The sequence below is a fragment of the Alienimonas chondri genome, assembly GCF_013036045.1.
Classification (GTDB): domain Bacteria; phylum Planctomycetota; class Planctomycetia; order Planctomycetales; family Planctomycetaceae; genus Alienimonas; species Alienimonas chondri.
Map to the genome: position 1 here is coordinate 1 of NZ_WTPX01000074.1, position 42,987 is coordinate 42,987.

The window sequence follows — 42,987 nt, forward strand, 5'->3', positions numbered from 1 at the left end:
TTAGCCCCGACGCCGCCCTGGCGATACATGTTTGGAAGCGAAAAAACGGGCCGAAAGCCCGTAATTCGTAGCTGTTCCGTACGACGACCCCCGGCGTGGCCCCAAAACGATGCCGGATGCGACAAGCTCGGAAAATTGCCCGGCGGGGCCTTCACGAGGACCCGCCGAGCGCCCCCGCGGCCGGGGCGAGAATCGACAGTTGGACCCGGCCGGACCCCGCCCAAAATTCGCCGCGTGCCGGACACGTCGGCCGATCTGCACGGTCGAGTCTTCGACGAGGTGCCGCATCACCCGGTTCCGGCATGGGCGACGGCACGCCGACCGGGCGCCGGCGATCCTTCCCGCGGCTGAGGCTGCGGCCGACGACGAGGCGCCTCTGGACGATTGCGGGCGTGGCGTGGCTGGAGTCCTTGGACCCCCGTTCCCACCGCCGTCTGCTGATCGACCGCCGCCTGTGCCGGCGGCGGCACGCCGCCGAGAAGTTCGAACGGGTCGACCGGATTCTCTTGGGGATCGCCCGCGAGGAGCCGGGGGGCCGACTGCTCATCACGCGGCCGGGGATCGGCCACGTCGCGGCCGTCGGTCTGCGGGCAGCGCTGGACCCGATCGGTCGCTTCAAGGACGGCGACCACGCCGCGGCGTACCTGGGGCTGGTCCCGACCACCCGGCCGTCCGGAACCAAGGCGTACCACGGGCGGATCGCCAAGGTCGGCGCCCCGCAGATTCGGGGGCTGCTCACGCAATCACGTCAGCGCGTCGCTCGGCGCCCCATCCTGCTCGGGGCGTTCTATCGCGAGCTGCCGAGGCGGAAACCGCCGCAGGCGGCGATCATGGCTCTGGCCCGGAAGCTGGTCACGATCGCGGACCTAATGCTCAAGCACGACGAGCCGTGCCGCGACGCGCAGCCGATGCTAACGGACCGGAAGTTCACGAAGCTCCAGCGGAAGCGCCGCCCGAAAGAACGCGGCAAGCCGCGGCCCGCCGAAGGACTGACGGCGGTGTACGACGGGGTCGACCTGCCGGAGACGACCGGGCCTGACGCTCTGCCGACCGGGGAGCGCAGGATGCTGCTGGACAAAGATGTGATGCGGTACGTCGAGGAGTTGCGCCCCGCGGACGAAGCGGTCCGACGAACCGGTCCCGTAGATCAGATCTGACGACGATCGGGCCGTCCTGCGGGGCGGCCCGGGCGCCGTTTCTTTATCGGGTATGAGGGTGATAGATCGCGGCGTTCACCTGAAAGCCGTTGATCGGACCGGTCTCCTCCGGTCTGCTGCCCTTCGCCGGGCCGCGGACCGAGGCGACCCGTGTTTCTCAACCTGTTCGAACGCGTGCGGGCGTTCGCCTCGGGGGCTGGCCGATGACGCCTATGGGCCGCGAGCCCGCTTTTTTAACTGGCCACCCCGCGGCCCGCCCGGCTGGGCTTCGAGCCCGAAGAGGTAGTTGCCGATTCGCCCGTTTCGTCCGCCCGCGTCGAACCCTTCCCCATCCCGGGAGTCCGTCGATGATCCGATACGTGGGGGTCGACCTGCACAAACACTTCATCGAAGTGTGCGTAACCGACCGCAAGGGAAAGGTGCTCCAGCGTCACCGCGTGGAGTGTCTCCGCGACGAGCTGACGGCGTTCGCCCGCAAGATCCTCAAGAAGACCGATCAGGTCGCGTTGGAGGCGACCACGAAAACCTGGAGCGTGGTCGACCTGCTCCGCCCGCACGTGAAGCGGGTCGTCGTCGGCAACCCGGTGAAGACGAAGGCGATCGCCGAGGCGAAGATCAAGACCGACAAGGTCGACGCCGAGACGCTGGCTCAGCTGCTGCGGTGCGATTACCTGCCGGAGGTCTGGCAGCCGGACGGCGACACGCAGATGCGGCGGGACCTGATGACCCATCGCACGGCGCTGACGTCCCGCCGGGGCCGGCACGCCAACCGTGTGCAGGCGATGCTCTCGCGGCTGATGCTCCGGCCGCCGGTGAAGTATCTCTGGTCCAATGCCGGGGTGGCGTGGTTGGAGTCGCTGGCGCTCAACCCGCACGACCGCGTCCTGCTCGGCAGCCACCTACGGCAGTGGCGGCACGCCGGCGAGGAACTCGAACTGGTCGACCGGGCCCTCGTGGAGATCGCCCGCGCGGACCCGCGGGTCCGCCTGCTGATGACGCTCCCGGGCGTCAGCCACGTCGTGGCCGTGGGGCTGCTGGCCGCCCTGGGGCCGATCGACCGATTCAAGGACGGCGACCGCGCCGCCGCGTATCTGGGGCTCGTCCCCTCGACCCGGCAGTCGGGGAACAAGTGCTACCACGGGCGGATCACCAAGGCGGGCAACCCGCAGGCGCGGGGGCTGCTGACCCAAGCCTGCCAGCACGTCGCCCGCCATCAGGGGCCGCTGGGGGCGTTCTACCGGCGGCTGGCGAAGCGGAAGCCGCGGCAGGTCGCGATCATGGCCTTGGCCCGGAAGCTGGTCACGGTTGCGTACTTGATGCTCAAGAACGGCGAGCCGTACCGGTACGCCCAGCCGATGCTGATGGCCGAGAAGTTCACGAAGCTCCAGCGGAAGTACCGGTCGGCGGAACGCGGCAAACCGCGTCCCGCCCATGCTCGGGCCGCTGACGGGCTGCCGTCCGTCTACGACGAGGTCGATTTGCCGGAGGCGACCGGGCCGAACGCCCTGTCAACCGGAGAGCGGCGGATGCTGCTGGATAAGGACGTGATGCGGTACGTCGAGGAACTGTACGCCCCGCGGACGAAGAAGGCGGTCGACCCGATCCCGTAGAACGAACGCGTGGGAGACTGCCGGGCCGTCCTGCGGGGCGGCCCGGTCAGTCTTTTCTTAGATTTCGGGAACTCACGTCGAGATTCGGTCGGTCGGGCTCGCTTGACGACCGCCAGCGTTTTCGAGACCGCCGGGTGCGGTTCGGGCCCCGGCCTGCGCCGACCTCGCCGAGACGGCAAAAACATTCGCCGCATTCGGGATGCTGAGACTGGAAACCCTCAGAGGTGCTGAGACTGGAAACCCTCAGAGGTAGGCATCAGGAACCCGCGTCGAACGCCGATCGGTCACGGTTCGACCGATCGCCCAACCTTCTGAACTCCGCTTTCGGGGCGGCGGCGTCCGCTCTCTGCGCCGCCGCCGACCGAGAGCGGGAAAGTCTTGCCGAAATCGAGACCGGAGACTGGAAACCCTCAGAGGTAGCCCCCGGACGGATCGGGAACGTCGAAGGCCTCCGACGACTGCCCGGGGGCGCGACTTCGACTGCGGGTAAAGAGCGTGATTGACGCGACGGACTGAACTCGCGGCGGGGTCTGCGTCAGAAGCGACGCCTTGCCGGCCCGTCACCTGGCCGGTGTTTATAAGTCATACTGCGGGATCTTCATCCACTCGCCGTGCTTGAGCGCGGATTGATGGGCGATCGTGCCGGCGAGTGTCATGTTCAGGGCGTCGCCGATATCCACGATGGGCTTTCGATCGAGCAGAATCGATTCGATAAAGTCATTGGTCAATCTCCCGTGAGAACCGCCGTGCCCGCCGCCGGCGACGCCGGGCGGGAGAGGCGGGCGGCTTCCGTCGACGTTCCCGTCATGGGGCTTCTCGCCGTACACGCGTCCCTGCTCCCCGTGGGCGTCCTTCATGTCCCAACTCACTCCCATGCGGGAGATGCCGCCCTCGCTCGTCTTCAGCATGGCGATCTCCGTGCCGAACGCGTTCTGATACTGGTTAGCCCCCTCCTTGTAGACCGGGTAGTAGCTCTCAGTCCCGAGACCGGACGCCTCCGTGAACCGGCCGCCTGTCACGGACACGTAGTAGGCCGTGGCGTGCGTCGGATACCACATCGGCGGCAACGCCCGGCGCCATCCATGCGGGTCGATGTTGCCGGTCTTCGGGTTGTAACTGCCGAGGGCGCCGACGCCGTCGTGCCAATACTCCCCTTCCGAATAGATGATCTTCCCGAGGGCTCCGGATCGGTATTGCATCCTTTTCGCGTAGAGATCCTCATGGAACGTCGACGTTTCGTTCATCATATATTTCAAGCCGCTCCTCTGGACGGACTTGAACAGTCTTTCCGCTTCATCCTCCGCCTCGAACCCGAAAACAGCGGGGACGGCGGAGCACACATGCTTGCCGTGATCGAGCGCCATGATCGCCAGACGCGCGTGGCTCGGGGCGTCGGTGGCGATGAAAACGGCTTCGACGCTCCTGTCCTTGATCATTTCTTCGCAGGACGGATAGGTCTTCTTGGCGCCGACCGCCCCGGCCAGTTCGGCGCACCGCCCGGGATCGAGATCGGTCGCGGCCGCCACTTCGACGTTGGGATGGTTCTGGTAGAAGAAGGCCGCTCCGAACTTGCAGAGGCCGTATCCGGCGATCCCCACCTTCACCTTGCGATCGGAGACCGGCCGCCAGCTCTTCGGAGCGGTCGACTCATCCTCGGTTTTCTCGAAACCGGGAATGATGTTCCCGTCTGCATCCGTCGGCGCCTCCTGAGCTCCCAACGCCGACGCGCGACTCATTCCGCAGACCGCACCGGCCAGGCCGAGCATCCCCCCGAATTCACGCCGAGTGATCGTCGCTCGGCGGGCAGTCTCTTCGACGGCGTGTTTCATCGTTCCAGTGTCGTGATCGGCTCGTGGTTCTCCGACGCTCCGCAAGAGAACGCTCGCACGTTCTCATGCGTCGAGTCGGGCTCATGCGTCGAGTCGGGATCGGGAAGCGTGAAGTCGGCCGGGCCGACCATGCCCCGGCCGCCGCGGTTCAAACCGTGGGGGGCGTCGGCGGCGGGGGACGGCTGGCATGTGCGACGGCTTTCGCAGACACGGTGGGACGTACGGGCTTCCGCGTCAACGCGTTGCGGCACGGCCCCGATCGTCCGCTCGCGGGGCGGGCGGCGGGGCTCCGGAACGAGTCGTGCCGATCGGAGCTTCTCGGAGCCGAGACGGCCGGACCGCCCGCCGTCGGGGGCGTCAGGGGGATCCGGCGACTCCTTGGAGCAGGAACACGACGTCGCCCTCCTCGAGAAGCGGGTCCGACGGCTCCTCGCCGCCGGCGCGGGAGGAATGAGTGCGGCGTCCCCCCTGACGCCCCCGACGCCTCGCCGACCTCGCATTGCGACGGCAAGCTCGGCCTGACCGCTGCCGAGGAACTGAGCCGCCGGCCGGCAAGCGAGGCGATCGACGGGCAAAAGGAGCGGGTCGGATCCTGAATGACGGTCCAGTTGGGAGATCCCGCCCGACCCGGGGTCCGGGCGGGATTCCTTTCGCTTTCCAGCCCCTTCTGCACGCGAGCGAATGCGGCGTAACGGCCCGGCCTTCGCCCGCCGGAGACTTCCGAGGTTGAGCGGAGAAATATTTGCGGAATTTGTTCCGTTCCGCCGGAGAAACCGTCGGCGGGCGGAATGACGGGGCGGCCCTCCTTTCACGAGGCCGGCCCTCGGCGCCCGCGCCGGGGGCGAAGTCGTGGACGAATTCTGACCGCCCTCTCGGCTGCCCCCGCTGTAAATCGTCTTCCTCGCGGAATGACCTGTCGCCTCCCCCCGACTTCGCAATGTCCTCGCCCCGCCCGTCCCGCGATCGCCAGTACGACCTGTTCGTAAGCTTGCTCACGCACAATGAGCCGGCGCTGCGGCGGTTCGTGCGGTCGCTGCTGCCCGGCGGCGAGGGGCTGGACGACGTGATGCAGAACGTCGCGTTGGAGTGCTGGCACAAATTCTCCGACTTCGTCGCCGACGGGCAGGACCCGCAGACAGACTTCCGCCGGTGGGCGTTCGTCGTGGCTCGGTTCAAAACGCTCAGCTACCTCCGCGACGCGAAGCGGCGTCGGCTGGTGTTCGACGCGGACGTCATCGCCCGGCTCGCCGCCGCGGCGGAGGCGGCCGAAGACGCCTCCCGGGACGAACGTGCGGCCGTCGAAACCTGCCTCGCGTCCATGGCCGAGGAATCGCGGCGCCTGCTGCTCAGCGTGCATTCGGCCGGGGACTCGGTGGCGAGGATCGCCGCTGAATCGGGCGAGAAGGCCCGCCGGTTGTATGCGAGGCTCGAGCGGCTGCGAACGGATCTTTTATCCTGCGTCGAAAATCGACTCGCCGGGAGAGCTTCCAATGGCTGATTCGACCCGACCTGCCGATTCGCCCGGGGCGGCCGGCGTGAGCGCCGAGGTACGCCGTCGCTGTCTCGCGGCCGCGGACGGCACGATTTCGGACGAGGGTTTCGCCGCCCTGCAGGATGCTCTGCGTCACGACCCGGCGGCGGTCGAGTACTACCTACGGGCGTCGCGAATGACTCACGTCCTTGAGGAAATCGCCGCCGAACGGGCGACCGACGCGGTCTCGCCCGCGCCGCTGACGAAGACTGTCGCAGGCTCCCCGCGGCGTCGGGTCGCCGGGTGGGCGGCCCTGGCGGGGGCGACCTTACTGGCGATCCCGCTCGCGTTCTTCCTCTGGCACGACGGCGAACCGGCGGGCGAGGGGGCGGGAATCGCCGCGGCGGCGTCGGCCGGCGACGGACCGGAGGAGACGGTCGTCGGACATGCGACGCTGCGGCGGGCGGTGGACGTGGTCTGGGCGAAGGGAGCCCCGTCCTACCGCGGAGGCGCCCTGCTGCCGGCCGGCCCCGTGGCGTTCGACGCCGGGTTGGTCGAGATCGACTTCTTCTGCGGGGCGACGGTCGTGGTGGAAGGGCCGGCAGCGTTGACGATCGACTCCGACTGGGCGGCCCGGGTGATGCGGGGGCGGCTGCGGGCGGACGTCCCGCCGGCCGCCCGGGGCTTCACCGTGCGCACCGCCGAGACGGAGGTGCTCGACCTGGGCACCGCCTTCGCCCTCGACGTTTCCCCCGACGGCACCTTCGCGGAGGTGCTGGACGGGGAGGTCGAGCTGCGTTCGTCGTCAGGCGAGGCGGCGGAGACGCGACTGACGACGGGGCAGAGTCGCTGGCTCGGCGAGGGGACGGCGCCGGCGGGCGGCGGAAGCTGGCCCGGGGCGGCGGACCTGGAGGCAAAGCGGGTGTCCGAAACCCGTCGCCGATTCGGCGAATGGAAAGCGGCGGCGGCGCAGCGGGCCGGCGACGCCGGGCTGCTCGCCTATTACCCCATCGCCGCGGGCGGGTTCGATCGCGTGCTGCCGAACGAAGCCGCGGCCGACGGACCGCCCGCGGCGGCCGGCGACGGCGCGCTGGTGGGAATGGTCGCGGCCGTCGACGGCCGATTCGGGGCCGAGTCCGCCGGCCTCTCGTTCGAACGGCCCGGCTCCCGCGTCCGGACCGTCCTGGACGGGGAGTTCCCGGCTCTCTCCTTGAGCTGCTGGGTCCGCATCGACGGCCTGGACCGCCGATACAATGCCCTGTTTATGGCGGATGGATACGAGAACGGCGAGCCGCACTGGCAGATCCGCGACGACGGCCGGCTGATGTTCAGCGTGATGGTCGACGATTCCGCCGTCGTGGAACACTTCAGCGAACTGGAGGGCCGCGTCGTCCGCGACGCCGGCCTTCACCGGATTTACCTCACGCCGCCGATCTGGGACCTGTCCAAGAGCGGCCGCTGGTTCCACCTCGCATCGGTCTACGACCCGGCCGCCGGCCGAGTGCGGCAGTACGTGGACGGCGAACTCGTCGCCGACGAAACTATTCAAGAGAAGTTCCTCGTCGAGTCGCTGCGGATCGGTCCGGCGGAAATCGGCAACTGGGGCCAACCGTTCCGTCAGTCGCCCGCCTTCGCCCTGAGAAACTTAAACGGGGTGATCGACGAGTTGGCCGTCTATCGGTCGCCGCTGTCCGGCGACGACGTGCGGCGGTTGTACGACGCCGGCAAGCCGTCAGATCACTAAACGCTCTCTCCGCAGACGCTCACCCCCAAACGCTCGTGACGACGTGTTCCAACCGCCGGTCGCTCGCCGCCCTGTCGCTCGTCCTGTTGTTCGCCCCCGCGGCGTCGGGCGACGACCGGCCGAACGTGGTCCTGATCTTCTGCGACGACCTCGGTTACGCCGACGTCGGCTTCAACGGCGGGAAGGACGTCAAGACGCCGAACCTCGACGCCCTCGCCGCCGGCGGGACGATCTGTTCCTCCGGCTACGTCGCCCATCCGTTTTGCGGGCCCAGCCGCATGGCGTTGATGGCCGGCCGCTACCCGCACCTGTTCGGCGGCCCATATAATCTGCCCAACGCCGGGGCCGGCATCGATCAGTATAACGCCTTGGGGCTGCCCGTCGGCGAAGCGACCCTCGCCGCGACGCTGCAAAAGGCCGGTTATCGCACTGGGGCGGTCGGCAAGTGGCACATGGGCGTCTCCGCCCCGTACCACCCCAACGCCCGCGGCTTCGACGAGTTTTACGGCTTCCTCGGCGGCGGCCACATGTATTTCCCGGAGCGATATCGCCCCATCTACGAGCGTCAGAAGGCGAACGGAACCGAGGTCTTCAACGAATATATCGTCCCGCTGGAGCGGAACGGCGAAGAGGTCGTCGAGACGGAATACCTGACGGACGCCCTCAGCCGCGAGGCGGTCCAGTTCGTAGAGGAGTCCGCGGACGGCGACGCCCCGTTCTTCCTGTACCTCTCCTATAACGCCCCGCACACCCCGCTCGAGGCGAAGGAGGAGGATCTGGCCCTGTTCGAACAAATCAGAAACGAGAAACGCCGCACCTACGCCGCGATGGTATATGCGGTGGACCGCGGGGTGGGCGAACTGGTCGACGCTTTGAAGGCCAGGGATGAGTTGGAAGACACGCTGATCGTGTTCCTCAGCGACAACGGCGGAAAGCTCGGCGCCGGAGCGGATAATACGCCGCTGAAGCAGGGCAAGGGCAGCGTCTACGAGGGCGGCGTGCGGGTGCCGATGTTCTGGTCTCAGCCCGGGACCGTGCCGGCCGGTCGAGTATATGAACACCCCGTGTCCGCGATCGACTTTTACCCCACCTTCGCCGGGCTGGCGCAGACGGAGGCGCCGGAGGATCAGGCCCTCGAAGGCGTCGACGTGTGGGACGCGCTGCTCGCCGGCCGGCCCGCCCGGGACGGCGATCCGATCTATGCGGTTCGGTACTACCGTGGGTTCGGCAACGTCGGCATTCGCCGGGGGCCGTGGAAGATCGTCAAGGTCGGCTCCCAGTCGGGGTGGCAACTCTTTGACGTCACCCGGGACGTCGGCGAGACCAAGGACGTCAGCGCCGACCACCCGGAGGTGGTCAAGTCGTTGGTCGCCGAGGCTGAGACGTGGAGCCGGTCCCATGTGAAGCCGCTCTGGTTCCACACTGAAAAAGCCGGTCAGGATTGGGAGGAGACGGATATGCCCAATTACAATCGTACGTTCTCCACCGGTCTCCCCCGGTAATCGTTCCGACAGCCGCCCCGTCCCCGCCTTAAAAACGCCCTCAATCGTGACGCTCGCCGCCCCCGCCGTATTGCTGTTCGTCGCCTTCGCCCCCCCGGCGAACGCCGCCGCCCCGGCGAACGACGGCCCCGCCGCCGAGGTCGTGGATTTCGTCCGCGACGTGGAACCCATTCTTGAGGCCCGCTGCTACGACTGTCACGGCGAGTGGGTGCAGGAGTCGAAGCTGCGTTTGGACAGTCGCGTCGGCATGTTGAAGGGCGGGAACACCGGGTCGGCGGTGTTGAAGCCGGGGAACGTGAAGGGCAGCTATCTGCTGGACGTCGTCCGACACCTCGATCCCGGCATGGAGATGCCGCCGGAGTCCGACAAGATTCCGGACGAGGAAATCGCCGTCCTCGTGAAGTGGGTCGAACAGGGGGCCGTCTGGCCGGGTCAGATGAACGACGTGGTCGAACGGGAAACGTCCGACCATTGGGCGTATCAACCCGTCGTCCGACCGGAGCCGCCGGCCGGCCCGGGGATCGCCGACGGGGCCGTCCCGATCGACGCGTTTCTCGCTCGGAAACTGCACGGGGCGGGACTGTCGTTCTCACAGCCGGCGGAGCCTGAGGCGCTGGTCCGGCGGGCGTCGATCGTGCTGACCGGCATGGCTCCCACGCCGGAGGAAGTCGAAGCGTTCGTTGCGGCCTCGGCGGAGGACCCGGACGCCGCGTACGTCGCCCTGGTGGACCGCTTGCTCGCCTCCCCGCGGTACGGCGAGCGGTTCGCCCAACACTGGCTGGACGTGATCCGCTGGGCGGAGACCAACGGGTCGGAGTCGAACATGTACCGCAAGAACGCCTGGATTTACCGGGACTACGTCGTCCGGTCGTTCAACGAGGAGACGCCGTACGATCGGTTCCTGAAGGAGCAGATCGCCGGCGACGTCCTCGGCGCGGGCGAGGCGACGGGCTATCTGGTGTCCGGGCCGCACGTGCCGGCGGCGACGGTGGGACAGGAACCGACCGCCCGCCGGCAGGCGAGGGCGGATCGGCTGGACGAGGTCGTGCAGACCGTCGGCGCCTCCGTGATGGGTTCCACGATCGGCTGCGCCCGGTGCCACAACCACAAATTCGATCCGATCTCGATTCAGGATTATTACTCCCTGACCGCGGTGTTCGCGGATGTGGAGTACGGCGCCCGCCGCCCGGAACTCGCCCCCGACCATCCCCGCCGACGCCGCGGCGAGGAGCTGTGGAACGAGGTCCGCTCCCACCGTCGGTTGCTCCGCGAGGCCGGCGGTCCGTGGACGGAGGACTGGCGGACCCACCGGGAGATGTATTTCAACCCGGTCGAAACCGACGCCGTCCGCCTGACGTTCGAGGGCAAGGGCGTCGGCTTGGACGAATGGGAGATCTACGGCCCGGCGGATTGGCAGGAGAACCTCGCCGCCGCGGACGCCGGCGCCGTCGCCTCCGCGAACCCGGCCACGGCCGTCCCGCGGGGGGGGGTGGAGAAAGTGAACGACGGCCAGACCGGCACCGAGGCGTGGCGGGCGAAGGTCCCGGACGGTTCCGACGAGAAGCCGTGGGTCACGATCGAGTTCCCGCAGTCCCGGCGAGTCAATCACCTGCGCTACAGCCGCAACCGGGATGATCTCGCGGAGACGGACTACCTGGAGGGTTTGGCGACCTCCTGGCTGCCGCACTTCACCGTCGAAGTCCGCAATCCCGCGGGCGAATGGGAGCCGGTCGCGGAGACGAAAGAGATCGACCGCCGCCTCGGTCGGGGCGGGGATCTCAAAGCGACTCACGCCGCCTTGCAGGCGTCGATCGACGCCCTGCTGGAAGAGGGTCCGCAGCACAGCTTCGTCGGGAAATTCGTCGAGCCGGCGGACACGTTCGTCTTCCGCCGCGGCAGCCCGGAAAGCCCCGGCGCCCAGGTCGCTCCGGACGGCCCGGGCGCGTTCGGCGAGAGTCTGAATCTGCCGGCGGACGCCCCGGGTCCGGTCCGCCGCGAGGCGTTCGCCGACTGGCTGGCCCGGCCGGACCATCCCCTCACCGCCCGGGTGATGGTCAACCGCCTCTGGCATCACCTGTACGGGGCCGGGCTGGTGACGACGACCGCCGACTTCGGCGCCGCCGGGACCGATCCGACGCACCCGGAACTGCTGGACTGGCTCGCCGCGGAGTTCGTCGATCCTCAAGTCCCCGGCCCTCATGCCGAGCCTTGGTCGGTGAAACACATGGTTCGCCTGATGGCCCTGTCGCGGGCGTTCCGTCAGTCGAGCCTGCCCCGCGAGGAGGGCCTCGCCGCGGACGCCGGGGCGTCGCTGCTGTGGCGCTATCCGCCGAAGCGCGTCGAGGCGGAGGTGATTCGCGACTCGATTCTGCAGGCGTCCGGCGCGCTGGACGAGACCGTCGGCGGGCGGAGCTTCCGCATTCACAACGTCAAGCAGCGGTACGCCCAGTGGGAAGTGGTCGATAACCACGGCCCGGAGACCTGGCGGCGGATGCTGTATCAGGAACGCATGCGGCGGGTCGACGACCGCATTTTCACCGCCTTCGACTTCCCGGACTGCGGGCAGGTGAAGGGCAAGCGTCCGGTCTCGACGACGCCGCTGCAGGCGTTGAATCTGATGAACAGCGAGTTCGTCATCGATCAGGCCCGCCGCATCGCCGAGCGGGCGGAGACCCGAGCGGAGGACGGCGACGACCCGGTCACGCAGTCCTTCCTGCTGATCTTCGGCCGTGAGCCGACCGCCGAGGAGCGAATCGCGGCGGAAGAGGTCGCCGCGGAGCACGGCCTGCCGGTCCTCTGCCGCACGCTGCTGAACGCCAACGAGTTCGCCTTCCTGCCGTGACGGCCGATCCCGGCCGCGACGTCCCGTCCCGCTTCCTCCCCCGCCCGTCATGTCGAACCCCGAACGCCTCACCCCGACCGGTCGCGGCCTGCTGGACCGCCGGTCGTTTCTCGCCCAGTCCGGGCTGTCGATGGGGGCGCTGTCCCTCGCACAGTTGCTGTCGACCGACGGGCTGCTGGCCGCCGAGGCCCCGGCGAGCGGCGACGAAGGGCCGCAGACGGCGGGCGGGGTCGAACCGATCCGGCCGGACGTCGATCCGGCGAACCCGTATCGGCCCCGGAAGCCGCACTTCGAGACGCAGGCGAAACGGGTGCTGGTGATCTACTGCCCCGGGGCGGTCAGCCACCTCGATACGTTCGATTACAAGCCGGATCTGTTCAAATTCCACGGGCAGAAGCCGCCGGGCCTGCCGGAGGTGACGTTCGAGGGGCCGACCGGGAACATCGCCAAGCCGTTCTGGAAGTTCAAACCCCGCGGCGAGACCGGGAAGATGGTCTCCGACCTCGTCCCGCACCTCGCGGAACTGACGGACGACCTGTGCTTCGTGCACTCGCTGCACACGGAAACCAGCGCCCACCCGCAGGGCGAGAACTTCTTCAACACCGGCTTCACGCAGGAGGGCTACCCCTCGTTCGGAGCGTGGGCGACCTACGCACTGGGCACGGAGAACCAGAATCTGCCGGCGTTCGTGGCGATCAACGACCCGCGGGGGCTGGCCCGCAGCGGGAAGAACAATTTTGGCAGCGGATTCCTGCCCGCGGCGTTCCAGGGAACGGACTTCACCGCCGCCTCGCCCCCGGCGAACCTCAAGCGCCCTCCCGCCGTCTCGCCCGCCGCCGACCGGGAGAGCGTCGATTTATTGCAACGCCTCAACGCCGCGCACCTCGAACGCTACCCGGACGACGCGGACCTCGCCGGGCGGATCGCCAGCTATGAACTCGCCGGGCGGATGCAGACCAGCGTCCCGGACGTGATGGACGTCTCCGGCGAGACCGCCGCCACCCACGCCGCGTACGGCACGCAAACCGGCTCGAAATTAAAGCAGGCCTACGCGCAGAACTGCCTGCTCGCCCGGCGGTTGCTGGAGCGGGGCGTGCGGGTCGTGCAGTTGTTCAACGGCAGCGACCCGGCCGGCGGCAACGGCATCACGAATTGGGATTCGCACTCCGATATCGCGGAGACCCACGCGATGCAGGCGGAGATCATGGACCAGCCGACCGCCGCCCTCATCGCGGACCTCAAACAACGCGGCATGCTGGAGGACACGCTCGTCGTCTGGTGCACGGAGTTCGGCCGGATGCCCTTCCTCCAGGCCAACGGCACCGGGCGGGACCACAACCCGGGCGCCTTCACCTGCTTCCTCGCCGGCGCCGGGGTGAAGGCCGGCTACAGCCACGGCAAGAGCGACCGTTTCGGGTTCGAAGCGGCGGAGGACAAAACCAGCGTGTACGACTTCAACGCCACGCTGCTGCACCTGATGGGCCTCGATCACGAGCGCCTCACCTTCTACCACAACGGCCTGGAACGCCGACTCACCCACGTGCACGGCCACGTCGTGAAAGAACTCGTTGCGTAGCGGCGGACCGCTCCGCAAGAGCGCCTTGATCTTTCCTCCAGACTCTAAGCTGATGATCGATTGGAACTGCCCGGCGACCTGTCTCGGCGGGCTGCTCATCGCCGCCCTCGCCGCCCCCGCATGCGGGGACGACAACCCCGCGGGGGCGCCGGACCCCGTCGGGATTGATGCGGGGGAAGGGCGAAGCTGGATTCCGAACAAGTCCTTCTCCGACGAGTTCGAGGATCCGAAGATCGACTTCGAGAAGTGGCGGACGGACCCGGAGCATTTCTCCGCCTGGAGTTGGTCGCAAAAGAACGCGTTCGTCAACGGCGGCGTGTTGAACCTGCGGATGACCCGCGAACCGCACGAACGAATGGATCCCGCCGCCCGGGAGCGGCGAACGTTCGACTATAAGTCCGGCATTCTCCGCTCCCGAGCCAAAACGACCTACGGCTACTTCGAGGCCCGCGTGCGGGGCTGCGCCCGGTTCCCGGGCGCGTCGCCGGCGTTCTGGCTCTATAGCCAGGGCGAAATGAACAACCCGTCGCCGACGAAATACTGCGAAATCGACGTCTTTGAATTGCAGCAGGGCGAAGTCGAACAAGGCGGCGCGCGGCACGGTCCGGGTCGGATCGATATGAACCTGCACTGTCGGACGATGATCGACGGCGAATTGCGGTGGCTGCGACCGCATTCGAATCCGGAGTTATGTCGGCACGTCTGGGACGCGCCGTTCGACCCGCGGGAGACGTTTCACGTCTACGGCTGCGACGTCACGCCGGCGGAGATCGTCTGGTACGTCGACGGCGTGGAGCGGGCGCGGGAGGAGAACCGGCATTGGCACCTGCCGATGTTCGTCACGCTGTCGCTGGGCCTGCGGACGCCGTTTGCGGGCTGGCGCGACCAAGCTCTGCACCCTGTCCCGGACGCGGCGACCGACGAAGGTTTTCCGACCGATCTGCGAATCGACTACGTCCGAGCGTGGACGCGGTCCCCGATGCCGGAATCCTCCGCGACGATCGCTCCGTAATTCCCCTCCGGGCGGTCCGTCGCCCGTCGTTCAATTCTTCATTGAGAGAATGCGCCCCCGTGTCCGCTTCACGACTCATCGGCCTACTCGTCACGGCGACGCTGTTCGCCGCCCCCGCCGCCGCCGGGGAGCGGCCGAACGTGCTGTTCATCGCGATCGACGACCTGCGACCGGAATTGGGCTGCTACGGGAACGACCTCGTTCACAGCCCGAACCTCGACGCCCTCGCCGCCGACGGGATGCGGTTCGACCGGGCGTACTGCCAACAGGCCATTTGCAGCCCCTCCCGGGCCAGCCTGATGACCGGGAAGCTGCCGGACGAGATCGGCGTCGTGGAGAACACCGCCTATTTCCGCGAGTTGAACCCGAACATCGTCACCCTCCCGCAACACTTCCGGAGCCGGGGATACGAGACGGTGTATTCCGGCAAGATCTATCACGGGACGATGACGGACGAGGAGCACAGCTGGTCGCGGCCGGCAAGCCGGAAAGGCATCCCCCGTCCGCAAACGCCCGGCGGGTACGCGGTCCCGGAGAATCAGCGGACCTTCTTCGCGAATCGCGACCGGATCCTCGCTCAATACGGCCGGGAACGCAGCGGCGGGCTGATTCACGGCCCGGCCTTCGAAGCCGGCGACGTGCCCGACGCCGCCTATATCGACGGCTACAACACCGAAGTCGCGATCCAAACGCTCGGCGAGCTGACCGACGGCGACAAGCCGTGGTTCCTGGGCATGGGCTACGTCCGCCCGCACCTCCCGTTCAACTGCCCGAAGAAATACTTCGAGTTATACGACCGGGCGGAGATCGGTTTGCCGACGAACGCGGCCCCGCCGACCGACGGCTCCGCCCTCGGCCTGCACGCGTCGTTCGAACTGCGGACCCGCCACGGCATCCCGAAGGACGGCCCGATCGGCGAGGAGCTCTCTCGTGACCTGATTCACGCCTACCTGGCCTGCACCAGCTACGTCGACGCCCAGATCGGCCGGTTGCTCGCGGCGCTCGACGAGGCCGGCGTGCGGGAGAACACGATCGTCGTCGTCTGGGGCGATCACGGCTGGCACCTCGGCGAGATGGGCGTGTGGGGCAAAGCCACGAACTACGAAATCGCGACCCGGGTTCCGCTCATCGTCTGGACGCCGCCCGGCCTGGTAGGGAACGGGGCGGCCCGCGGGGCGTCGACCGACGCGCTGGTCGAGTTGGTCGACCTCTACCCGACCCTCTGCGACCTCGCCGGGCTGTCGACGCCGGACGGCCTCGCCGGGACGAGCTTCCGCCCCCTGTTGATCGATCCCGATCAACGCGGGAAGTCGGTCGCCCGCTCCCAGTTCCCGTCGCCGGCGCTGCGGGAGTGGGCCGCCAACCCGCTCTCGCCCGGTATGCGGGAGACGTTCTTCGGCCCGCTCATCACTGAGGTCGAGGCCGGCGTCGCCGAGCAGCACGGGGACGACTGGGACCGCACGCTCTTCGAGAGCCACGTGATGGGGTATTCCGACCGCACGGACCGCTACCGGCTGGTCCGGTGGGTCGACCGGCGGACGCCGAACGCGGCCCCGCTGTTCGTCGAACTCTACGACCACGAGACCGACCCCGCGGAGACGACGAACGTCGCCCCCCGCTTTCCCGATGTCGTGGCGCGGCTCTCCGATCGACCAACGGCAGGCGGCGACGGCGACTGAGAAGCGGGCGGCGGTTCGGGCCGACCGCCGCGGAGGAACTGAGCGGCCGGCAGGCTGCGGGAGGCGGTGGAGGAAACGCCGCTCGTACCGCCGCTGAAGGGGCAGACCAAGCGCGCCGCGCAGCGATCGCTGGAGAAGATAATCGACAGTCCGCCGGAAAGGTCGGTTGAGCTGGACCTCTACCCGATCCTGCGTCTCCGTGAGGCTGTCGGAACGGCGAACGTCGGTCAGGCGAAAGTCCGGGCTGAAAGACTCTCGAAGGCGCAGGCCGTCTAGATCCTGCGTTCCGCGCCGATTGCCGAAGCGGGCGACGAGGACCGCGGGCGGTAACGACGAAGCCTCGTACGGATCGCTGGGGCGACCCGACTTTCTGCAGACCGGCGAGCGTCCCGGCGTCAACCGCTCTCCGCCCCGGCGTAGCCCCGCAACCGGGCGAGTTCGGGGCGGTCGTACTCGCGGCCGGTGACCAACGCGTTCGGGTCGAATCCGGCCGCCCCGTCGGCGGCTCTCGGGGCCGCCGAACCGCGTTCCGGCGCGGGCCAGGAATCGGCTACGCCCTCGTCGCGCGGTCGCAGGAGGCGGACGCGGTCGGAGTGCGGCCGGGGCCGACCCGAATGCGGCCCCGCCGCCCCGGGGGCGTCGCCTGATCGCCGTCTGGCGGAGGAGCAGGCCGTCCTCGGGGCCGGCCCGTGACGGACAGGGCGCTTGTCCGAAGAGCCGACGTCTGGATAGGCTCGCCCGCTCCCCGTCCTTCGTCGACTTGGAGAGTGGCGCCATGCCGGTCCGAACCAGGACGGAATCGCAGGACCTCGCCCCGCCGGCGGCCGACCGGCTCCGGCAACGCATCCCGGAGCCCCCCACGCACCTCCGGCGGTCGGAAGAGCACGGCGTCGCCCCGGGGCGATCCGGAGAGGCGCCATGACGGCGGCGTTCCGTGGGGCCGTCGCGGCACTGGTCGTCGTCGCAGCGCGTCCCGCGCCCGCGGGAGAGGAGATCGACTTCGCCCGCGACGTCGCGCCGATTCTGGAAACGCGCTGCGTCCGCTGCCACGACCCGGCGAATCGGAAGGGGGAACTCTCGCTGGCGACGGCGGACGACCTCGTCTCGCTCGGATACGTCGTTCCCGGCGACGCGCGGGGCAGCCACCTGCTCGACGTGGTGCGTCCGTCGGACGACGGACCGCCGACGATGCCGAAGGAGAGCGCCCCGCTGTCGGAGGAGGAGGTGGCGATCCTGACCGCCTGGGTCGAAGCGGGGGCCGTCTGGCCGGCGGGGGTCGTCATCAAGGAGCGGGCTGCGACCGATAAGTCGTTCTGGTCGCTGCGTCCGCTCGTCGACCCGGAGCCGCCCGCGCCGGAGGGGCTCCCGGAGGCCTGGGCCGCGAACCTGATCGACCGGTTCGTCTTCGCGAAGCTCCGCGAGGCCGGGCTGGAACCGAACCCGTCGGCGGACCGCCGCACGCTCGTCCGGCGGGCGACGTACGACCTGACGGGCCTGCCGCCGACGCCCGAGGAGGTCGAGGCGTTCGTCGCCGACCCCTCGCCCGACGCCTACGAGCGGTTGATCGATCGCCTGCTCGACTCGCCGCGGTACGGCGAACGGTGGGGGCGCCACTGGCTGGACGTCGCCCGGTTCGGCGAGAGCAACGGTTATGAGCGAAACGTGCTCATCGACGGGCTGTGGCCGTACCGCGACTACGTGATCCGGTCGTTCAACGAGGACAAGCCGTTTGATCGGTTCGTCCTCGAGCAGTTGGCCGGCGACGTCCTCGGCCCGGGCGATCCGTCGGTCGAGGTCGGCACGTCGTTCCTCGTCTGCGGTCCGTACGACGACGTCGGGAACCAGGATGCGGCGGCGGCGGCCGTGATTCGGGCGAACGCGATCGACGACATGATCCGGGCGACCTCCGAGGCGTTCCTCGGCCTGACGGTCGGGTGCGCCCGTTGCCACGACCACAAGTTCGACCCGATCACTCAAGCGGACTATTACCGCTTCTACGCGGCCTTCGCCGGCGTCCGGCACGGTGCCCGCGAGATCGCCACGCCGGAGCAGCGGGGGGAACGGGACGCGGCGCTCGCCCCGCTCGTCGCCCGCCGGGGGGCACTCGAGACGCGTCGGTCGGAATTCGTCGCGGCGATCGCCGCCCGCGCCGAGGCGCACGCCGCCGAGCGGGAGGCGGGATGGACCCGTCCGCCGGCGGACCGGGGCGGCGTCGAGGAGCGGTTCGAGGCGACCGGGGCGAAGTTCGTGCGGCTGGTCGTCACCGGGACCGACCGATCCCCGGCGACGCCCTCCAACTTCCGGGTCGATGAGTTCGAGGTCTACTCCGCCGGTCCGGACCCGCGGAACGTCGCCCTCGCCTCCGCGGGGGGGCGGGCGACCGGGGCGAGCCGCAGGGCCGACGACTTCCAAGAGGCCTACGCCGCGGCGCTGGCGATCGACGGGCGGCCGTCGACGCGGTGGCATGCCCACGGGCCGACCCTCACCGTCGAATTCGCCGCCCCGGCGACGATCGACCGCGTCGTCTTTTCGGCGGATCGGGAACGGCTGAGGCCGTCGGAGCCCTTCGCGGCGGAGTACCGGATCGAGGTGTCGGCCGACGGCGAACGGTGGACGCCGGTCGCCGACTCGTCCGACCGGAAACCCCTCGGCGACGCCCACCGGCGACACCGCCTGTTCGAGGCGGAGATCACGCCCGGCGAGCGGTCGCGGGTCGCCGAGTTCGACGCCGAACTCGCCGAGGTCGGCCGCCTGATCGCCGCGGTCCCGACGTTCCCCTCCTGGTGGGTCGGGACGTTCTCGCTGCCGGAGGACCGCGACGTCCACGTGTTCCTCGGCGGCGACCCCCAACGGCCGGGCGACCCGGTCGCGCCGTCCAGCCCGACCGTGCTCTCGGAGGTGACGACCGGCTACCAGCTCGACGCCGATGCGCCCGAGCCCGACCGCCGGCTCGCGCTCGCCCGGTGGATCGTCCGCGACGACAACCCGCTCACCCCGCGGGTCCTAGCGAATCGACTCTGGCGCTACCACTTCGGCGCGGGCCTGGTCGCCACGCCGAGCGACTTCGGCGACATGGGGGGGCGCCCGAGCCACCCGGCGCTGCTCGACTGGCTCGCCGCCCGGTTACGGACGGACGGTTGGCGTCTGAAGCCGCTGCATCGCCGGATCATGCTCTCGCAGACCTACCGCCAGTCGTCCGCGTGGCGCCCGGGAGCCGCGGCGGACGATTCGGACGATCGTCTGCTCTGGCGTTTTCCGCCCCGCCGGCTCGCCGCCGAGGAGGTCCGCGACACGATCCTCACCGTATCCGGAAAGCTCGACCTGCGGGCGGGCGGGCCGGGATTCCGGCTCTACCGTTACCTGCAGGACAACGTCTCGACGTACGTCCCGCTCGACGAGCACGGCCCCGAAACCTACCGCCGGGCGGTCTACCACCAGAACGCCCGGGCGGCGTCGGTCGACCTGCTGGCAGAGTTCGACTGTCCGGACAACGCCTTCGCCGTCCCGAATCGGTCGTCGACGACGACCCCGCTCCAGGCGCTGACGTTGCTGAACCACAGTTTCACGCTCGACATGTCCGGCCACCTCGCCGATCGGCTCGAGCGGGAGGCGGGCGCCGAACCGGCGGCGCAGGTGGACCGGGCGTTCGCCCTGTGCTTCGGCCGCCGGCCTGACGACGCCGAGCGGGGGGCGGCCGTCACGCTCGTCGTCGACCACGGCCTGCCCGCCTTCTGCCGGGCCATGCTCAACTCCACCGAACTCCTCCACATCGACTGAGGCCCCGGGCGATGTCGCGTCACGAATCCGCAGCGCCGCCCGAGCCGGGGCTCTCCCGCCGGAGCCTGCTCGGCCACGCCGGCGCCGGCCTCGCCGGCATCGGCCTCGCGGATTTGCTGGCGCGGACCGGGACGGCGGGCGAACCGGCGGGCGGCTCGAAATCCGGCCCGGGATCCGGCGCGGGAGCGACGCACCACGTCGCCCAGGCGAAGCGGGTGTTGCAGATCTTCTGTCCGGGCGGCGCGTCGCACATGGACCTCTGGGAGCACAAGCCGGCGCTCGACGCGCACGACGGGGAACCGTTGCCGGGCGAGCCGCTCGTCTCGTTCCAGGGCCGGAACGGTCCGCTCATGCGGAGCCCCTGGCCGTTCCGGCCGGCCGGCGAAAGCGGCAAGATGATCTCGTCGATGCTGCCGGCGATGGCCCGCCACGTCGACGACATCGCCTTCGTCCACTCGATGACGTCCGAATCGAACACGCACGGCCCCGGCTGCGTGTTCATGAACACCGGACACACTTTCGAGGGCTTCCCGAGCGCGGGGTCCTGGGTCGGCTACGCCCTGGGCAGCGCCAACGAGAACCTGCCGACCTACGTCGCGATCCCCGACCTGCGGGGCGAGCCACCGAACGGCAAAGCGAACTGGAGCAACGGCTTCCTGCCGGCCGAGCACCAGGCAGTCGTCCTCTCGGCCCAGCAGCCGATCCGCAACCTCGCCCGCCCCGGGGCGATCGCGCCGGCGACCGAGCGGGCGACCCGGGAGTATCTCGAGTTCCTCAACGGCCGGCACGCCGAGGAGCGGCCGGGCGATTCGGAACTGCGAGCCCGCATCGCCTCCTACCGGCTCGCGGCGCGGATGCAGCTCTCGGCCCCGGAGGTCGCCGATCTCTCCCGGGAGACCCGCGAGACGCACGCCCTGTACGGCACGGACGACGGGAACCGGCTCAAAGCGGCCTACGCGCGGAACTGTCTGCTCTCCCGCCGGCTGCTCGAGCGCGGCGTCCGGTACGTCAGTCTCTACTGCGCCTCGCGGGCCTCGGGGGTCGACGGATTGCTGAACTGGGACGCCCACAAGACGCTGAAGTCCGACTATGAACGGCACATGCCGGTCTTCGACGGGCCGACCGCCGCGCTGCTCTCCGACCTGAAGCGTCGCGGCCTGCTCGAAGACACGCTCGTGCTCTGGACGACGGAGTTCGGCCGGATGCCGACCCGCCAGGAGGGCGTGGCGGGCCGGGACCACAACCCGGACGGCTTCACCTGCTGGATGGCCGGGGCCGGGGTGAAAGGCGGCGTCAGCCACGGCGCGACCGACGAATTCGGCCGCCGGGCCGCCGTCGATCCGGTCACCGTCTGGGACTTCTACGCGACGGTCCTGCACCTGCTCGGCTTCGATCACACGCGGCTCACCTGGTACAACAACGGCTTGGACCGTCGGCTCACGAACGTGCACGGGACGCTGATCCGCGACGTGCTGGCGTAGCGTGTCGCTCGGGACCGCCCGGGGCCGCGGCTCCGCCCCGCGGGGGGGCGGCGATCGAACTCGACCGCGGTCCCGGATCCCGTCCCGTCCGGGGGAAGGGCGGGGCGGGATCCGCCGATCCCCGCCGGTCGTCGGTCGACGCGCTATGGCGCCGCCTTCTCTCTTTCAGGCGAGCGGATCGTCGCCTCTGTCTCCGACGATCGTTCCGCAGTATGTTCCCGACGGTCCCGCTTCGGCGCGCCGGGGCAGGACGCGGGCTCGTACCGGCGAAAAGGCGTCTCGGTCTCCGGGGCGCGGCAGCGGTTCCGAACGTCCGTCCCCTGTGCGCGAGGAGCGACACGCTGAATCGCACCCCTCTGCGGCGTCCCCCGAGCGGACGTTCCTGGTTCGGCCCGAGCACGCTGGTCACGGCGGCCTTGATCGGCCCCGGAACGCTGACCACCTGTACGCGGGCCGGGATTCAACACGGCTACGATCTGCTCTGGGCCCTCGGTTTCGCCGGGCTGACGACCGTCGTGCTGCAGGAAATGGCGGCCCGACTGGGCTGGGCGACCGGCGCCGGGCTCGGCGAAGCGATTCGCCGCGAATTTCGGACCCGGCGGTCGCGGACGCTGTCGTTCGGGCTGGTGATCGCCGCGATTTTGGTCGGCAACATGGCGTACGAGAGCGGGAACCTGTCCGGGGCCGTGATCGGACTGGAGCTGCTCGTGGGGCCGACGCCGATCGGCGCTGTCGCGGTCGCGGCGGCGTGCGGCGGCCTTCTTTGGTGGGGCCGCTACCGCGGGCTGGAACGCGTTTTGATCGGGCTGGTGCTGCTGATGAGCGGCTGCTTCCTGGCGACGGCGATCACGGTGCGGCCGGATCTGTCGGCCCTCGTCGCCGGATTCCGGCCGAAGGCGATGGAGCCGGAACACTTCCTGACCGTCATGGGGCTGATCGGGACCACGGTCGTGCCGTACAACCTGTTTCTGCACGCGTCCACGATTTCCACCCGTTGGGGTCCCGAGGCGCCGATCCGCGACGTCCGGCGGGAAACCGTCGTCGCCGTGCTGCTCGGCGTCTTGATCTCGGTCCTGATCGTCGTGACGTCCGCCGGCAGCCGCGCGCGACTGCCGAATCCGGGTGCGATCGACAACGTCTCGGATCTGGCGGTGCAGCTCGGACCGCTGGCCGGACGATTCGCGGAGGTTCTCATGGGGATCGGCTACCTCGCCGCCGGCGTCAGTTCGGCCCTGACGGCTCCCCTGGCGGCGGCGCTGGCGGCTCGGGGGTTGTTCGGCTGGGAGTCGAACGACCGGGATCGGCGGTTCGTGGGCGTTTGGGCGGTGATTTTGCTGGTCGGGGCCGCGGTGGGCCAAAGCGGCGTCAAGCTGGTGTCCGTCATCCTGTTCGCACAGGTCGCGAACGCCGTCATCCTGCCCCTGATCGGTGCGTATCTGCTGAGGCTCGCCAATTCCCGATCGACGATGGGCGGGGCGACCAACGGCTGGATCTCCAACGCGGCCGCCGCGGCCGCGCTGCTCGTCCTCGCGGCGATTTCGTCGGTCTCCCTCTGGAAGGTCCTGGGCGCGTAACGCCATGTCGGCCTGGCCCCATATCGGCCCGGCGCCTGCGGCCGCGGCCGCGGTCCGGCATCCGTCGCGATAGGGGCGCTGCGATTCCTTAAGCTCATCCGACGGGGGCGGGCGGATCGAGCGACGCGGCCCCCGGGGAAGACGCCTCAGTGAAGACCTCCGACAGCGAATCAACGGCCCCGGCGATGGACCTGAACGCGGACGTAGGCGAAACGACGGTCGAGCGGGACCGTCGACTGCTGCCCTATTTGACGTCGTGCAACGTGTGCTGCGGTGCGCACGCCGGCAGTGCGGAGTTGATCGTGGCGACGATTCGGGAAGCAGTCCGATTGCGGGTCGCGGTCGGGGCCCACCCGTCATACCCGGACCGGCCGAATTTCGGTCGGCGGTCCGTTGCGCTGTCGGACGAACGGCTGGAGGCGGAGCTGCTGTTCCAGATCGCGACCGTCAAGTCGCTGGTCGAAGCGTTCGGGGCTCGACTGCGTCACGTGAAGCCGCACGGGGCCCTGTATCACGACGTGCGTTCGCCCGGCCCGCGGGCGGCGGCGCTGATCCGGGCGGTCAAGCGAATCGCCCCGGACGCCGCGATCGTCGGACAGGCGGGATCGGCGCTCTCCGAATCGGCGAGCCGGGAGGGATTGGCGTTCCGGCACGAGGCGTTCGCCGATCGACGCTACGCGGCGGCCGACGCGCTGGTTCCGCGGTCCGACCCGCGGGCGCTCGTCGAGACCGACGCCGACTTCCGCGAACAACTCCGCGGACTGCTGGATCGGCAGGTCCGCGACCTGTCCGGGGAGCGGCACGCGATCCCGGTCGATACGATCTGCCTGCACGGGGACTCGCCGCACGCCGTTCGGTTCGCACAGATCGCCCGCAGCATGATCGACGGCCGGACGCCCGCGACCGCCGCCCGCGGCGGGGCGCCGTCATGACGATCCGGCGCCACGAGCTTCGCCTCTTCGGCCGACCGATCGTCGCGACCGAGTATCACGGCGAGTTCCTGTTGCTGCGCCCGGCGTCGGCCGACGAGCGGCTGCCGGCGAGTTTCGGCGGAAAGTTGCTGTCCCGTCGGCCGGAGTTTTGCGACGAGGTGATCGCCACGGAGCGCGAAATCTGCCTGAAGCTCAACGACCGCTACGCGGAGCAGAGCCTGAACGCTTTGAAGGGCATTCCGATCGACGACGACGCGGGCGTCGCCCAGGGGCGGGCGGTCCGCCTGCCGGTCCGGTTCGGGGACTCGCCGGACTGGGACCGCGTCTGCCGCCACACGGGTCTGACGAAGCAGCAGTATCAAACGGACCTGCTGCGGTGCCGGCTGTTGGTCGCCATGATCGGGTTCCTGCCCGGCTTCGTTTATTTCAACGGCCTGCCGGACCGCCTGCAGGTTCCCCGCAAGGAGACGCCGGACCGCCGCGCGGCGGCGAACTCGTTCGCCGTGGGCGGCGCTTACGCGGGTCTTTATTCGCTGGAAAGCCCGGCGGGCTGGAACGTGCTCGGCGAGGTGGGAACGAACGTGTTGCGTCTGGACCGGTTGCCCCCCGTCAGCCTGCAGCCGGGCGACGTCGTCACGCTGGCAGAACAGTCCTGAGGGGGAGCGAGCGGTGCCGACTGACACGCCGACAAAGATCAGCGGCGAAGCCGTCGGGCGGCTGTCCGTCGTCCGCGCCGGGATGCTGAGCCTGCTGCAGGACCGGGGGCGCCGGGGTCTGGCCTTTTACGCGATCCCGCCCTCCGGCCCGTTGGACCGCCGATCGGCCGAATTGGCCAGCGCGATCCTCGGGAACGACCCGGACGCCCCCGTGATCGAGTGTCATTTCACGCCCCCGACGCTGCGGTTCGAATCGGCCGCCGTGATCAGCCTGACGGGGGCGGAGATGGGCTGGACGCTCGACGGCCGACCGGCGCCGCGCGACGCCACGGTCGCCGTCGCGTCCGGCCAGACGCTGTCGGGCCGGCCCGCCGAAGACGGCTGCCGGGCGTACGTCGGCGTGCAGGGCTTCATTCAGACGAGTCAAACCTTCGGTTCGGCGTCGACCTACGCGCTCGGACGGTTCGGCGGCAACGGCGGCCGGCCGCTGGCGATCGGCGACGTCGTCCGCTGGCGCCCCCCGGAAGACGTCAGACCGCAGATGAGCCTCGTCGTATCGCACGCGTCCGCGGCGAACCTCGCGATCGCGTTGCGGCCCGGACCGGAATACGACTGGCTCACTCCGACCGCGCAGAACGATTTGAAGAACGGCGAGTTTCGGGTCAGCCCGCACAGCGACCGCATGGGGGCCCGGTTGGAGGGGCCGACGCTGACGCTGCGGGACTCCGCCCTGGCCGACAGCGTGCCCGTCCTGCCGGGCATGATTCAGCTGCCGCCGTCCGGCCGGCCGATCGTGCTTCTCCAGGACGGCCAGACCGCCGGGGGCTATCCGAGGATCGGTTACCTGCCGGCCGCGGAGCTCGACCGACTGGCGCAGATCCCGCCGCGGCGACCGTTTCGTTTCCGATTCTCCCCCTGAGGCTGTCCTCTCCGGAACAGGGCGGGAGACCGTCGGTCGACCCTGCGGACTCCCGCTCATTTGGACTGGCAGACGGCGGCAGGATGCCGCCGCTACGGATCGACCCGGACCGCTCAAGCGATCGATCTCCGCACCACCTACAGCCCGCCTTCCGGTTGGAATTTCGCCGTGCCGTCCACGGCTTTGAGTTCGACACGCAAGCCGCGGTCCCGGCGCTCGGGGCTCAGGCCGAACGTCAGCGTGCGGCGTCCCTTGTTCAACTGGATCGGGGCGTTCGGGTCGGCGACCCGCGTACCGTCGAGCCAGAGCGTCAGCCCGTCGGTCGCATTGACGTCGAGCCGCACCGGCCCGGCCGCGAGGACCTGGACGAAGCCGCGGGCGAAGGTGCGATCGCCGGCCGGGTAGTCCTCGGGCGGCAGTTCTCCGCTCACTCTGCTGTAGGCAGGCGACCAGCCGGACTCCTCCTCCGGCGGACCGCCTCCGTCGGACGTTGACACGACTCGCCACTTCCGAATCACCGGACTTTCGTCGTTCGCGTACGCGCCGGGCTTTCCCAATGCGGAGACGAAGCTGACGAGGTCGAGAAATTCGTCGCGGCTGTGCAGTTGGTCCGCCAAGCCGGCGGGCATCAACGACGTGCCGGCGATTTCGTCCTGGATCTCGTCGACCGCGAGGCGGACTTCCCTGCCGAGTTGGGTCGAGTCGCGGACGACCACCTCGCGTTCGTTCCGGAACGCGACGATGCCCGTCAGGACTGTGCCGCTGTCGAGCAGAAACATACGGGTTTCGTAGTGCTCCGCGATGGCGGCGTTCGGCTGGAGCAGGGACTCGACGAGATACTTCGTCTTCGCCGCGGCTCCGACGGCCACGAGATTCGGGCCGATCGGCGGGCCGGCGGGACCGATCGCGTGGCAACTCGTGCAGGCGACGGCCTTGCGACGGTAGATCAATTCGCCGCGGGCCGGGTCGCCGCGCTTCTCGACGTCCGCGGTCAGGGCGTCCAAATCCTCCGCGAGCAGCCGTGCGCTGAGCGAACCGGACGCCGCCCGCGGACGGACGCGTTCCGCGAGGTCCTCGGGAAGCAGTCCGGTGTCGCGGTGGAACCGGTCGACGCGCGTCGCGACCGCGGGGTGCAGATCGAGGTCCTGGAGCGCGTCGTTCAGCAGGTCGCCGCCGCGGCGGCGCTGGAGGACGGTCCTGACGAGCGGGACTGGATCGGCCCCCCGCGGATCCTCCGTGAGCAACCGGGCCGCGGCTTCGACGCCCCGCGGCAGATTCGCCTGAGCGAGCCCGGCCGCCGCGGCGTACCGCGTCTCCAGGTCCCCCGACTCGGCCAACTCCGCGAGCGCCCCTTCGAATCGTCCGCCGCCGGCGGCGGCGACCGCGGACGCCAACGCCCGCTTGACTCCGGCGCCGTGGGCGTCGCTTTGCAGGGCGGCGACCTCACCGCGACCGACGAGGCCCCAGGCGCCGAGCGTCTCCGCTGCAGACGCCGCGATCGTTTCGTCCGCATGGCCGATCAACGCCCTCAATCCGCGCACGCTCCGCTTGAGCGATCTCATCGAGTCCGGCTTCGCGGTCCTTGCCATGTCCCGAAGCGCCTCGAGCATCCCGATCGTCGCCGCGGGCGATTTGAGACCTTCGTTTCGCGTCAGCGCCGTCGCGATCATCCGCACCTCGGCTTCGGCGCCGACCTCGCGCAACTGAGCCTGAACGGCCGCGATCTCGTCGTCCGTCGGCGATCTCTGTTTCAGAAACTCGGCCAGGCGCCGTTCCAGACCGACCCCCGCCCCCCGCTCGGCGAACTCGCGGTGAGACGGTTTGGCGAACTTCAACGTGCCCGCTTCCAGCGCCGGGCGCCAATACGGTTCGAGGGCCCGGGCCGTCTGCGGCAGCGCCTTGTCGAGCTCCCGGTCGCCCGGACGATCCAGGGAACGCAGGGCCGCGGCGAACGCCTCCGCCCGCGGAACGAAGCCGGCGGACAGCACGGCTTCCATCCGGGTCCGGGGGAACGGATCCGCCGCCGCCTCGGCGAGCAGGCCGATCGGATCGGACAGTTCGTCGTGCCAGTAGCGGAGGATCCGGGCGCCGGCGCTGCGGGCGTGGCCGTCCTCCGCGGCGAGGACGCGCGTCAGGATCTTCTCGCTGACCCGTTCGACGTTCTGACAGGCCCACATCGCTTCGACGAGGTGATGATCGTGGTCCGCCGCGTCGGGATCGAGCGCCTCGACCCACCTCTCCAGTGCGGCGAGAACCTCGTCCGGATCCCGTTCGCTCAGCTCTTTGCGCGCCTGATGGCGCGTCCAGGCCTCCGGGCTTTTTAATTGCTCGATCAACGCTCCGATCGGGGCGCCGACGAGGGCCGGCTTCTCGACCAGCGGCCGTTCCTTGTGCGTGATCCGCCAGATGCGGCCGTGCTCGTGATCGCGACGCGGATCGCGGAAGTCGTGTTGGGCGTGGTTGATAATCGAGTTGTACCAGTCCGCCACATAGACGGCGCCGTCCGGGCCGATCTTCACGTCGACCGGGCGGAAGTTCGGGTGCCGGGAGCGAATCAGCGGTTCGAGCACGTTCGCGCTAAAGCCGGCGCCGTCTTCGATGAATTCGTAGCGGACGACGGCGCGGCTTTTAAATCGCCCCGTCAGCAATTGGCCGCGGAGGTCGTCGCCGACGTGAGAGCCGGTCGCCAGATCGCCGCCGCACTGTTTCTCGGTGCTGATGAGCGTGTCGACCCGGACCGCCTCCTCGCTGTTTCCCGTCGCCGGCGACAGATACATGATGCGGGGGTTGTTCACCATGAAGGACTGTCCCCAACGATCGAAGACGTGTCCCCAAGGGTTGCCGCCCGTCCCGCGGCAGAACATCCGCAGTTCGCGCGTACGGGGATTGAACTGATAGACCCCGCCGTTGAAGTTCCGCACGACGCCGTACTGCGTTTCGACCTGCGAGTGCAGGAAGATCCCTTCTTGAAAGTAGATCCAGCCGCCCGGGCCGCGACGCCAGGCGCTGATGGAATGGTGACTGTCTTCGATCCCGAACCCTGTCAGCGCGAGTTCTTTAACGTCCGCGACGTCGTCGCCGTCGGTGTCTTTCAGGAAGAAGACGTCCGGCGACTGCGCGACGTAGCAGCCGCCGTTGGCCAGTTCGAGCCCCGTCGGCAGATACAGGCCGTCCGCGAATACGGTCGACTTGTCCGCCGCCCCGTCGCCGTCCGTGTCTTCCAGAATAATGATTTTATCGTCGGCGACCTCGCCCGGTTCGAGCTGCGGATACGCCCAAGAGCAGGCGACCCACAGTCGCCCTCTCGAATCCCACTGCATATGCACCGGGTTCGCGAGCATCGGATCGGCGGCGAACAGATTGACCTGGTAGCCCGGCAGCAGGTCGAAATGCTCCAGCTGCGACGCCGGATCGTGATTGTTCATCAGATCCAGATCGGCGCCTTTGAGATTGGCAGTCTTGATGCCCTCCGCATCCTGTGCGGGCGCCGCGGGCGCCAGGGCGCACCCCGCCAGCAGCAAGCCGATCCGGACGGGGAGGGAAGGCGTTCGATTCATGGGGCCGTCGTCTGTTCGTCAATCACTGTTACTAAAACCGGACACGGCCGTCGCCGGAGCGTCTGGCGAAGCGAACCGGCGACGCCGGGCGCGGCTCGGATTTACTCGGGAACTCGCGTGAGCCGCCAGCGCCGCGTTTTGAGTTCCATTCCCTCGCTCAGAGTTTCGTCGAGGGCGTTCGCCAGCTGGTTGAATTCGATCACCTCCCCCGGCAGCGCCCGGCCGCTGGGAGACGAGCGGCGTTCGCCGACGATGTGCACCTGATTCAGCGCCTTCCAGCTATACGTAAACTGCAGGTTCTTGTCGTTGACGACGTTTCTGAAGGCTTCGGCGGCCTGGTGGGCCGGCGAGGCGTCGACCGGCACGCCGTCGGCCCAGTCCTCCGCCGAGGCGGTCGCGACGGGCGTTCCGTCGATCGTCAGCTCGTAGGTCCCCGGCTCGAGGTTCTCGACGGCGAGCGCGTCCCGGGCGAATTCCAGTTGCGGGGGCAGCGGACGCTCCGTCGGCGGCGGCAGACTCGGCGGAGCGTCTTCGGCGACCTGAAAGCTCAGCCCCGAATCGTCCGCCGCCAAGTCGGACACGCTCACGCCGCGGCCGGCGGCCGACCGCTTCGCGGCGTCGATCCGCAGCAGCCACGGTCGTTGATCCGGGGACGGGTCGTCGGCCGTCAGCTGATCGAAGAAGGCGTGGCTGACGGCCCAGTGGCCGTAAGGATTCAGATGGATGCCGTTGCTGGTGAGCTTCGGGCCGACCGATTCGTCCATCAAATAGCGGGACGCTTCGAACAGATCGACGAAGGGCGTCCCGGCGTCGTCCGCGACGTCTCGCATCGCCCGCGTATACGCTTCCAGATCGCGGTTTCGCTCGTCGCGATTCGGGGTCAGTTCGCCCAGATCCTCGCACGCGATCGGCGAGACCAGAATGAGCCGCACCTCCGAGACGCCGTTATATGTCTTGCCGGCGTGCGAGGCGATCAATTCTCGCAATTGGCTCTTAAAGTCGTCGAGGCCGCGTTCGCCGTCGAACGATTCGCCCATGCCGAAGCAGGCGATGAGGACGTCGGTCTCGTGTTCGGTCAGCGTCGCCTCCTCCGTCGGGAACCCGGTTGGGCGGTCGCGGGCGGTCAGCATGTCCCCGGCCCAACCCAGATTGCGGATCGAAACGGGGTTCTCGCGGGTTTTGTTGAGGAGCGCCGTCTCCAGATACCCGTGGATCCGCAATTGGTCGGCGAACGTGTTGCCGATGACGGCGATGCGATCGCCGGGGCGGATCGGCGGCTCGGCCGCGGCGAACGCGGCGGCCGTCAGCCAGATCAGAACCGCGGGGACGGCGTGTTTGCGGGACATCAATCCGAAACGCGTGGGAGGCGAAACTCGACCGGAGCCGCGCGGCGACCGGAGCCGCGCGAGCCGTCGCGGCGCCCGGTCATTGCCGGGGCTTTTTGTCGGCGCGGGTGACGTTCCAGGTCGAAACCTTTGCGTCCGCGTCGGGCAGCGGGCGATCGACGGCCCAGTGAACGGCGTTGAGGAGGATCCGCATGAACGCCTCCTCGCCGAAGTCGCCGGGATGCCCGAAGGACGTGCCGAACACCTTGCCGCCCCATTCGTTCTCCCAGGCCCAGGCGACGACGTCGGACTCCTGCGGCTTCACCTCGATCGTCCCGAACGCTCGTTTGACCGTGCGGGCGCGGCCGGTGCCCGTTCCGGTCGCCAACGGGACGCAGCCCTCTTCCAACCGGGTTAGATAGAGCGTGCCGGGCGAGGTCCACTCCGTTTTGTGGACGTTCGTCAGGATGGGGTGGTCCGACGCCTCGTCGACGACGCGGATCTGCGTGGCGCTGGTCTGGTGCACGAGATACGGGGTTCCCATCGCCCGCCGTCCGAAGCCGTCGTTCCACTCCTGCCGCGGATGTCCCGCCGGATATTTGAATGCGTGGCTGGCCGTGCGGAGTCCGATCACGGGTTTGCCGGACTTGAGGTAGTCCTCGATCGGCTGCCATTCCGCGTCGGGCAGTCGGAGGAACCGCATGAAGAAGATCGCCAGATCCGCGTCGGCCAACGCCTCGATGCCGGGCAGCACGTCTTCCGTCTTCTTCTCCGGGTTCCCCTCGCCCATCACGACCGTCGTGCGGAACCCGAACCGTTCCAACTCCTTCGCCAGGAGGGGCATCGTCAGTTCCGGCGAGTAGTGCAGCGTCCCGACGACGAGCACCGCGTGCGGCCGGTCGTCGTCATCGTTCGCCGCCGCGTATCGGGGAGCCGATGAGAGAAGTGCGATCGCCGTCGCGAGCGCCAGCACGCAGGTGCGTCGTTTTATAAACATCGGATTCGCGGGCGTCTGGGTGGCGGGCGTGCTCATGCGCTCCTGCAGGTCAACACGCCCCCGCCGCCGTTCGTCGCGTCGGCACGCATCGGTCCGAACTGTTCCGTTCGTCTGCGACGGCAGAGTACCGCGGCGGTCTCGCAGGTCAAACGGTTCGGGCGCGTCCGCGGGACGCCGTCGGCGGGGCGTCGCCGGTGGGGCCGGAACGGGCCGCGGTCGCGATGGATTCGTTTATCGCCCGCCCCGCTTCCGCTGCCGAACTTCCGGGTTCGGGTCCGGCTTTAACGCGTCGGTTTTGGCGTCCCACGGCAGGCCGCGGTCGAACAGGACGGCGAAGCGGCGGTAGTCGTTGTGGCCGACGGCGTGGTCCCGCCAGTGGGCGACCCAGCCGTCGTACAGCGCCCGCATCGCGTCGCGGTCGGCGGCGCGGGCCGGGTGCTCGTCGAGGTCGGTCAGCTCCAGCGGGTCGGCGGCGGTGTCGTACAGCTCCTCCGTCGGGGTCATGCCGTCGCCGCCGTGCGGCCAGAAGACGAACTTCTGATCCCGGGTGACGACCGCCAGCGAGTGGACGGCCGGCGGCCCCCAGACGTTGATTAACGGCAGGGACTCGTGGATCGCCGCGTCCGCGTCGTCGAGCAGCGGGAGCAGGCTGCGGCCGTCGACGCCGTCCTTCCCGGCCGCCGCGGCCGGCTGCGGGACGCCGGCGAGGGCGCGGATCGTCGGGGCGAAATCGACGTTGCCGGTGAGGGCGTCCCGCCGCGTCCCGGCGAGGTCCGGGCGCCGCGGGTCGTACACGATCAGCGGCACGCGGGAGGCCTCCTCGTACGGCAGCACCTTCGAGCCGTACCCGTGCGCTCCGCACAGGAAGCCGTTGTCGGAGGTGAAGATCACGACGGTGCGGTCGGCGACGCCGGCCTCCTCCAAGGCCGCTCGGATCATGCCGACGGCGGCGTCGACGCCGTACACCAGCTGGTGGTACCGCCGCATCACGGCGTCGTAGTCGTCGGCGTAGCCCCAAGAGTGGAACCGTTCGTACTGGCGGCCCTGGCGGCTCTGTTCGGAGAAGTGCAGACCGTGCTCGCGGCCGTAGTTCGCCGGCTTGCGGAAGGTCTTCCCGGCGTACACGGCGTCGAACCGCGGGTCGGGCGTGTCCGGCATATGCGGGGACTTGAAGCTGATCGACAGGCAGAACGGCTCGCCGCTCCCCGCGGCCTCTTGGACGAAGTCCCGGCCGAACGCCCCGTAGGAGAGCGTCGAGTGCGGGAACTCGTCGGCGTACTCCCGCATCGAGGCGTTCTGGCGGGTCGCGTAGGAGGTCTGCCCGGGGCTGCCGCCCCAGCGGTCGAAGTCGTCGGCCGGCAGGCGGGCGTTCTCGGCGCCGGGAGCGTCGACGACCTCGAACCCGAACTTGCCGGCGAACGCCGTCCGATACCCGGCCCGTTTCAACGCCATCGGGTAGCTTTGCTCCCACAGGGATTGCGTCAGCGGGCCGTGGCTGAAGTTGCAGCCGGTGCGGTACTCCAGCAGGCCGGTCATCACCGTAGCCCGGCTGGCCATGCAAATCGCGGTGGTGTCGTAGTGGTTGTCGAACGCCACGCCGTCGCGGGCCAGGCGGTCGAGGTGGGGCGTCTGCACGTCCGGGTTGCCGTAGCAGCCGAGGCTGTCGCAGGACTGGTCGTCGGTCAGCAGGAAGACGACGTTCGGCCGGTCCTCCGCCGCCGCGGTTCCCGCGGCCGCCGCGAGGCAGAGAAGCAGACAGGCTGCGAATCGAGGGGGCATACGTTCCGGCGGTCGTGGGGTGTGGGAGGCGGGCGGGAACCGCGCGGCGTCTACGGCGTCCAGGCGGGGATGCCGAGGTTCGCCTTCTGCCGTTCGTACCGCACCGCCTGCGGTTGCTGCGGGGCGAGCGGGGCGTCTTCGTTGACCATCAGCGGGACCGTCTCGTCCCACCACCGGTCGTAGGCGACCCGCAGGTCCGCTATCACTTCGGGATGCTCGGCGGCGACGTCGGTCGATTCATAGGGGTCGGCGGCGATGTCGTAGAGCTCTTTATTGTTAACGAACCGCCACCGCTGCGTGCGGACCGCGCAGCCGGCGAACTTGCTGTCGTTCGGGTCCGCCCCCTTCTTCCACCGGCCCGTGTGCACGAACAGGGCGCGGTCGGGCCACGCGGCGGCCGGGTCCTCCAACAGCGGCAGGAGCGAACGGCCCTCGAGGGGCTGCACGTCGTCGGGGATCTCCGCCCCGGCGAGGTCGCAGAACGTGTTGAACAGGTCGACGTGCGCCGTGAGCGCGTCGATGTCGACGCCCTCGCCCAGTCGCCCGTCCCAGCGCCAGAAGCAGGGGACGTGCGTCCCGCCCTCGTACGGGGAGTTCTTGCCGGTCTTGAAGCCGGCGGTGTGCATCCTCACCGGTTCGCCGTTCAGTCGGCCGCTCCGGCCGGCCTGGCCGTTGTCCGTCATAAAGATGACCAGCGTGTCGTCCCACGCGGACCACTCGTCGAGCTTCTCCGTCAAGCGGCCGAAGTTATAATCAATGTTCTCGATCATGCCGTACCGGCCGGCGGTGTTCTGGTCCCAGCCGGCTTCCAGGAACCGCCGTTTATACTTCTCCGGGGCGATCATCGGCCCGTGGGGGGCGTTCGGCGTGATGAGGGCGAAGTACGGCGTGCCGGCCGCCCGCTGCTTCTCGATCCAGGCCAGTGCGCCGTCGAAGAACACGTCGGTGCAGAAGCCCTCGGTTTGCACGAGCGTGTCGTCGCTCAGCAGGACGTTGTCGAAGTACTTGCCGTCGGCCTCGCGGTTGGGCGGGAAGTCGGCGCAGCTGCCGGGGAAGGACTGCCCGATGCCGCCGGCCCCATGAATGAAGACCCGGTCGAACCCGCGGTTGTACGGCTGGTAGGCGTCCTCGTCGCCGAGGTGCCACTTGCCGAACAGGCCGGTCTCGTAGCCGGCGGTTTGCAGCACTTGCGGGAACGTCGTGGTCGACAGCGCCATCCGCTCCCGCTCCAGGATCGTGTGGGTCACGCCGTTGCGGAACTCGTGCCGCCCGCTGAGGAGCGCCGCCCGCGTGGGAGCGCAGGTGGGGCTGACGTGGAAGTCCGTGAACCGCGTGGAACGCTGATAGAACCGATCGAGGTGCGGCGTTCGCAACACCTCGTTGCCGAGGCAGGACAGGTCGCCCATCCCCTGATCGTCCGTCATCACAAGGATCACGTTCGGCCGCGACCCGGCGAGGCCGCCGGACGACGCCCCTGCGGCGTCCGAGTCCTCAGCGAGCAGGACCGCGGGGGCGGGGGCGGCGGCGAGGCAGAGCAGGGCCGCGGCGAACGCGCGGCGGCTGGGGTGGGCGGTCATCGGAGACGTTCCGGTGGGAGGGCGAGCGGGAGAGCGATCGGACTCTAAAAACTAATCGAGCTTCGTGACGACGACGTAGTACGCCCCCAGTTCGCCCTGTTCGATCTCGAAGAACGGGGCGAGACGGTGCGATCCCTCGGCGAGTTCCGTGACGAAGCGGACCTCTTCAGCAGCCTCTCCGACCGGTTTGCGGGCGAGATCCTGATCGTCGATCCGGAGGACCGCATGCGTCGCGGCGATCGAAGCGCCGGGCACGTTGCGGAAGGCTCGCGTCGCCCCGGGCACGTTGTCGCCGGCGGGCAGCGCCGCGTTGATCGCGGCGCCGGACTCCGCGGGCCAGCGACGCAGCGACACCCGATACTTCCCGTCCTCGACGACCTTCACCGCCCAGTGACCCAGGTGTTTGAGCTTCTCCTGGCCTCTGGCCGGTTTGCGATCCGCGGCCCGAATGGAGCCCTGATGCCACGGGGGATAAACCTCCTGAATCCAGTCATGGGCCGTCAGGGTCACGACCGGATGCTCGGGGTGACCTAAATAGATCTCGGTGGTCTGGGAGAACGTCGGCTCCAGCTCCGCCCACCACCGCTCGTAGAAGTCGCGCATCTCCGCGACGATCTCCGGGCGCTCAGCGGCGATATCGTTCTTTTGCCCGGGGTCGACGGAGACGTCGTATAATTCGTCGCGATTGACTAAGCGATATTTGCCCGTCATCACGGCCGAGCCCCGCCACTTGATCGGATCGCGAACGCGTTGCGAGTCGCTGATCACGAACCGCTTCGGCCAGTCGACGTCCTTCGACGGGTCGAGCAACGCGGCGATCGACACGCCGTCGAACTTGACGCTCTCGGGCTTCGCCACGCCCGTCATTTCCAGCAGCGTGGGTACGACGTCGACGGCGTGCGTCAACTCGTTCACGTCGTGCTGTTCGGTAAGCCCTCCGTTCGGCCAATGCACGAAGAGCGGGACGCGATGCCCGCCCTCGTACGGGCTTCCTTTTCCCGCTCGCATGCCGGCGTTGTAGATCTTGGCGCCGCTGGCCGTGCCGTTGTCCGTCGTAAAAATAAAGATCGTGTCGTCCGCGATCCCGAGCGTTTCGAGCAACTCTCGCGTCCGGCCGACATTGTCGTCGATATTGGTGATCATGCCGTAGAACGCGGCGATGCCGTCGGACTGATCCTCGTACATCTCCATGTACTGCGGCGGGCAGTGCAGCGGTTTGTGCGGCGCGTTGGTCGAGATATACGCGAGGAACGGCTTCTGCTGTTTCGCGCTCTCGCTGATGAAGGCGTTGGCCTGCTCGAAGAAGACGTCCGTGCAGAAGCCCTCGGCCGGGACGATCTCGCCGTTGTGAAAATAGGCTCCGTCAAAGTAGGCGTTGTCCCACACGTCGGGCGTCTGACCGACGCCGCCGCCGCCATGCCGATACACCTCCGTGAAGCCCCGATCTTCGGGGCGATAAGGGTAGTTATCGCCGAGATGCCATTTTCCGAACATGCCGGTCTCGTACCCGGCGTTGGAGAACATCCGCCCGACCGTCACTTCATCCTCCCGGAGCATCGATCGACCCATGATCGTGTGCCAGACTCCGGTCCGGTTGGTCCAGTGCCCCGTCAGAAACGCGCAACGGGTCGGCGAACAGGTGGGAGCGACGTGGTAGTCGCTCAACCCGACGCTTTCCGACGCCAGGCGGTCGATCTGCGGCGTTCGGATGATCGGGTTGCCGGTGCATCCCAAATCGCCGTACCCCTGGTCGTCGGAGATCACGATGACCACGTTGGGGGAGTCCGCAGCGGCCGCCGCGGCCTGGGGCGCCAGGACCGTCGCGACCGCGGCGAGGCAGCCGGAAATTACGTTGCGCATGGGAAACCGTTTGGAAGGGACGAAGTGCTTCAGCGGTGCGACGGAGGAAGCAATGCGGCTGGGGCTACGGATCGTCGGTGCGTTCGAGGACCCAGATGTTGCGGAACTTCACGGGCGACCCGTGTTCCTGAAGGACGATGGGCGACGTCGGTCCTTCGGGGTAGGCGGCGTACTTGTTCCGCCGCAGCGACAGTCGTACGTCGTCGTGGATCAGCTTGCCATTGAGTCGCACGGTGACGCGGGCGGCGCCGCTCTCGGTCATAAACCCGTTTCGGCCGATCTCCGCCGCTTGGTATTCCAGGTCGATCGTCTGCCACGCGCCGGGGGCCAGGCAGGCGTTCACGTCTGGCGGGCGGATCTGATAAATCGCGCCGCAGTCGCCCAGCCCCGCCTCCTCTTTCTGCCCGCTGTCGAGAATCTGCAGTTCGTATAACGGACCGAAGAAGACCCCGCTGTTGCCCTTGCCGCCGTCTTCGGGCAGCTGAAATTCCAGATGCAGCCGGTAGTCGCCGAACTCCCGTTTCGTGCGTAAGAACTGCTTGCGACGCTTGCCGTTGAATTCAAACGCGATCTGCATCGCCCCGTCCTCGACGATCTTCCATTGAATCTCATTCTGGTCGTCGTCCGGATTGATCCACTGCCACGAAAACGGCTGCCAGGCCTCCAGATCGGTTCCGTCGAACAGCGTCGTCGCGCCCTCGGGCGGGGCGAGCCCCAACGTCGCCGTCGCCGGATCGTCCGCCTGCGCCGGCGAGATCGCCGCGACGACGAGGACGGTCCAGGCGGCGAAGGGCCAGGCGGCGAAGAGGGGACTCAGTCGAATGGGGAGTCTCATACGATCTGCTTGATGGAGTTCGCTCGCTCTCGTCTGCCGGAAGCTCATCTGCCGGAAGAACGACGACGATGCGGCGACGCCGTCGTTCTTCCGCATCCGGATTCCGCATCCGGGCCGGTCGGCGTCGGGAATCGGTCGGCGTCGGGGAGGGGAGGCCCGGGGACGCATGACAACCGGTCCGGCGGGGACGCGTCAAATCACGGGGCTGGGCGGCGCCCGCCGTCGTCCGCAGTGCGATCACGGCGTCGCCCGCGTGACGCGCCACGGCGCTGGTCGTCGTCCCGTTTCGTCCGCGGACCTAACCTTCCCCGGCGGCCGTCCCCGGAGACGTCCGGTAGGCAAAGCCTTGTGGGGCGGCCGCCCGCCGACAGAATGGGAGACGCCCCGCGCCCGATTCATCCGCATCGGCCCTCTCCCGCCTGTCGCGTCACGCCCTCATGCTATGCAATAGAGTCGCCCTCGGTGCGATGTTGAGCGTCGTCCTGCTCCCGGCCGGACGAGCTGACGAACCGGCGACGGAAACCGACGGAACGCCAACGCCCGAGACGCCGGCCGGGCACTCGGATCACGGGGAGGCGTTCAACGAAGGCCCCCGACAGGCGGCCTACCTGATGGGCGGGACCGGCGCGATCGACTTTCCGGTGACGACGAGCGAGCCGGACGTTCAACGGTTTATCAATCAGGGCGTCGGCCAGCTTCACGGGTTCTGGTACTTCGAAGCGGAGCGGTCGTTCCGACAGGCGGCCGCGCTGGATCCGGAGTGCGGCATGGCCTACTGGGGCATGGCTATGGCCAACGTGAGCAATCGCGAACGAGCCGAGGGGTTCATCAAAGAGGCGTCGTCCCGCAAGAACGGCGCGACGCCGCGCGAAGCGAAATACATCGACGCGCTCCGTGCGTACTACGACGCGGGAAAGGACGATCAACGTCGCCGCAATCAGAAATACACCGAGGCTCTTGAAGAGATCGTTCTCGAACATCCGGACGACCTCGAAGCCAAAGCGTTCCTCTGTCTGCAGATCTGGCGGAACGGCCGGGAGGGGATCCCCATCAGCAGCTATCTCGCCGCCGACGCGCTGCTGGGGGAGGTCTTTGACGAGCAGCCGATGCACCCGGCTCATCACTATCGCATTCACCTCTGGGACCGAAAGCGTCCCGAAAAAGCCTTGGCCTCCGCGGCGCTGTGCGGCCAGTCGGCGCCCGGCGTCGCGCATATGTGGCACATGCCGGGGCATATCTATTCGAAGCTGAAACGGTACGACGCCGCCGCCTGGCAACAGGAAGCCTCCGCGCGGGTCGATCACGCCCACATGATGCGGGACCGCGTGTTGCCGGATCAGATTCATAACTTCGCGCACAACAACGAGTGGCTCATTCGCAATCTCGTCCACCTGGGACGGGCGTCGGACGCGATCGACCTGGCCCGCAACATGACGGAGCTGCCGCGCCATCCCGAGTACAACACCCTGAATAAAAGCGGAAGCGCCCGCTACGGCCGCCGCCGGCTGTTCGAGACGCTGAGCCGCTTCGAGTTGTGGGACGAGCTGTTGGCCTACAGCGAGACGCCTTATCTGGGCGACGTCGAGGGTCTCTCGGAGCAGGTGCAACGTCTGCGTTACGTGGGACGAGCGTGCTTCCTGTCGAATCAGATTGGACGGGGCGAGGAGCAGGTCGAACTGCTCGAGCAACTGCTCGCCGAACAGGAATCCCGTCGGGACGAGGCGGTCGAGAAGGTCGCGGCGGACGCGGACGCAGAGCTCTCCGAAAGCGACCTCAAAAAGGCTCAGGAGAAGGCGCGTCGACCCTTCTCCTCGGAGATCAAGACGATCGAAACGGCGCTCGATGAACTTCGCGGCCATCAAGCCCTGCTCGACGGCGACGCCGAGGCCGCCCTGAAACTGTTCGACGAGGCGGGGGGCGTCGAAGTCGAGTTTCTCGTCCGCGTGGAATTGGCCGCCGGGAGGACCGAGGAGGCTGTGAAGCGGGCCCGGGACAACGTTAAGAAGCATGAGAACGAGGTGGTTCCGCTCGCCACGCTCGTCGACGCTCTGTGGACCGCGGACAAGCGGCAGGAGGCCCAAAAGCAGTTTGCAGCGCTCCGCCGAGCGGCCCGCTCGGCGGATCTCGACACGAAGATTATGGAGCGAGTTCGGCCGGTCGCGGCGTCGCTGGAGATCGAGGGCGACTGGCGCGAGGTCGAGCGCGAACCGGCGAGCGATCTCGGCGTGCGTCCCGATCTGGATTCGCTCGGACCGTTCCGCTGGGCGCCGGGCCCGGCGTCGCCCTGGACGTTGACCGACGGCGACGGCAAGCCGCGTTCGCTCGCCGATTATCAGGGCGAGCCGGTGATCGTCATCTTCTATCTGGGGGCCGGGTGCCTTCACTGCGTCGAGCAGCTTCAGTCCTTCGCGCCGATGACCGAACAGTTTCGGGAGTCGGGCATCGCGCTGCTGGCCGTGAGCACGGATTCGCCGGACGCGCTCGCCGAGTCGCAACTGGTCTACGGCGACGAGCCGTTTCCCTTTCCGCTGGTGTCGGACGACACGCTGGAGGTGTTTCGCCAGTACCGGGCGTACGACGACTTCGAGGAGAAACCGCTGCACGGCACGTTCCTGATCGACGGCGACGGTTTAATTCGCTGGCACGATGTCAGCTACGAGCCGTTCAACGATCCCGAGTTCCTGCTCGAGGAGGCGAACAGGTTGTTGAAACAATCCGAAGCGCCGGTCCGGACCGGCTCGGAATAAGCGGCGCCGGATCGCCCCCCCGAACGTAAGACGAGACCACGCTGATGCACCGTGTCGTGATCACCGCAGTCCTCGCGGCACTGGCGTGCGGCACGCCGGCGATTGCGAGCGCCCAAACGGCCGCGGCCGCCGCGGAGGCCGTCTATAGCCATTGGCCCGAAGACCTCCGGATCGGCGGACGCCTCGTCGTCTTCGACGGCGCCGCGGACGTCGCCGTGCTGCAGCCGACCTTGGAACGCGTCGCGTCCGGGCAGTCCGTGTTCTGCCTGGGCCGCAGCGAAGACGCCGGTGCGACCGCTGTGCGCGACGCGCTCGAAGCGGCGGTCGGAGAGAACGGGAGTTATGCCGCCGGTTCCCCGGCGAACGCCTCGGCTGAACTGCTCGCCGCCGTGGCCGCGGCGGACTGCGTGTTCGTCGCCGAACTGCCGAGCGATCCGAAACGGCTCGCCGCGTTCAAAGCGCCGCTGCACGCGGTCGTCCGGCGCGGCGGCACGCTGATCGCCGAGGCGCCGGTCGCCCGGCGGTTCGGCAAGCGTTACGTGACGAACGGCGACGCCTCGAGCACGGCGGCCGGGCTGAACCTCCTGCCGGACTGCATCCTGGACGCCTCGCTCGGCGAGCGGGAACTCTTGCAGGTCTTGGAAAAGCATCCGCGATCCGTCGGCCTGCATCTCGCCGACGAAGCGGCGTTCGTGCTCGCGGGCCGGAAGGTGATCGCGATCGGGCCCGGGGCGGTGACCGTCTGCGTGACGCAGGGAACCGCCGAGGAGTCGGCGTCCCTTTCTATTTCCGCGCCGACGCGCCGCCGCCGGAACCCCGAAAGCGTCCTGTTCGATCTGACGCAGTGGCGGCGGATGGCGATCGATCGCGATCTGCCCCCGTTCCCCGGCGAATCCCCGCCCCCGCCGGTCGTCGAGCACGGGACCCTGCTGATCGTCGGCGGCGGGGGATCGCCGCGGGGATTGACGGACCGCTTCGTGGAACTCGCCGGCGGCGTCGAGCACGCCCGCCTCGTGTACGTCCCGTGCTCCGAGAACGACTCCGTCGGCGAGCGGCACGGCATCGTGGAAAGCTGGCGGCGGATGGGCGTCGAGCACGCCACGTTCGTGCACACCAAGGACCGACGCCAAGCCGACACGGACGAGAAGTTTCTAACGCCGCTGCGGGAGGCGACCGGGATCTACTTCGGCGGCGGCCGGCAGTGGAACTTCTCGGATTCCTATTACGGCACGCGGGCTCACCGGTTGATGAAGGACGTGCTGCGGCGAGGCGGCGTGATCGCCGGGTCGTCGGCCGGCGCCTCGATCCAGGGGCGGTATCTGGCGCGGGCGACGCCCATCGGGAACGCCGACATCATGGCGCCGGGCTACGAACGGGGCGGGCTCGGGTTTCTGCCGGGCGTCGCGATCGATCAACACTTCAGCCAGCGCGGTCGTCAGCCGGATCTGACCGAACTGATCGCCGTCTATCCGCAGTTGCTCGGCATCGGCCTGGACGAAGCGACCGCGATCGAGGTCCGGGGCTCCGTCGCCGAGGTGACCGGCCGGGGCCGGGCGTTCTTCTACGACGCCGGCGCCGAACGTGCGGCAGGCGACCCGGACTACACGGCCCTGCCCGCGGGGTCGTCCTACGACCTCGCCCGACGTGCGGTTCTCCACGACGCCCGCGAATCCCCCGACGAGCCGTCGGGGGCTGAACGAGAGGACTGACCCCGGGGACGGGAAGGGCGCTCGGAGTCGGCATCGGTCCGGGGGCCGACAGTCGCGGGGGGAGCGCCGACGGCGTAGCGTGAGGAGCGGCAAGGCGATGGCATGAGCGACGTCACGCGACTACTCGACCGATTCGGGGCCGGCGACGCCGCCGCCGCGGACGAGTTGCTGCCGCTGGTCTATGACGAGCTTCGCCGGATCGCCCGGCAGCAGATGATCGGCGAGGCCGCCGGTCACACGTTGCAGGCGACCGGGCTGGTCCATGAGGCGTACCTGCGGCTCGTCCGTTCGCCCGGCGGCGATCCGACGGACGTTCCACGGTCCGCCGACGGGGAACGCATCCGATCGACGCGGGGATACTTCTTCGCCGCGGCCTCCGAAGCGATGCGACGCATCCTCGTGGACGACGCCCGCCGCAGAGCCCGCCTTAAGCGGGGCGGCGATCGACGGCGGATCGACTTTGAAGACGTGCCGGCGATGGAACTCGCGCGGGACTCGGGCGACGAAGATCCGGCCGAACTCCTGGCGCTGGACGCCGCTCTCCGGCGGTTCGAAGCGACCAATCCCCGGGCGGCCTCCGTCGTGAAGATGCGGTACTTCGCCGGTCTGAGTTTTCAGGAGACCGCCGCGGCGCTCGACATCTCCCGCGCCACCGCGGTCCGGGACTGGACCTTCGGCCGGGCCTGGCTGCACCGCGTCCTCGAAGGAGGCGCTTCGCACGGCGACCTCTCGGCTGAGGATCCCGCCGGCACGATCGAGGGGCCGATTTTTCTGTGAGCACGCTTCCGTGGAAACGTCGCACGGCAGGTAGGCCCCGTGCACACGAGACGCTTTGATGCC

Annotated in this window: 26 protein-coding genes; 18 read left to right on the forward strand and 8 right to left on the reverse strand. The window is 68.7% G+C overall.

Annotated elements, in window-relative coordinates; all coding sequences use genetic code 11:
• Nucleotides 1-392: 392 nt before the first annotated feature.
• Nucleotides 393-1,157: a transposase gene (locus LzC2_RS12125; protein ID WP_171187275.1), complete on the forward strand. Its 765-nt coding sequence runs from the start codon at nt 393-395 to the stop codon at nt 1,155-1,157.
• A gap of 347 nt (nt 1,158-1,504) precedes the next feature.
• Nucleotides 1,505-2,767: an IS110 family RNA-guided transposase gene (locus LzC2_RS12130; RefSeq protein WP_171187278.1), complete on the forward strand. Its 1,263-nt coding sequence runs from the start codon at nt 1,505-1,507 to the stop codon at nt 2,765-2,767.
• A 575-nt stretch (nt 2,768-3,342) separates the two neighbouring features.
• Here the strand turns inward: LzC2_RS12130 and LzC2_RS12135 are convergent.
• Nucleotides 3,343-4,596, reverse strand: coding sequence for a Gfo/Idh/MocA family protein (locus LzC2_RS12135; protein WP_171187280.1), 1,254 nt, complete (start codon nt 4,594-4,596; stop codon nt 3,343-3,345).
• A gap of 937 nt (nt 4,597-5,533) precedes the next feature.
• Here LzC2_RS12135 and LzC2_RS12140 point away from each other — a divergent pair.
• From LzC2_RS12140 to LzC2_RS12200, 13 genes are all read left to right on the forward strand, one after another.
• Entirely contained in the window at nt 5,534-6,094 is a 561-nt protein-coding gene (locus LzC2_RS12140) for a sigma-70 family RNA polymerase sigma factor (RefSeq protein WP_171187281.1), read from the forward strand.
• The gene (locus tag LzC2_RS12145; RefSeq protein ID WP_171187283.1) at nt 6,087-7,811 is read left to right on the forward strand and encodes a LamG-like jellyroll fold domain-containing protein; all 1,725 of its coding nucleotides are present in this window, start codon (nt 6,087-6,089) and stop codon (nt 7,809-7,811) included. The genes LzC2_RS12140 and LzC2_RS12145 overlap by 8 nt, the downstream gene beginning before the upstream one ends.
• A 35-nt stretch (nt 7,812-7,846) precedes the next feature.
• Nucleotides 7,847-9,313 (forward strand): sulfatase-like hydrolase/transferase, encoded by a 1,467-nt coding sequence (locus LzC2_RS12150; RefSeq protein WP_171187285.1) that lies wholly within the window; start codon nt 7,847-7,849, stop codon nt 9,311-9,313.
• A gap of 46 nt (nt 9,314-9,359) precedes the next feature.
• Complete coding sequence (locus tag LzC2_RS12155) at nt 9,360-12,155, forward strand: PSD1 and planctomycete cytochrome C domain-containing protein (protein WP_171187288.1); 2,796 nt, start codon at nt 9,360-9,362, stop codon at nt 12,153-12,155.
• Between the two features lie 49 nt (nt 12,156-12,204).
• A complete protein-coding gene (locus tag LzC2_RS12160) occupies nt 12,205-13,731 on the forward strand; it encodes a DUF1501 domain-containing protein (RefSeq protein WP_171187290.1) in 1,527 nt (508 codons plus the stop codon).
• A 25-nt stretch (nt 13,732-13,756) separates the two neighbouring features.
• Nucleotides 13,757-14,743, forward strand: a complete 987-nt coding sequence (locus LzC2_RS12165) for a family 16 glycosylhydrolase (protein WP_171187292.1) — start codon at nt 13,757-13,759, stop codon at nt 14,741-14,743.
• A 59-nt stretch (nt 14,744-14,802) separates the two neighbouring features.
• Nucleotides 14,803-16,422, forward strand: coding sequence for a sulfatase (locus tag LzC2_RS12170; protein WP_171187294.1), 1,620 nt, complete (start codon nt 14,803-14,805; stop codon nt 16,420-16,422).
• 918 nt (nt 16,423-17,340) lie between these two features.
• Complete coding sequence (locus tag LzC2_RS12175; RefSeq protein WP_171187296.1) at nt 17,341-20,199, forward strand: DUF1553 domain-containing protein; 2,859 nt, start codon at nt 17,341-17,343, stop codon at nt 20,197-20,199.
• An 11-nt stretch (nt 20,200-20,210) separates the two neighbouring features.
• Entirely contained in the window at nt 20,211-21,680 is a 1,470-nt protein-coding gene (locus tag LzC2_RS12180; protein ID WP_171187299.1) for a DUF1501 domain-containing protein, read from the forward strand.
• 212 nt (nt 21,681-21,892) lie between these two features.
• Nucleotides 21,893-23,254 (forward strand): Nramp family divalent metal transporter, encoded by a 1,362-nt coding sequence (locus tag LzC2_RS12185; RefSeq protein WP_261345247.1) that lies wholly within the window; start codon nt 21,893-21,895, stop codon nt 23,252-23,254.
• Between the two features lie 149 nt (nt 23,255-23,403).
• On the forward strand, nt 23,404-24,186 hold the full coding sequence (locus tag LzC2_RS12190) for a 5-oxoprolinase subunit PxpA (RefSeq protein ID WP_171187303.1): 783 nt from the start codon (nt 23,404-23,406) through the stop codon (nt 24,184-24,186).
• Entirely contained in the window at nt 24,183-24,842 is a 660-nt protein-coding gene (locus LzC2_RS12195) for a carboxyltransferase domain-containing protein (RefSeq protein ID WP_171187305.1), read from the forward strand. The genes LzC2_RS12190 and LzC2_RS12195 overlap by 4 nt, the downstream gene beginning before the upstream one ends.
• Nucleotides 24,843-24,855: 13 nt before the next feature.
• On the forward strand, nt 24,856-25,761 hold the full coding sequence (locus LzC2_RS12200; RefSeq protein ID WP_171187308.1) for a 5-oxoprolinase subunit C family protein: 906 nt from the start codon (nt 24,856-24,858) through the stop codon (nt 25,759-25,761).
• Between the two features lie 137 nt (nt 25,762-25,898).
• Here the strand turns inward: LzC2_RS12200 and LzC2_RS12205 are convergent, their stop codons facing one another.
• The 7 genes from LzC2_RS12205 to LzC2_RS12235 all read right to left on the reverse strand — a co-directional run bounded on the left by LzC2_RS12205 (nt 25,899) and on the right by LzC2_RS12235 (nt 37,691).
• On the reverse strand, nt 25,899-29,318 hold the full coding sequence (locus LzC2_RS12205) for a PVC-type heme-binding CxxCH protein (protein ID WP_171187309.1): 3,420 nt from the start codon (nt 29,316-29,318) through the stop codon (nt 25,899-25,901).
• Nucleotides 29,319-29,419: 101 nt separating this feature from the next.
• On the reverse strand, nt 29,420-30,664 hold the full coding sequence (locus LzC2_RS12210) for an SGNH/GDSL hydrolase family protein (protein WP_171187311.1): 1,245 nt from the start codon (nt 30,662-30,664) through the stop codon (nt 29,420-29,422).
• Nucleotides 30,665-30,743: 79 nt separating this feature from the next.
• Nucleotides 30,744-31,676, reverse strand: coding sequence for a ThuA domain-containing protein (locus LzC2_RS12215; protein WP_206678682.1), 933 nt, complete (start codon nt 31,674-31,676; stop codon nt 30,744-30,746).
• Nucleotides 31,677-31,871: 195 nt separating this feature from the next.
• Nucleotides 31,872-33,419, reverse strand: a complete 1,548-nt coding sequence (locus tag LzC2_RS12220; RefSeq protein WP_171187313.1) for a sulfatase family protein — start codon at nt 33,417-33,419, stop codon at nt 31,872-31,874.
• A 50-nt stretch (nt 33,420-33,469) separates the two neighbouring features.
• Entirely contained in the window at nt 33,470-34,996 is a 1,527-nt protein-coding gene (locus LzC2_RS12225) for an arylsulfatase (protein WP_171187315.1), read from the reverse strand.
• Nucleotides 34,997-35,047: 51 nt separating this feature from the next.
• Entirely contained in the window at nt 35,048-36,856 is a 1,809-nt protein-coding gene (locus tag LzC2_RS12230; RefSeq protein ID WP_171187317.1) for an arylsulfatase, read from the reverse strand.
• A 64-nt stretch (nt 36,857-36,920) separates the two neighbouring features.
• The gene (locus tag LzC2_RS12235) at nt 36,921-37,691 is read right to left on the reverse strand and encodes a 3-keto-disaccharide hydrolase (protein WP_171187319.1); all 771 of its coding nucleotides are present in this window, start codon (nt 37,689-37,691) and stop codon (nt 36,921-36,923) included.
• A gap of 467 nt (nt 37,692-38,158) precedes the next feature.
• Between LzC2_RS12235 and LzC2_RS12240 the strand changes: the two genes are divergently transcribed.
• The 3 genes from LzC2_RS12240 (at nt 38,159) to LzC2_RS12250 (ending at nt 42,924) form a co-directional block, all read left to right on the forward strand.
• Nucleotides 38,159-40,438, forward strand: a complete 2,280-nt coding sequence (locus LzC2_RS12240) for a peroxiredoxin family protein (RefSeq protein WP_414636415.1) — start codon at nt 38,159-38,161, stop codon at nt 40,436-40,438.
• A gap of 44 nt (nt 40,439-40,482) precedes the next feature.
• Entirely contained in the window at nt 40,483-42,147 is a 1,665-nt protein-coding gene (locus tag LzC2_RS12245) for a cyanophycinase (RefSeq protein ID WP_171187323.1), read from the forward strand.
• A gap of 102 nt (nt 42,148-42,249) precedes the next feature.
• Nucleotides 42,250-42,924: an ECF-type sigma factor gene (locus LzC2_RS12250; RefSeq protein WP_171187325.1), complete on the forward strand. Its 675-nt coding sequence runs from the start codon at nt 42,250-42,252 to the stop codon at nt 42,922-42,924.
• The last annotated feature ends 63 nt before the right edge of the window (nt 42,925-42,987 follow it).

Bases quoted from the DNA above. Each gene is read 5' to 3' on its own strand.
- LzC2_RS12205 (WP_171187309.1), bottom strand. From the start codon at position 29,318: ATGAATCGAACGCCTTCCCTCCCCGTCCGGATCGGCTTGCTGCTGGCG.
- LzC2_RS12185 (WP_261345247.1), top strand. From the start codon at position 21,893: ATGTTCCCGACGGTCCCGCTTCGGCGCGCCGGGGCAGGACGCGGGCTC.
- LzC2_RS12235 (WP_171187319.1), bottom strand. From the start codon at position 37,691: ATGAGACTCCCCATTCGACTGAGTCCCCTCTTCGCCGCCTGGCCCTTC.
- LzC2_RS12180 (WP_171187299.1), top strand. From the start codon at position 20,211: ATGTCGCGTCACGAATCCGCAGCGCCGCCCGAGCCGGGGCTCTCCCGC.
- LzC2_RS12175 (WP_171187296.1), top strand. From the start codon at position 17,341: ATGACGGCGGCGTTCCGTGGGGCCGTCGCGGCACTGGTCGTCGTCGCA.
- LzC2_RS12225 (WP_171187315.1), bottom strand. From the start codon at position 34,996: ATGACCGCCCACCCCAGCCGCCGCGCGTTCGCCGCGGCCCTGCTCTGC.
- LzC2_RS12245 (WP_171187323.1), top strand. From the start codon at position 40,483: ATGCACCGTGTCGTGATCACCGCAGTCCTCGCGGCACTGGCGTGCGGC.
- LzC2_RS12130 (WP_171187278.1), top strand. From the start codon at position 1,505: ATGATCCGATACGTGGGGGTCGACCTGCACAAACACTTCATCGAAGTG.
- LzC2_RS12250 (WP_171187325.1), top strand. From the start codon at position 42,250: ATGAGCGACGTCACGCGACTACTCGACCGATTCGGGGCCGGCGACGCC.
- LzC2_RS12220 (WP_171187313.1), bottom strand. From the start codon at position 33,419: ATGCCCCCTCGATTCGCAGCCTGTCTGCTTCTCTGCCTCGCGGCGGCC.
- LzC2_RS12195 (WP_171187305.1), top strand. From the start codon at position 24,183: ATGACGATCCGGCGCCACGAGCTTCGCCTCTTCGGCCGACCGATCGTC.
- LzC2_RS12240 (WP_414636415.1), top strand. From the start codon at position 38,159: ATGTTGAGCGTCGTCCTGCTCCCGGCCGGACGAGCTGACGAACCGGCG.
- LzC2_RS12160 (WP_171187290.1), top strand. From the start codon at position 12,205: ATGTCGAACCCCGAACGCCTCACCCCGACCGGTCGCGGCCTGCTGGAC.
- LzC2_RS12230 (WP_171187317.1), bottom strand. From the start codon at position 36,856: ATGCGCAACGTAATTTCCGGCTGCCTCGCCGCGGTCGCGACGGTCCTG.
- LzC2_RS12135 (WP_171187280.1), bottom strand. From the start codon at position 4,596: ATGAAACACGCCGTCGAAGAGACTGCCCGCCGAGCGACGATCACTCGG.
- LzC2_RS12210 (WP_171187311.1), bottom strand. From the start codon at position 30,664: ATGTCCCGCAAACACGCCGTCCCCGCGGTTCTGATCTGGCTGACGGCC.
- LzC2_RS12215 (WP_206678682.1), bottom strand. From the start codon at position 31,676: ATGAGCACGCCCGCCACCCAGACGCCCGCGAATCCGATGTTTATAAAA.
- LzC2_RS12145 (WP_171187283.1), top strand. From the start codon at position 6,087: ATGGCTGATTCGACCCGACCTGCCGATTCGCCCGGGGCGGCCGGCGTG.
- LzC2_RS12140 (WP_171187281.1), top strand. From the start codon at position 5,534: ATGTCCTCGCCCCGCCCGTCCCGCGATCGCCAGTACGACCTGTTCGTA.